The organism is Amycolatopsis sp. lyj-90, from assembly GCF_046549035.1.
Lineage (GTDB): Bacteria > Actinomycetota > Actinomycetes > Mycobacteriales > Pseudonocardiaceae > Amycolatopsis.
Genome location: NZ_JAJPWP010000002.1, coordinates 1126910 through 1178611 on the forward strand (window position 1 = coordinate 1126910; position 51702 = coordinate 1178611).

Here is a 51702-nt window from a genome sequence, read left to right on the forward strand (position 1 = left end):
CCCGGTGAAGCTCTAGTCACGACTCGCCATGCCGGCCTTCACCGTTCACCCGGTGGAGGCCAGCATGGGGTCATGGACTTCGTCCTCGTTCACGGCACGACGCAGAGCCCCGCGGGCTGGGACCGCGTGGCCAAGCTGCTCACCGCCGCCGGGCACCGCGCGATCGCGGTGGACCTGCTGACCTCGCGAGAGCTGCCGGTCGACGGCTACGCGCAGCACGCGCGGGACCAGTACGACGGCGAGCGGCCGGTCGTGGTGGCCCATTCCGGGGCAGGCGTGCTGCTCCCCTCGATCGCCGAGGCGCTCGACGCGCGGGCGATGGTGTGGGTCGCCGCCTACATCCCCGACTTCGCGGGCGGGAAGAGCCTGCGGGACGAGGTTCACGCCTTGTTCGCCCCGGAGTGGATCGGCGTGGACCCGACGGCCGACTCCGCGAAGGCATCGGAATTCCTCTTCCACGACTGCGACCCCGAGACCGAACACCTGGCCTTGGACACCCTGCGGCTGTTCAATCCCGCCGTCCTCGCGGCACATCCCGCCGGTCCCGCGCCGGAGATCCCGTCGACCGTGATCGTCCCCGCCCGCGACCGCACGCTGAAGCCGGAGTGGATGCGCGCTGCCGCCAGGGAGCGGCTCGGCGTTACCGCGATCGAGATCGACGCGGGACACTGTCCTCACGTGTCCCGGCCTGCCGAACTCGCCGGGATTTTGACCGGTTCACGGCGTTAGCTTTCGCAGGGACTCGGTGAGCCAGGCGTCGTACCAGGGTATGAAGGTCGGTGTGGGGCCGAGGTCGATCGGCTTGCCCGGGCGAGGGATACCTGAACTGGGAGCGCGGGCGGGCATCCAGCCCCACTCGTCCGTGTCCCACAGCGTCCCCGCCAGTTCGCCGGTGGTGACCAGCATCGTGAACCCGGTGCAGCCTTGCTCGCTGATGGCGATACAGCCGGGCAGATCCTTCCTCACCTCGATGCCCTTGAACCAGTCGTAAGCGAAGCCGGGCTGCCAGTCCTGCAACTCCTGATGAACCCGGTGGGCGTCCGCCCTGGTGAACGGGAACTCTCCGGCGAGCTTCATGTCCTCGGCCCAGTCCCGCAGCTCTGCCATGGTCAACAGGCCGTGATAGGGCCCGGCACCGGCACCGACCCGGGTCAGGAAGTCGCGATAGTCGCCCTGGATCTCGACGCCGAGCTCGGCCTCGACGGCCGCGATCTCGGCTTCGTCCTGTGGCCGGCTGCGGTACAGGTGGGTGTAGGCGCCGAAGATCACGAACTCGTCGTACTTGCGCAGATGCAGAAGAGACTCGGGGAGGTCTTCCTCGATCGCGTGCAGGCGGGCGAGTTTCTCCGCGAGGTCGTCGGTGTTCACCCGGCACAGTGTGCTGGAGACCGCACGGACCAAGCGAACCTTTAAAGTTGAAGGGGCCCTTCCCCGCGTCCCACGCGGTCAAGGGCCCCTTCGTCGCATCACATGAGGGGAAAGTCCCCTTCAGCTCACGCCGGCAGGATCGCCGCGATCTCCTCGGCGGACTCCGGGCCGAAGGCCTCCTTGAGGCGGCCCAGGACGTCGGCGCGGTCGAAGGCCCACTCCTGCGTGCCCACGGTCTCCAGCACCAGTACGGCGATCAGCGAGCCCAGCTGCGCCGCGCGCTCCAGGCTCAGGCCGCCGTCGATACCGGCGATGAATCCGGCGCGGAAGCCGTCGCCGACGCCGGTCGGGTCGACCTTGCCGCGCTCCGGGACGGCGCCGATCTGCAGCGCGAGGCCGTCCTTGCCGATGATCTCGACGCCCTTTTCCCCGAGCGTGGTGATCCGCATGCCGACGCGGTCGAGGACGTCGGCCTCGGTCCAGCCGGTCTTCTGGAGCAGCAGTTCCCATTCGTAGTCGTTGCTGAACAGGTACTTCGCGCCCTCGACGAAGGCACGCACCTGCGCGCCGTCCATCCGCGCGAGCTGCTGCGAGGGGTCGACGGCGAAGGTGTAGCCGCGCTGGCGGCACTCCTCGGCGTGCCGGACCATGCCTTCGGGGTCGTCCGGGCTGATCAGCACGAGCGACAGTTCACCGGCGTGCGCGGCGACCGGCTCCAGCTCGATGTTGCGGGATTCGGCCATCGCGCCCGCGTAGAAGGTGGCGATCTGGCAGAGGTCCTCGTCGGTGGTGCAGACGAAGCGGGCGGTGTGCGCGACCTCGGACACCAGCACGCCGGCGGTGTCGACGCCGTGCCGCTCGAGCCACGAGCGGTAGTCGGCGAAGTCGGAGCCCACCGCGCCGACCAGGATCGGGCGCTTGCCCAGCACACCGAGGCCGAAGGCGATGTTCGCGCCGATACCGCCACGCCGGACGACGAGGTCGTCCGCCAGGAAGCTCAGGGACACACGGTGCAGTTGCTCGGCGACGAGCTGCTCGGCGAACCTGCCCGGGAAGTGCATGAGGTGGTCGGTTGCGATACTGCCGGATACTGCGATCCTGGCGCTGTCTGCCACCGGTTCTCCTTGATCGGTCGGCCCCGCCGAAACGAGGACGGCTAAGTTACCCGCAGGTCATGCCCCATACGGGTTGCTTCAGGCACGGCCATGAACACTACCGGTTGGTAGTGGTGTCCTACTGCAACGTCAGTCATTAACTTGTCGTTCGTGACCACTTCCGCGTATCACCTCGAGCCGGAATCGATCGGCGAACTCATCGCCGACTGTGCCGGTATCCCGTCGTCCCTCCAGGCCGAGAACCTGCCACTGCCCCGGCAGATCGCTCCGCCCTGGACCGTGGACGAGCGGTGCCTGGCCCAGGTCGCCGATCTGGACGCCTACGTCTGATCGGCGTTCCGGGCATGAAGAAGGGCCGCGACCTGGGTGAGGTTCGCGGCCCTTCTTCGTGCACGACTTGCGTCAGTGGAAGCTGTCGCCGCAGGCGCAGCTGCCCGTCGCGTTGGGGTTGTCGATCGTGAAGCCCTGCTTCTCGATCGAGTCGACGAAGTCGATCACGGCAGTCGACACGTACGGCGCGCTCATCCGGTCGACGGCGACGCGAAGCCCGTCGAAGTCACGGAACAGGTCGCCGTCGAGCGTGCGCTCGTCGAAGAACAGCTGGTAGCGGAGGCCCGCGCACCCACCGGGCTGGACGGCGATGCGCAGGTGCATGTCGTCACGGCCCTCTTGCTCGAGCAGGGCCTTCGCCTTGACGGCGGCGGCGTCGGTCAACGTGACGCCGTGGGTCTCCTCGGCGGTTTCGGCCTGAGCTGCGGCTGCCTGCTCAGCGGTCGTCATGGTTCTCCCTCTGGTCGAACTCGCTGCGGGTACTCGTCTTGCACATGGTCCAACACGTCGGAGTCCCGATCTGTTCCCCTCCATGGTGACATATCGCTCGGCCTGGTGCGTGACACCGTGACGCCTGCAACTACCCTGGTGAGGTGAGGTTCCTGCGCCGTAGCACCACAGACTCCGCCACGACCGACACCGAGACCCTCGACAACGAGGCCGTCGATGTCCAGGCCAAGGCGTACACGCCCGGAAAGGGCAAGGCCACGCCCAAGCGGCGTGAGGCCGAGGCCAAGCGCCGCGGCCCGGTGGCGCCCCCGCCGACCACCATGCGGGAGGCGATGAAGCGCAACAAGGAACTCCGCAAGTCCGCGAAGTCCGATCCGGAGTACAAGGCGAAGCAGCGCAACGCCGCCAAGGAACGCCGCGAGAAGATGATGGCGGGCGACGACAAGTACCTGCTCCCCCGCGACCGCGGCCCGGTCAAGGCCTACGTGCGCGACCTGGTCGACTCGCGGCGCAACCTGCTCGGTCTCTTCATGCCACTCGCGATCCTGGTGTTCGTCGCCCTGCTGGTGCCGTACCCGGACGTCCAGCGCTACGCGACGCTCCTGTGCACCGTGATGCTGCTCGGCATGATCGTCGAGGGCGTCCTCAGCGGCCGCCGGATCTCCAAGATGGTCCGGCTGAAGTTCCCGAACGAGACGATCAAGGGCACGTCGATCGGCTGGTACTCCTTCATCCGCGCGAGCCAGATCCGCAAGCTGCGCGTCCCCAAGCCGCGGGTCAAGCCCGGCGACACGGTCTGAGCAGGCGAAACCCGGGTCGTTAGCCTGGCTAACGGCCTGGGGTAGAGTCGCGCCCATGGAGTTTCGACGACTGGGCCGCAGCGGCCTCAATGTCAGTGAGATCGCGTACGGCAACTGGCTCACCCACGGGTCCCAGGTCGAAGAGGACCAGGCGCACGCCTGCATCAAGGCGGCGCTCGACGTCGGCATCACCACGTTCGACACCGCCGACGCCTACGCGAACACGGCCGCCGAATCGGTGCTCGGCCGCGGCCTGAAGGGCCTGCGGCGCGAAAGCCTGGAGATCTTCACCAAGGTCTACTGGCCGACCGGCCCGAAGGGTCCCAACGACCAGGGACTCGGCCGCAAGCACGTCATCGAGTCGGCGAACGCGTCGCTGAAGCGGCTCGGCACCGACTACGTCGACCTGTACCAGGCACACCGCTTCGACCGGACCGTCCCGCTCGAGGAGACCTTCCTCGCCTTCGCCGACCTCGTCCGCCAGGGCAAGGTGCTCTACGTCGGCGTCTCGGAGTGGACCGCCGAGCAGATCACCCAGGGCGCCGCGATCGCGCGGGAACTGAAGGTGCCGCTCATCTCGAACCAGCCGCAGTACAACGCGCTGTGGCGGGTCATCGAGGCACAGGTCGTCCCGGCGTCCGAGCGCGAGGGCCTCAGCCAGATCGTCTGGTCGCCGATCGCGCAGGGCGTGCTCACCGGCAAGTACAAGCCCGGTCAGCCGCTGCCCGCGGGCTCCCGCGCGACGGACGAGAAGGGCGGCGCCAACATGGTCGCCCGCTTCCTCAACGACGACGTCCTCGAGCGCGTCCAGCGGCTGCAGCCGATCGCGGACAAGGCGGGCCTGTCGCTGGCGCAGCTGGCCGTGGCGTGGGTGCTTCAGAACCCGAACGTCGCTTCGGCGATCATCGGCGCTTCGCGGCCGGAGCAGGTGCACGAGAACGGGAAGGCGGCCGGCGTGAAGCTGGACGCGGATCTGCTGACCGCGATCGACGAGGCGCTCGACGGCGTCGTCGAGACCGACCCCACCCTCACCCGCAGCCCCTGACGCACCGCAAGCAGTCGACTAATTGCGGACGATCTTCCCGCAATTAGTCGACTGCTTGCTTCAGTCGCCGTGTACCCGTGACTGGTACGCGATCTGACCATCGAGATCGAGGGCGTCGCCGGGGGCGCGCAGGGGGTCTATTCCCAAGCCCCGCAACAACCTGCTCGCACCGGCGACCCGATCACCCGTCCGGCCGTCGAGACGTTCCGGCCGGTGACCCCGCTGGATCAGCAGGCCCTCGACGTCGTCGATCAACCGGTACGGGTCGTAGACCTGCTGTTCAGGCATGGCCACCGCCGGGAACCCAGGTCTTCCCGGTGATCCTCTCGTAGACCTCGGTGTAGCGCTTGCGGGTCGCCTCGACGATCTCGTCCGGGATGGCGGGGCCGGGCGGCGTCTTGTCCCAGCCGGTGCTCGCGGACCAGTCGCGGACGAACTGCTTGTCGAACGCGTGCTGCGTCCGGCCCGGCTCGTAGTCGTCGGCGGGCCAGAACCGCGACGAGTCGGACGTGAGGACCTCGTCCCCGAGCGTCAGCACACCGTCGGCGTCGAAACCGAATTCGATCTTGGTGTCGGCGATGATGATGCCGTTCTTCGCGGCGTGCTCCGCGCCCTTGGTATAGACCTCGAGCGTCAGGTCGCGGATGCGGTCCGCGGTCTCCTTGCCGATGTCGTTCACGACGTCGGCGAAGGTCATGAACTCGTCGTGGCCGGTGTCGGAGATCTTCGTGGTGGGCGTGAAGATCGGCTCGGGCAGTTTGTCGGCCTCGATGAGACCGGCGGGCAGTTCGACGCCCGAAACCTTGCCGTCACGCTGATATTCGCGCATGCCGAGACCGGTGAGATAACCGCGCGCGATGCATTCGACCTGGATCATCTTCAGCGGTTTGCACCGGGTGGCACGGCCCGCGAATTCGGCGGGGACGTCCGTCGTGGAGACGACGTGGTTCGGCACGACGCCGGCCATCTTTTCGAACCACCAGGCGGAAAGCTGGTTCAGCAGCGCGCCCTTGTCCGGAATCGGGGTCGGCAGCGAGACGTCGTAGACCGAAACGCGATCCGACGCGACGAGCAGAATGTCGCCGTCGATTTCGTAAAGGTCCCGCACCTTACCCGCGTGAATGTGCTTCATGCCCCGTCCTCGATGTTGTATTCGTAGAAAACCCAGTGGTCCGGCAGCGCCGCTGATTCGCCGTACTCCAGCACGTCGCCCTCCGCGGAGAGAAACCTGTTACGGCTCAACAAGATCGCCGAACCTTCGGCCACGCCGAGTTCCGCCGCGTCCTCGGCACCCGCCAGCCCCGCGGCGTGCTGAGTCTGCGTCGACGCGAGAACCCGGCCTGTCCGGTCCGCGACGTATTTCACCGTGCCTTCGACGATCCGCACCGGCTCGAACAGCAGCGGCGCTTTGGCCGCGACAGCGCCTTCGAACCACGAGACCGACGTCGACACCGGCTGTTCCTGTCCCGTGTACGTGGTCCGGCGCCGCCGGATCACGGGAGAACCCTCTTCGATGCCGAGCGCGCCCGCCACCCGGTCCGGCGCCGGGACGAGCCCGGCCTCACGGATTTTCGCGTAGTGGCCCGGTGGATAGACCTTGCCGGTTCGCGCGATCGAGATCGTCCGATCGTGCGCGGAGCGGTGGAGCGATCTGGTCTGCACCACTGTCCCGATCCCGCGTACCGCGCGCACCAGACCTTCGGCCCGGAGCGTCGAGAGCACCTTCATCGCGGTCGCCATCGCGACGTTCCAGTTTCTGGCGATCTCACGCGCGGACGGGACCGCGTCACCTTCCTTGAGCCTGCCCGAAACGATGTCGTCGCGGATGTTTCCCGCGATCTGGAGGTATGGCGGTTCGGGTCGGTCGACGGCGGGCAAGGTGACTCCTCACAAGGTCGCGCGGTGCGCACAAGCGTTCTAGCACACCAATGGGCGAGCACCAAGGATCCTGCTCACACCCCATTATTACGTACTAGTACACATTCTGGACGGTGCTCTAGTACACCTGTTACTCTCCGCAGAGTTCCCGAAACCCGTTGGGGGGCTCGATGAACCATCTGAGCATCGACGAACTGCTCGAAGAGCTTCGAAGACGCCGGTGGGTCGTCTACATCTTCGGTCCCCGGGAGGAACCGGAGGTCTGTGCCGCGGTGTTCCAGTGGGACACCTGCGCCGACGTCCTCGTCCTGCGCGGCGAGGAACGAGCCTCCGCTTTCCGGGTCACCACCCTTCCCGACACGGACGTCTTCCGTCCGGCGCTCGTCTCGTGGCAGTACCACTCGACGGCCGACTGGACCCTGCGCGCGGTGCTCACCATCCCCCCGCCCGGCGACGCCGCCGCGCCGATCCAACTGCTGCAACCACATCCGGACTGCGTGATCCCGATGGAAGCGCGCCAGCCGGTCACCATCCTGCCCGCCAACGGGACCCCCAAGCCCGACCAGGGAGATCCCTAACCGCGGCCGATCACCTGCTCGGCGACAACGAGGTCGTGCGGGTAGGTGATCTTGAGGTTCTCCGCGCTGCCCGGAACCCACCGCACCGGCAGCGCGGAGAACCTTTCCATGCACGAAGACGTGTCCGTGCCGACGAAACCCTCACGCTCGGCCGTTTCGTACGCCTCGAGCAACGGGGCGGCGCGGAAACCCTGCGGCGTCTGCACCCGGATCGCGCCGGGCAGCGCGCCGGAAACGGTGTCACCGTCCACGCGCACGATGTCGTCGGCCGCGATCCCCGGCACCGCTCCCCCGTACCGCCGCGTGTCGGCGAGGACGTCCGCGATCAGTTCCGGCGTGACGAGCGGACGGGCCGCGTCGTGCAGCAGTACCGCGTCGATCTCGCCGCTCTCGATGCGGGAAGTCAAGTGGCGCAAGGCGTTCAGCTCCGAACCCTGGCGCGTCGCGCCGCCGTGCACGAGTTCGACTTCACCCGGATGCGAGGCGAGTACCTCTTGCGCGAGTTCGGTGTCCTGTGGCCGGATGACCAGCACGAGCACGTCGATCCCGGGCACGCGGGCGAACGCGCCGAGCGACCACGCGACCACGCGCCTGCCCGCCACCGGCAGGTAGACCTTGTTGAGCTTGGCGCCGACCCGGGTGCCCGCTCCGCTCGCGAGCACCACCCCGGCGGCCTTCGTCTGAGCCACAGGCAACTCTGGCACAGGCGGGTCGGTAGGTTGGGTCCGGCCACCGAAGTGATCCGAAGGGGCAGGGCGTTGGAAGACGAAATCCTCGAGTTCGCCGAAGTCGAGCAGCCAGATGAACACGCGCGCTCGGCGGCGATCGCCCTGCACTCCAAACTGATCAAGCCCGCCGGGTCGCTCGGCAGGCTCGAAGAACTGGGCGTGTGGGTCGCGGCCTGCCAGGGCCAGTCGCCGCCTCGGCCGTTCACGCGGCCCAGGGTCGTGGTGTTCGCCGGAGACCACGGCGTCGCGGCCAAGGGCGTCTCGGCGTACCCGGGCGAGGTCACCGCGCAACTCGTCGGCAGCATGCTGACCGGCGGCGCGGCCATCAACGTGCTGGCGGCTTCGGCGGGCGCGAGCGTCCGGGTCGTCGACATGGCCGTCGACACCGACGCCCCCGCCACCCGGTCGATCGGCGAGTACAAGGTGCGGCGCGGGTCCGGCTCGATCGACGTCGAGGACGCGCTGACCGACGAAGAGGCTCGTGCCGCCGTCCGCGCGGGACGGGCGATCGCCGACGCCGAGGTCGACGGCGGGGCCGACCTGCTCATCGCGGGCGACCTCGGGATCGGGAACAGCACCCCGGCCTCGGTGCTGATCGCGGCGCTGACCGGCAGCGAACCGGTGGCCGTCGTCGGCCGCGGTTCGGGGATCGACGACAACGCCTGGATGCGCAAGGCCGCGGCGGTCCGTGACGCGCTGCGGCGGGCGAGGACCGTGCTGGCCGACCCGGTCGCGCTGCTGCGCACCGCCGCCGGCGCCGACATCGCCGCGATGGCGGGCTTCCTCGCGCAGGCCTCGCTGCGGAAGACGCCGGTGATCCTGGACGGCCTGGTCGCCGCCGCGGCCGCGCTGGTCGCCGAGGAGCTCGTCCCCGGCGCGCGGCAGTGGTGGACCGCGGGCCAGCGCGGCGGCGAACCCGCGCACGCGCTGGCGCTGGAGCACCTCGACCTGGAGCCGATCCTGGATCTGGACGTGCGCCTCGGCGAGGGGACGGGCGCCGTCGCGGCGCTGCCGCTGGTGTTCATGGCGACGCGGGTGCTCGCGGAGATGGCGACGCACGAGCAGGCCGGGGTGAGCGGTCCGCTGATCGAGGCACCCGCTTCCTGACCCTCCTCCGCCGCGTTTAGTCCTCTAGTTGCGGTTCGGGCCGCCCCGCGCGTGACAGGAAAGGCCCGTTACTTGCAAATTTTGCAAGTAACGGGCCTTTCATAGCGTCGGTGAGGGGGCTCCGGACGGGAGCGGACGTCAGCCCAGCGGGTACATCCAGCCTTCCGGCGCGGGGCGGGTGCCCTCCTGGATGCCGGTCAGCGCGCCGCGCAGCTTCATCGTCAGCTCACCGGGCTGCCCGCCGGCCACGGAGAACTCGCCGCCCGCGTGCTTCACGTGCCCGACCGGCGTGATGACCGCCGCGGTCCCGCAGGCGAACACCTCGGTCAGCTCGCCGGAAGCCGCCGCCTTCTCCCACTCGTCGGTGGAGATGCGCCGCTCCTCGACCTGGTGCCCGAACGACTTCGCCAGCTCCAGCAGCGACTTGCGGGTCACGCCCGGCAGCAGCGAACCGGTCAGTTCCGGGGTCACGACGCGGGCCTCGTCACCGGAGCCGAAGACGAAGAACAGGTTCATCCCGCCCATCTCCTCGACCCAGCGCCGCTCGACCGCGTCGAGCCACACGACCTGGTCGCAGCCCTTGGCCACGGCCTGCGCCTGCGCCACGAACGACGCCGCGTAGTTCCCGGCGCATTTGGCCTCGCCGGTGCCGCCGGGGACCGCGCGCACGTACTCGGTCGAGAGCCAGACGCTCACCGGCTTGACGCCGCCGGAGAAGTACGAGCCCGCGGGCGAGCCGATCAGCGCGTAGAGGTACTCGTTCGCGGGGCGGTTGACGCCCAGCCCGGCTTCGGTGGAGATCATGAAGGGCCGCAGGTACAGCGACTCGCCCGGCTTCGTCGGGACCCAGCGGCTGTCGACGGCGAGGAGTTCGCGGATCGAGTCGAGGAAGACCTCCACCGGCAGCTGCGGCATGGCCAGTCGCTCGGCGGAGTTACGGAACCGGATCGCGTTCGCGTCGGGCCGGAACGCGGCGATGGTGCCGTCCGGCTGGCGGTACGCTTTGAGGCCCTCGAAGATCGCCTGGCCGTAGTGCAGCACGGAGGTCGCCGGGTCGAGGGTGAGGGGCGCGTACGGCCCGACGGTCGCGTCGTGCCAGCCCTGCTCGGCGCTCCATTTCACGGTCACCATGTGGTCGGTGAAATGCAGCCCGAAACCGGGTGCCGCCAGTACGTCCGCGACGCGTTCCGGGCTCGCGGGGCTCGAGTGCGGGAGGTGGGCGAACTGCGTCGTGGTCGTCATGCCTAGACGATAACGCTTGGTCGGACCCACGTTAGTCGGACGTCCGCATATCTTTACCTCACGCGATCTGTCCGTCGGGACGAACACGCGGGGCCGCTCGCCCCTAGGATGGGTGGCGTGACGGTAAACCCGATGCAGCCCGCCCACCCGGCCAAGTCCGCCACCCCTGGCCGGGCGACCGACGTCAAGACGTTCGCGACGGCGGTACTGCTGACCTTCGGCGTCGGCGTACTGATGATGGACGGCTGGGCCCTGCTGGAAAGTGGCTTCGGCGCGTTCCTCGGCCTGGTCGCCGGCGGCTTCGGCGTCTTCTGGTGGCGCCAGATCCACGGCAAGGTGTTCCCGCGCGAGCTGTCCACCAAGTCGGTGGTCATCCTCACGGTGATCAACGTCGCGCTCGTGCTGCTCCTGCTCCTGCAGGTGAGCTAGAGCAACCCGTCGGGGAGGCCGGGCGCGGGCCAGTCCGGGTCCGGCCGGAAGTCGGTCCACGTCCCGTCGAAGGGGAAGCGCCCGGCGTCCGCGAGTGCCCCGATCCGCTCGCCCTCGGCGCGCAGCCGGCTCAGCTGTCCTGCCGTGATGCGGCCCGCGAGGACGGCTTCTTCGGCCTCGTCCTCGTCCTTCCATTGCCAGCGTCCGCCGGGCTCGACGGCGACGTCGAGGATGCCGTCGATCCGGTCCGGCCCGGACGGCGTGCGCCCCAGCGGGACCTCGAGGTTGACGTACCAGTTCAGGAAGTGGCCTTCGGCGTCGAAGAACCACCAGACCGACGACCATTCGTCGTCGGCGATCCGGCGCAGCGTCGAGGTGTCGCGCCAGAAGTCGGGCACGCGCACCCTCTCCACCCGGAACCGCTCCTCGAGCGGCGCCTCGCGGAAGAGCCGCCCGTCGGCGAGCCTGCTGCCGATGATCGGGGTGTCCGCGGGAAGCCAGCCGAGCAGCACGGTGCCGTCGTCGGCGATGACGCGCAGCGGGTGATGCTGGCCGATCGAACCGTCCGGTCGCAGGAACCGTTCGACGACCGTGTCACCCGGGGTCCATTGGGGATCACGCACGCCTTGAACGGTACCCACGGGCGCGGACCCGCAGAACCAGTTCGGCGAGCGTTCCCACTCCCGCGAGCCCGAGGGCCACGACCGGCCCAGCGAAGGCCGCCGCGACGGCCACGATCAGTCCACAAGCGAGTGTCGCCTTCGGACGTTCCGGGGAAAGGCGCTCCCGGCCGTCGGTGAAGGCGTCCACCGCGACCGGCACGGTCGCCACCGCGACCGCCACGGTCAGCACCGGCAGCAGCGAGACCGCGTCCGCCGCGGCGAGGAGTTCGCGGAACGACGTCGCCGAAAGCCCCAGCCGGACCGGTCCCAGCTGGTAGAGGGCGACGGCGATGATCGCCACGGCCACGGCGCCCACCGCGGCCGCGCGGCCGGCGCCGGGACGGCGGGGCAGCAGGAACGGCAGCAGCACCAGCACCGCGAAGCCGAGACCGGGCACGGACGGCGGATCCGGCGCGATGAACTGCGCCAGCGGCGGGATGCCGACGCAGATCGCGACCAGGGAGGCGGCCGCGGCCAGCAGCAGACCGGTGACCCAACGGGCGGCGTAGTCACCGAGGCGGACGCCGGCCAGATCGGCCACGGCCACCACGACGGCGAACACCGCGGCGGCGGCTCCCGGCGCGGACGGGAAGAGGTACTGCCCGAACGTCGTCGCGAAGACCAGGACCAGGCCCAGCCGTGAAACGGAGCCCACGATCCGCTCGGGCCGGGTGTCCCCCACCGGCGGCAGCAGTGCCTCGGCCGCGACGGCGAGCACGGCCGCGACCACGGCGGCGAGAAGAACCCAGTAGTCCGCTCCGGAGGTACCCACCGCGAGTGCGATGAGCAGACCGCCCGCCAGCCGCACGCCGTCTCCCTTGCCGTAGATCGAGTGACCCGGTCGGCCCCGCTGTTACCCCAGGTCCGACTGTCATTAGCATGGCTCACGATCCAACCGGGCGGACGCCCGGTACCACCGCGAACGCGCGAGGAGCCAGAAGTGACCGTGCCGAAGCTTGCCCTGACCGAGAACGCCGAAGCGGCGCTTGCCAAGACGCGCGCCGACGTCGTCGTCATCGGAACCCTGCAGGGCGAGGACGGCCTGGCGCTCGCCGCCGGCTCCTCCGTTGCCGATGCCGCCTTCGACGGCAAGCTCGCCGACGTCCTCGGCACGCTCGGCGCGTCCGGCAAGGCCGACGAGGTCGTCAAGGTACCGACGCTGGGCAAGCTGTCCGCCGGTGTCGTGCTGGCCGTCGGCCTCGGCAAGGCGGGCGCGGACGGCGTCACCGCCGAGCAGGTCCGCCGGGGTGCCGGTGCCGCCGCGCGGGCGCTGAACGGGACCGAGCGCGCGTTCGTCACGCTGTCGGCGATCGACCTGCAGGCCGCCGTCGAGGGCACCGCGCTCGGCGCGTACTCCTTCACCGAGTACCGCTCCGAAAAGGGCGACGGCCCGGTCGCGAAGGTCGACTTCGTGAGCCCCGAAGAGGGCACCGCCAAGGACCACAAGGCGACGCTGAAGGCCGCCACCCTGATCGCGGAGTCGGTGATCATCGCCCGCGACCTGATCAACACCCCGCCGAACGACCTGTTCCCGGCCTCCTTCGCCGACCGCGCGAAGACCCTGGCCGAGGCGAACAACCTCGAGTTCGAGGTCCTCGACGAGAAGGCCCTCAAGCGCAAGGGCTTCGGCGGCATCCTCGGCGTCGGCGGCGGTTCCTCGCGGCAGCCGCGCCTGCTGCGCCTCGCCTACAAGCCGGCGAAGGCGTCGAAGAAGGTCGCGCTGGTCGGCAAGGGCATCACCTTCGACTCGGGCGGCATCTCGATCAAGCCCGCCGCGAACATGGACCACATGACCTCGGACATGTCGGGCGCGGCCGCCGTGCTCGCCTCCGTGGTGCTGGCCGCGAAGCTGAAGTACCCGCTCGAGGTCGTCGCGCACATCCCGCTGGCGGAGAACCTGCCCTCGGCCACCTCGTACCGGCCGGGCGACGTGCTCAGCATGTACGGCGGCAAGACCGTCGAGGTGCTCAACACCGACGCCGAAGGCCGCCTCGTGCTGGCCGACGCGATCGTGCGCGCGGGCGAGGAGAACCCCGACTACCTGATCGAGACCTCGACGCTGACCGGCGCGCAGGTCGTCGCGCTGGGCAACCGCACCGCGGGCGTCATGGGCTCGGACGAGTTCCGCGACCGCGTCGCTTCGATCGCGCAGGCGACCGGTGAAGGCGGCTGGGCCATGCCGCTGCCGGAAGAGCTGCGCGCCGACCTCGACTCGCGCCTGGCCGACCTGGCCAACGTCACCGGGCACCGCTGGGGCGGCATGCTCGCCGCGGGTGTCTTCCTGCGCGAGTTCGTCGCCGACGGCCTGCCCTGGGCGCACATCGACATCGCGGGCCCGTCGTTCAACACCGCCGGGGTGTGGGGCTACACCGGCAAGGGCGGCACCGGCGTCCCGGTCCGCACCATCGCCGCGGTCCTCGCGGACATCGCCGCCAACGGCTGATCGCTTTCCCGCGTGAAGGCCCCCTTCCCTCTGTTCAGCCGAGGGAAGGGGGCCTTCACGCGCTTCAGGGGGCCGGGGGCAGCGGCGTGTCCACGAGCTGGTCGAAGGCCAGCCCGCTGGAGCCCTCTCCCCTGCCGACGCCGCGCCGCGCGCTGAGCCAGACGACGACGCGGCCGTCACGCCAGCGTGTCCGGTTGTAGGCGACCGAAAGCCGCGTGCCCGCCTGGGTCACCTCTTCCTCGTTGACGAAGTACTGCGGTTTCTGACCGGGTTGCGGCTGGTCGAGCCCCGGCCGCAGCAACGTCGTCCTCGGCTCCACCGGCTTCTGGTCCACGACGCCGGGCATCGCCGCGCGCTGCAACCGGATCTCGCGGTGGTCGCCGGGTTCGTGCACCGGGATGAACGGGATCCAGTGCTCCGGCACGGTGTTCATCAGGACGTACGAGATCGGTGCGCGCGGCGGATCGGCGTCGGCCGCCTCGGTGGCCTCGGCCAGCCGTCGCCGGAACGTGACGACCTCGGCGGCCGCCTCGCTTCCGCGGCGGGGCTCCCCGATCGGCGTGGTGACGGTCTGCTCGATCCCCCAGACCATGTTCGCGGCCTCGTCGCGGATCAGCAGGACCTCCTCCAGCGCGGGACCCTCGGTCACCTTCGGCACACTCGGCGGGAGCAGCAGATCGGTGTCCGCCTGGACGTCGTCGTCGCCGATGGTGTCCAAGGTGAACATCGACCACCGGCGCCAGTCCTGGTCGGGCCCCGCGCCCGCCGGGGTGATCGCCTGCTTCTGCCCGAACACGTCCGTGACGACCATGCCCGTGACCTTCGCGAGCGTGCCGGCGGGCAGATCGCACGGCACCTGGTACCAGTCGTTGGAGAAGACCAGCGCGAACTCCAGGAAGACCAGCCGCGCGAGATCGGTGCTGTCCGTCCGGACGGCGGCGAAGTTCGTCTTCCCGTCCTCCTGCGCCCACCAGCGCGGCAGCGGCATCCCGGAATAGCGCACCGGGGCGGGGAACACGGTCCTGGTCAGCGTCGGCTCCGGCGGTTTCGTGCCACCGAGCGGGTTCTTCGGGTCGACGGAGAAGGCGTGCCAGTCCAGGGTCCCGCCTTCGTACTCCTTGGCGGACAGCTTCTTCTCGCCACCGCCCGGTGCCCCCGCGGCCACCGAGAACCGGTGCTCGAACCGGCTGGGATCCCAGGTCGCGTCGGCGGGCGCGGGCCGTTCGATCAGGCTCTCGTACCAGCGGACCAGCCGCCGCCCCAGCTTCCGCAGCAGGTCACGCTGCAGCGCGCCGAGGAGGCCGGTGCCGTCCTCGGCGTTCCCGCCGCCCTTGAGGTGCAGGTAGAACAGGTGGCCGTCCATCGCGCGTCCGGCGATCGTCTGCATCATCGCCCAGACCTCGGGATGCGCCAGCTTCGCGACGTCGCCGGGGTTGCCGGGAGCGGGCAGGGCGATGGGATACCGCTTGACGTAGTCCTCCCTGATCCTGAAGAGGTTGGCAAGCAGAGGCTGGGCCGCCATCAGCTTGAACCACTGCCTGCCGATCGCCAGCCGGAGATCGAAGGCGACCTTCTCGTCACCACTGGCGCCGTAGGCCAGTGTCGGCAGCCGTCGTTCCGCGGCGGTCTCGAGTGGATGGTCGACGGCCAGCTCCCGCGGCGTGCCCTCGTGCGGCTGGAACCGGGTGGGACGCGACGGTGTCACCGCGTAGGTCACCGTGACCGGGCTGCCCGCGTCCGCGCCGCGCAGTTCCCCCAGCTGCCACTGCCGGGTGAGCATCCACAAAGGATCCCGGACCTCCGCCCGCAGCGCCCGGTCGAAGCCGACCGTGCGGGGACGGCCCTCCAGCCGGTTCCAGACCCCGACGGCCGGGGTTTCCCTGGCGGCCAGCTCGTCGGCGAAGTTCCGCGCTTCGGTCATGGCGTGGCCTTCCGGCGCAGGTCGGCGACGGCGAGGTCGGTGCCGACGGTGACGTCGCCCCGGACGGCCGAAAGCACGGCGGCCGGGAGCAGCTGGGAAAGCGGGGTGCCGTCGAGATGGTCCGGTTCGACGGCGCGGGTCTTGGCGAGCTGGAACGTCTCCGTGATCGCTTCCACGAGCAGTTCCGGCGTCCAGCTCTTCTCCGGATCGAGCACCGGCGGGACCACGAGCAGCATCGCCTGCGGCGGCTCGGAATCCGGGCGGTCGTAGTGCAGCGCGATCCCCGTCGTCTCCCGTTCGGCGGGGATCACCTCGGTCCATTCGTCCAGCAACAGTCCACAGTGGTCTCTGCCGTTCAAGGAGGCCGCGTAGTGCGCGGTGAACAGCAGCCGGTCCTGGCCGAGCTGGTCGCCCACCTTCTCCGGATCGAAGAACTCCATGGCCAGCCAGTGATCGTTCTCGACGTAGGGCAGCTGGACCGGGGTCAGCGCCGGTTCCTCCCAGGTGAGAGGGCCGGTGTCGAGCAGCGCGTTGGCGAGCAGCACGGTCTTCTCCCACAACCGCGGCTTCTCCCGCACCCTCGCCATGCCGTGCAGCCAGTCGTCCACCGGGAAGTCGCGGCGTTCGAGGACGTCGGGATCACGCGACGTCAGGTGCGCGACCAGCTCCACGCTGTCGGCCCTGGCGTCCCGCCACTGTTCGAGGACCGCTTCCGGCGGGGTGAATTCGGGAACGACGAGGACGTCCTCGCCCAGCAGCACTTCGAGGACGTCGATCGCGGCGGCGACCCGGTCCGGCCGGGTGACGGCCTTGTCGTGGACGTTCACCAGCAGGTCTTCCGCCGTCTTCTTCCGGCCCTTCTCGCCGATGAGGTCCGCTTCGAGCTTTTTCGCCCTGGTCAGCAGTTCCCGGCCATACGCGACGACCTGGTCCTCGAACGGCTTCAGATCGAGGCCCGCCGGGTCGATGTCGGTCAACGGCAGCTGGCGGGCGACGTCGTCGAGCAACCCGCTCAGCGTCGGCTCGCTCGTGCCGGCGAAGTCGGTCAGCCTGCCGAGACGCCGTTCGAACACGATGCGGTTCGACCGCACCCTGCCGCGTTGCAAGGACGGCGTCCGCTCACGGGCTCCGAGCTTCGTGACGATCAGCCGCTCGATCTGTTCCAGCAACCGGAACCGCTCCGCGTCCGATGTGGACGAAGGCAGTCTTTCGTACTCCCCGAACAGGACGTTCGCCGTGTCCAGCGCCTTCTTCATCCGCTCGGCCACCGCGGCGACGGCGGCGAGAACGGCGGCGAAGACACCGCCCCGCCAGACCGACAGCTCGCCCCAGCCGCTGATCACCAGCCCGAAGTCGCCCGCGGTCCGCGCCAGTTTCGCGTACCGGGCGAGGAAGTCGTCGATGTTCTCGAGGATCTCCGCGCGGTTCGGCTGCGCCGGGTAGAGCTCCCCGAGGTCGGTGCGGAAAGTGGTGACCTCGGTGCCCAGCCTGGTGAGGGAGTCCAGCACCGCGACCGGGCGTTCCCTGGCGACGGTCACCTCGTCGTCGGCGCGGCGGTCCACCGGCGCCGAACCGGCACCGGGCACCAGATCGGTCGGCCGCAACGGCCGGGCCGTGGTCAGCAACGAGCGCAGAGTGCCGATCAGCGGGGAAAGTTCGAAGAAGCTGACCTTCCCCTCGACCCGTTCGGTGTACTCGATCGTGAGCGCCGCGTCCGGCCGGGGCCGGGACTTCTCGACGACGACGCCGAGGATCCGGTCGTCGAGGTCGGTCGTCTCCGCCTTGCGCGCCGGGGGCACCGCCCACAGCAGGTCGATCGCCTCCAGTCCCGCCTCGACCTGGCTCACCACCCGGCTCTGCGGCCTTCCGCGTTCGTCGAGCCAGGTGACCAGCGCGGCCACAGAGCCCGCGTCCGGCAGGACCGTCCTCAGCCAGGCGTTGACCGCCGGTTCAGCCCTGGCGCGCGGATTGTTCCTGCCCAGCAACGGGGCTCCGTGATCGGGCCGGAGGCCGGGGGTGAACTGCAGGCCGAACCGGTGGGTGAGCGTGGTCCCGCTGCGCGGCGTTTCGACCACCGAGGGCTCGGGCAGGACGCCGCCTTTCGCATAGGAGTCCAGCGTCGCCGACGCGCGTTCGGCGTTGCCCTGCAAGGCTTGATGCGCGCCTTCGGCGACGACGAGGTCGGCCAGCGCGTCGTGGGCGTTGCGCAGGGCTTCGAGCTGAACGCCGATCGCCGTCTTCTCGTCCCCGTTCGCCTCGGGGAGATCGGTGAAGTCGAACGGGTAGACCTTCTGGTCCTTCGGCAACGGTTCCACTTCACGGTCCACGTGCCGGAGCAGGGCCAGCCCGTCGATCACGTTGCGGGCCTCGACCTGTTCGATACTCCCCGGTGTCGTCTTCGTGTCGGTGATCTTGTTGGCCCGCAAGGGAAACTTCCGCCGCAGCCCGGCGATGAACTTGTCGAGCCCGGCGCGGGCGTCGTGGAGACCGCGTTCGAACCGGTACCCCAGCAGGGCGCCGGGAGACTGCCCCTGCCGCATTCCGTCCAAAAGAGACAGTGCGATCCGAACCCGTTCGGAGCTCAGGTTCACCGCGAACGTACTGTCCTTGCGTCCCTTGCCGTTCGCGAGGAAGCCCGCGCGCAGTATCGCGGCCGTCCGGGCGTGGGCTGGTGACGGCGCGTGCACGAACCCGCCGTTGTCCTCGTCGTGGGGCAGGTCTTCGGTACCGAAGATCGCGGGCAGCCCGGCGGGAAGGGGTGCCGTCTCCGCCCCGGATTCGGGGTGGACGTTCTCCAGCCAGCCGTACGCCCCCAGATGCGTTCCCCGTTTCGGCGCGCCCCCGGCCGGATCCTTCCGCAGCTCGGCCAGCCGCTCGTTGACCAGGCCGAGCCGCCAGGCGTCGAGCCGGTAGGAGGTGCAGTCGAGATGCTCGGCGAACACCCGCTCCAGCCGCGCGGTGGGCAGTTCCGCCAGCGCCTTCACCGCTTTCAGCTGTTCGCTCAGCTCCGCCGTCGCCGGGCTCGCGTCCATGATCGTGCGCAGGTACTCGTGCACCGGCCGCTCAGGATCGATCGCCGGATCCGTCGAATAGAGCTTGTGGTACCGGCTTTCGCTGGGCCCGCCGGAGGGGTCGACGTGGATGAACGGCGCGTCCCGCCCGTCGGGTGCCTCGGCGCCGGGGGTCAGCAGGGCGAGCCGCCTCGCCGCCTCGGCCGCGCCGAGCAGCACCGCGTGCCTCGCCAGCGAGTACAGCAGCGCGGACGGCGGGAGGTTGTCGATGAATCCGAGTTCCTTGCGCACGGTCTCCAGCTCGTTCGCCCCGTGGTGGGCAAGCCAGTGCAGGTAGTTCCCCTCGGCCGCGTACTTCCGGATCTTGTCCACTTCGGACAGTGGCCGGTCGTCGACGACCGGTGCCGTCAGCAGCCGGACCTCCTCGGCGAACACCCGCCGGGCCAGATCGGGTTCACCGGCCGAGTACCCGAACCTGGCCAGCACCTCGCGGACGGGTTCACCGACCGCGGCCACGGCCGCGCGGAGCCCGCTCGCGCCCAGTTCCTCGCGTCTGGACAGGTCTTCGACGCTTTGGGCGTACCGCTGGTGGTACTCGGCCGACGTCGGATGGAGCGCGAGGATGTCCAGCAGCTTCTGGTGCGGGTCGCCCCCGGCCGAGTCGAGGTACTGGACGTGTACGAGCGCGGCGTCCCAGTCCTTCGCTGCCTCTTTGAGGATGGTGTTCAAGGCGGTGCGATGAGGCAGGGTCTCGGGAAAGGCGAGTTCGGAGAACACCGTCGTCGGCAGGATTCCGTAGGGCTGGCGCCCGATCTTCACCACCGGCAGCGGTCCCCGCCCCGACACGTGTTCGAGGAAGAACTGCCGCGTCTTCGCGATCTGTTCCTCGGTCAGGACGCCATTGAGGAGCGCGGGAAGGTAATAGCCCCAGGTGGCGGGCCACAGCGCGGTGTGAGCCGCGCGGGCGTCCCGCCGGTCGGTGCCCTCGGCGTTCGGCACCCCGGCGAGCACCGCCGGATCGAGCCCGAGCAGTTCGGCGAACCACTCGCCGTCGGTCTTGGTGGTCCAGTCGGCCGCGGCGGCGGTGAACCCCGCCGCGGTCGCGAACCCGGATTCGGCCTCGGCTTGGGGATCCTGGCCCGCGGAGACCTCTTCGGAGTTGTTCGTCGGCGTGCCCTGCGGCAGGAAGCCGAAGCCGGACGGCGTGCGCAACTGGTTCCCGATCAGCTCGCCCCATGCCGCCGCGGACTCCTGTGGAGTGGCCTGCTCGCGGAGACCGAGCACGACGAGCCGGTCGATGTTCCCGGGCGGGAGGACTTCGGCGGGGATCCGCACGGCCATACCCGCCGTCTTGGCCGCTTCGAAGTCCACCAGCCACTTCAGCGCCGTGGGGACGATGAGTTCGCCGGTCTCCTCGACGACTCTCAGCCGGTCTTCCCCGGTCTCGCCGGGATCCGGGCTGACGGCGAGATCAGGCTGGACGGGACGCCCCGGCACCGCGAAGACGCGCTGGTCTCCCACGTAGCCGTAGACGGTGAACAGGTCCGGCAACAGTTTGGCCTTCGCCGCCACCGTCCATGACTCTTCGGCGATCTCCGGCGGCGGGGTGAGCACGAGGAACGCCACCGTGACGGTTTCGACCGGGTTCGACGGCACACTGTCCACACCGGACGGACGCCGGGCGCGGATCGCGTTCGCCCTGGCGGTTCCGACCGCGGCGAGCAGGGCGATGTCGGCGTCCCGCAGTTTCCGGCGATCGCCGCGCGCCTTCCGGACCGCCGTCCAGTACGTCACCGTCGGCCCGCGGTCCTGCGCCGCGACGGCCTGCGGCGTGACGACCACCAGCACGGGCCCGTCGGGAATCCCGGTCGGGCGGTTCTCGGGGTTGGCCGGTTTGTGTTTCCCCAGCAACCATCCCGCGCGGCCGGCGGGAACGCGTCCGACGAGCTGCTGCCACGCGGACCGCCGCCCCACCGGGGAGTCGCCGACCGCCCAGAGCGTGGTCCAGTACGCGTCCAGCGCGGCGAGTTCGGCACGGGTCAGGTTGTCTTCGAACTTGTCCACCGACCATTCGTCGGGGAAGATCCGCACCAGCAGATCGTCGCCGACGAACCGGGTCTCGACCCGCACCGGTCCGAGCAGGACCGGGAAATCGAGCGTCAGCTCAGCCATTCGGCAGCATCTCCCCCGCGTGCACGGCCACCAGGACCGGGGCCTGGAAAAGGATGTAGGCGACGTCGGCGGAGCTGATCCTGGGTGCCCAGCCGCCGATGTTCAGATCGTCTTCGCGCTGGGCCACCTTTTCGCCGTCGTCGGGATCCAGGCGCGCGTCGCCGAGGCGGACCGTCACGTTCCGGTCGAACCGCACGAACCCGGTCTCGCCCGGCTTGGGATCCACGTGACCCCAGGTGATGTCGTTCCAGACCTCGACCTCGGGCAGCTCGCCCTTGGGCGGCTCGTCCACCCCGAACCTCGGCTCGCCGGGGCGCTCCTTGAGGACGAAGAACCAGCCGAGTTTGTCTTCCCCGCCTTCTCGCGCCTCGTCGTCTTCGAGCGGGAAGCCGAGCAGGTAGAGATCCGGGGCGATCTTCGCCTCGTAGGTCGGCAGCAACACGAGGTTCGGATCCAGCGGGGCGTTCGGCGAAAGCGGGGCGATGGTCCGCTCCCCGCTCTTGTCCACGACGCCGTCCTTGACCGGCCAGACCGCCTTGTGCGCGTAGATCGACGCGTTCGGGTACTTCTTGAGAAGCTCGCCGCGGATCACCAGGACGAGGTCCTTCCGCTGTCTCGTCTCCGGGGGCGACGGCGGCGCCTGCCGGGGGTTGTTCTCGCCCAGTCGCGCGGCCGGTTCCCAGAGGTGCAACGGCGGGATGTCGTACAGCCGTTCACGCCAGGCCTCTCGGCTCTCGCCCGCCCGCAGCGGCACCGTGCGCGGGTCCCAGAACTGACGGAACGGCGTTCCCCGCTGGTCGGTCGGGAACTCGCGCCACAGCAGCTCCCGCGCCATCTCGTGGTTGAGCCCGACGAGATAGGCCTCGATGAACTGCCGGTTGTTCTCCAGCAAGGTGATCGAATTGTCCGGGAGCAGCCCGATGTTCGGTACGAAGGTCTCCACCGACATCTTCAGGAGTTCTTCGTACATCGGCATGTCGAACACCGGATAGGCCAGGATCTCGACGAGGTCGCCCACCGCGATCCGCAGCCGCTCCGGCAGGTTCATCGCCCCCGCCATGCTTTCCAGCAGGGTCTTCTCGGCGCGGAGGCCGGCGAGCATGTCGTCGATGGCGGTCAGCACGTCGAGCTGGTCTTCGCCGGGGTCACCGGCGGCGGTCTCGGTAAGGCCGTCGTGCATCGCGCGCAAGGCGCTCTTGTAGCGCTTCGTCTCCTCGCTGTCGTCGCTGTCGTCCTGCTCTGCCGCGAACTCCGGCATGCTCATCCTGAACGTGATCGGCGGCGCCCCTTTGGGCTTCGCGGCGAAGACCTCGTTCCGGTCGATCCGGTCCACCAGCAGGTCGTACTGGCTTCCCTCGCGCAGCAGCCGTTTCCTCAGTCGTGACCCCGGCCGGGTGATCCGGCGCATCGGCGCGGACATCGGTGCCGCCGCGACCCGACTCTCGCTCACCTTGTAGCCCACGGCGAACAGTTCGGGCTCGGCGGCCAAGGCCGTCTGCCTCGGGCGTCCGACGACTCGTCCGTGCGCGGGCGCGGTCAGGGTCAGCGCGCGGCCGGACACCGGCCCGGCCGCCGCGGCCGCTGTTTTCGGCGGCGCCTGCGGAGTGATGTGCTTGCCCTGCAACGTCTTTCCGAGCTGGCGGGCCAGTTGCGCGGCCCGGATGAGCTCGTTCGCCTTCTGGATGTCGCCGAGCTGGTTCCACGCGGCCGCCATGAACTCCTCTTGCCGCGCCTGGACGACCTTGGTGCCGAACTGCGCGGCGACCCGGAATCGCGGATCGAGGTTGAGCCGGTGCACCCAGTTGTGGACCTGGTCCGGCGGGCGCGGTTTGCCGGTCTCGTCCTCCACCAGCGTCCGGGTCAGCGACGGCCAGCAGCCGTACAGGGGCGGGGTGATCACCGGATCGGTCCCCGCGGCCACCGCGGCCGTTCCGGCGTTCGCGGCCTGTGGCGTTTTCCGCTGATAGGCGTCCGCGAGGTTGATCAGGTCGGCCAGGGACCGCTGCCACTGGTTCGGATAGGGCGTCGCCGAGGTGTCGGTGCCGTAGAAGTTGTCCCAGTTCTCGTACTTGTCGGGCTTGTCGTCGCTGTTGGGCAACTGCAAAGCGCCACCGAGCTTCAGGACTCCCTGGGGATCCGTCGGTGTGGTGACGCCTTCGAGGGCGTAGCCCGGCGAGCGATGCGCGTCCATGTCGCGCCTGCCGACCGGCGCCTGCGCCTCGATCGGCTTCAGCAACCGGACGAGGTACTCGAAGTCGCCGACCGTGCTCGTGGTGAACGACCAGCGGTGGTAGAACGGCAGGTCCAACTGGCCCGTCGAGGCGGTCCAGCTCGGGTTCTTCGCCGGGATGTCCTTCGGATCGCCACCGAGCCCGGCGACGCGCCCCGCCTCGAACGCCGGAACCAGGAAGGCGTGGTAAGTGGTGCTGGGCTTCAGATGCCGGGGACAGAGCACGCGTGAACACGCGCTGTCGGGCGACCGGCGCAGGACGTCGCTCAGCACTCCCAGCGAGGGCTTCATGTCATCGGGGGTGTCGACCGCGATCCTGCCGTCGAGCGTCCCGTTGACGTGGACGTGCGCCCACGCCCCGAGTTCACCCGACGGTTGCAGCGCCTTCGGCTCCGTGACGGTGATGAAGGGCAGCGGCTGTTCCGTCGCCGCGCCCTCCTTGAACTCCGCCGGACCCGAATCGCCTCCCGCGGACAGCACGATCAGCGCCAGCCAGGGATCCAGCCGTTTCGCCACCTCGTCCGGCGCCGCGGGACTGTAGCGCCACGGGGTGTCTTCGTCGTAGAACTCGATGTGGGCCAGGTAGTTGGGCTCGAAGTTGACGGCGAACGGATGTGGCTCGGTCCGCGAGACGGCGCGCGGGTCCAGCCCCACGACGTCGCCGGGGCCGTAGAGCTGGACGGGCTTGGTGATCTCACGATGCAGCGCCTCGGCGTTCTCGGCGAGCGCGTCCCCGGTCAGCCTGAGCCCGACCGGGATCGTCGCACGCGCCCCGGCGACCTCGCCCTTGATCCGTGTGCTCAGCCCGGTCCGGAGCCAGGGCAGGAAGGAATAGGCGTTCGCGCTCACGAACCGCTCCCGAACTTCTCCGCGGACTTCGTCAATTCGGCCTTCCCCGACTGCCCGGCCGCCATCGCGAGCCCGGTACCGGCGGTGCCTCCGGCGACGAGCACCTTGGCGCCCGAAGCGACCGCGGCGAAACCCCAGCGGCCGCGGTCCAATCCGGGCATCGCGGTCCATTCGCCGCCCTCGTAGCGCACCGCGCTGCGATACCCCGCCTCGTTCGCGACGTCGTCCGCCCCGCCGAGCAGCACGACCTTCCCTTCGCCCGCGGGGACGGCGCGGTGGAACGCCCTGCCGCCCGGCATGGCCTTGGCCTGACTCCAGACCCCGCCGGAGGAGTTCAGCTGGAAGACCTCGGCGGTGGCGCGGGCGAAGGGATCGAAGGCACCGTCGGGGGTCACTCCCGGTGCCGTTCCCCCGGCGACGAGCACGGAAGTCGCGGTCAGCGCGGTCGCGGTGTGCCCGCTGCGCGGGAACTTCATCGTGGCCGCCACCGACCACTTCTCGGTGTCGGTGTCGTAGAGCTCGCAGAAGGCCAGCGCCGGGTCGTCGGCGCCGCCGACCGGCGCGGTGCCGCCACAGACCAGCACCTTCTTGCCGTCCTGCAACACCACCGCGGTGTGCCCCGTGCGGGCGTCGGTCATCTCCTCGGCCACGGCCCAGCTCCCGCCTTCGGCCGGATCGAACAACTCGGCCCAGCGGACCGCCATCGCCTTCCCGTCCGGCCGGAGCGTGCTGCCGCCCGCGATCAGAACCAGCCCGTTCGAGAGCGCGACGGCACTGTGCCCCCATCGGGCCTTGAGCATCGGCTTCGCCACCGGCGTCCACTTGTTCGCCACCGGGTCGTAGATCTCGGCCGTGCCGATCGCGGCCCCGCCCGGCGCCGGAATCCCGCCGGTGATCAGCGCTTTCCCACCGGGCAACGGGGTCAGCGCGTGCAGTTGTCTCGCCGTGCCCAGCAACGCGGGCTGCCCCCACATCCCGGCGTCGAAGTCGTAGACCGCGCTTTGCCCGACGCTCACCGAGGCCGCGTCGGCTCCCCCGGCGACGAGCGCCTTCTTGCCGTCCGTGAGCAGGACGGCGGCGTCATGCTGACCGGCCCAGGTCGCCGCCACCGCGTAATCGGTGGCGTCCGACCACTTGTCGGCCGCGAGCGTCGCGCTGGTCATGAGGCGTTCCCTTCGGTCATGGCAGGTAGATCTCGGTGGTGGTGGCGAGTTCGACGGGATCGGGTCCCGGTGCGGCGGCGCCGGTCCTGGCGAGGCCGCCCACGGCGAACACCCGGCCGTCGGCGAGGTCGATCGCCGCGAAGTCGTGGCGGCCCACCGTCAGCGCCCCGGTTTCCGACCATGTTCCGGAGCCGGGCTCGAACACCGCGGCGGCACGGAATCCGGCCGTGGCCCCCGGACGGCCGGTGCCCCCGACGACGACGGCGCCGAGCGGGGTCGCCACACACCGATGTCCGCTGCGGCCGCCGCCCGGCATGGCGTCCACGGGAAGCCAGGTCCGCTTCGCCGGGTCGTAGATTTCCGCGGTGGCAAGGCTTTCCCGCCGGTAGGGCCGTGACGCGACGGCGTCTCCGCCGGTGACCAGCACACGCCCGTCCGGCAGCAGTGTCGCCTGATGCCCCTTGCGGGGCACGGAAAGGCTCCCGGCCGGAGTCCATTCCTTCGCCTCGGGGTCGTAGATCTCGCAGGTCGCGACGGCTCGCTCGCCCTGCCCGGTCGGTACGGCGCCCCCGACGACCAGCACCGTCACCTTCCCGGTCTTCTCGTCGGTGAGCAGGACCATCCGGTGCCCGGTGCGGGCGGCGGACATCGGCGCGGTCGCGGTCCAGGTCAGCGTTCCCGGGTCGAGCAGTTCGGCCGAGGCGAGCGCGGCGCCTCTCGGCGACGTCCCACCCGCGACAAGCAGCCGGGACCCGATCGCCACGGCGTCGTGTCCTGCTCGCGCGGTGGCGAGATCCGCCGTGTCCTTCCAGGCGTTCACGGCAGGGTCGAACACCTCGGCCGACGCCAGCGGGGCACCGTTCGCGTCGAGCCCGCCCGCCACGACGGCCCTGCCGTCCGCCAGCCGTGTCGTGCTGTGCCGCGCCCGCGCGGTCTTCAACGACGGCACCCCGGCCGCCCAGGTCACCCCGACCGGATCGAAGATCGCCGTGGTGGACACCGGTTTCCCGGTCGCGCCGGCGCCGCCCGCGACGAGTACCTTCCCGCCGACGAGGACGACCGCGTCCGCCCCCGAAACCGGCGACGGCGCGTTGCCCGCGTTCGACCAGACGCCGGGTTCCGCGACCGGACCGCCGCCCGCTTCGGTCCGGCGCAGGACGTGCACCTGCCCGGACAGGGACGCGTCGGCGCGGATCCAGTCCGCCATCGCGTCGGTCGCGCTCGCCTCGCTCCGGAAGGTCGCGGCGGTCGAGCCCGTCCGCACCGGCGGGAACGCCTGGAGGTTGTTGCGGCGGTACGCGACGATGAAGCTGTCACCGGTGACGCGCACCGTCTCGGCGGGCGCGAACGGTTGCCGCAGCCGGGATTCGTGCTGGGACAGGGAGGAGCGCGCGGTGCTGCTGCCGGCGAGCAGGGTGTCGAAGACCGCGGGAGCCGGGCTGTACAGCTTCGGCGCGGCGGGTGCCTTCACCGCCATCCGGACCCGGCGACGGCGCATCCCGAGGGTGGTGACCGTTTCCGGTGGTTCATTGTCCACTATGTACAGTTCGTAGCGGGCGCTGCGCCGCACGACGCGCGGCGAGAAGATCGCGCCGTCCGCGGCGACCAGTTCCAGCCCGGCGTTCTGGTCCTCGAAGGCGGCGCGCGAAAGCTTCTCGGCGTCGCCGGAGTCCTGGAACTGCCCCATCGCGAACTTGTCACCGGTGATCGACGCGCGCTTGAAACCGCTGGAGGGCATCGGCTCCAGGGTGAACCGCTTGCCGTCACTGGGCTTCTGCGCGCCGATCCGGTCGATCCGGACGTCGAGCGGGACAGCCCGCTGCCGGACGAACAACGAGCCGAGGGGATGCAGGACGAGGTCGTCGGTCCCCGGCAGCTGCCGCAACGTGACCAGCGGATTGACCCCGCCCGCCGGCAGCCGCGTCTGCCAGCCCTCGACCTTGCGGACCTCGTTCTCCAGCAGTCCGAGCACCTCGACCGGCGGCAGCGCGGTGTCGCGCTCCTCGCCCCAGCTGATGTCGAAGTCCGCCGAGATCTCGAAGAACAGCAAGGAGATCGACCCGCGGCCGTGCGCACGCCACGGTGTCGGCCCTTCCAGCTGGAAGTCGAGATCGATGCCGAACACACCGACCCCGAACGCCTTCAGCGAGACACCGGCGGAGATCTGGATGATGAACGAGAACGGCGAGAACCGGAACAGCGCGTCGAAGGCGAGATGCCCCTCGATGCCGAACCCGCCGAAGCCCAGCCGGAGTTCGGCCTTGGCGCCGAACTGGGCGGTGTTGCTGGTGACCGCGAAATAGCCGGACACGCGGATCAGGCGTCCCGGTGAGTTCAGGATGTCGATGGACAGCCGCGGCGGTACCGGGAACGGCAACGGCGGCGGCTTGAACGACGGGTGGAAACCGCCGACGCTGAGCACGAAGTCGGGGTTGTCGCTCCAGTCGACCAGCAGGCCCATCCCGCCTTCGATGGTCATCGTCAGGATGCGCGAATCGAAGAGCTGCGCGAAGAACCACAACCTCGACTTGTCGACTTCGAGCGCGCCGATGAAGTTGACCTGCAGTTTCAGCAGCGCGACGTCCTCACTGGGCAGCACGCATTTCAGCACCCCGAGGATCGCGACGTTGCCGGGCGGGATCTCCACGATCACCCCGAGCGAGACGGTGACCAGCGCCGGCGTCCCCCAGCCGATCTTCGCCATCGGGCCGATGAGGAACCGGCCGTCCTCCGGCGGGAAGAACCGCCGGAGGTCGCTGATGATCCGCGGCGCGTTCGCGATGACGTCCTTGGGGAACATCACCGATTCGATCCCGCCGCTGACCACGCCGTCGATCAGCGCGGCGAAGTCCATCCGCCGGTTGAGCCCGAGCACCCCGCCGACGCCGAGCAGTGTGAACCCGAACCCGAGCTGGATCCCGCCGCCCCCGAACTCGGTGGCGATCACGATCAGCAACGAGAACCCGTCGGACCCGTCCGGCATCCGCGTGGTGATCAGCCCGATGGCCTTGAGTTCCACCAGCCCCGCGAACTCCAGCTCCAGCGCGCCCGCGTACTCGCCGCGATCCGGGTCGAAGTAGAGATACCCGCCACCGGACACGATGCCCGCGTCGACCGACAGCCCGACCCCCTTGGGCGGCTTGAAACCGAGTGAAAGATCGACCGGCCCCAGGTTGCCGTCGTTGTCCTTCTTGAACGCGAGGCCGGCGGTGAGCCCGATCTGCTCCACCACCGCCGTGATCGGCCCGAGCCGCGCCTTGATCGTCGTCCCGAGCCCGATCGGGATACCGTCCCCCGACGGCGACGCGGAGATCGTCAGCCCCTGGATCTCCAGCGGCCCCAGCTCGAAATGGGCCGCGATACGCGCTTCGAGGTTGGCCGAACCGCGGAAGTAGAACCCGTGCGCGTGCGAGATCCCGGCGACGAGGTCGCCGCCGACGGTGAATCCGTCGCCCGGCAGGAGCTTCGCGATGAAGCCGTCGGCCCCGCCCGGCTTGAAGACGAACTCGAGCCCTTGGAGTTCGAACTCCGCGAAGACGTCCACGCCGTCGCTGATCCGCACGCCCCCGGTCGCGGCGAGCTTGCGGAACTGCAGCCTCGTGCCGTCCCTGGAACCGATCAGGAGGGTGGGCTCGCTCCCGGCCTCGCCACGCTCGATGACGACCTCGATGGCGCCGTCGAGCTGTCGCGGGGCCGGGTTCTCCTTCTCGAAGCCGACGACGGTCTCGATGCCTTGGCCGGGAAGGATTCTGAGCGCGACGCCGTCTTCGAGGTCGAGGTCGCTGCGGATGAGGAGGGTGAGGTCCTCGGTCAACGGCAGGTCGGCGCCCAATGAGCCGGTGAAGTACGGCAACAGCGCCAGACCTGCCGGTGCGCCGTTCACCGACGGCACTTCGACGAGCCGGATCTCGGCCGCCAAACGCTTGTTCCGCGGAAGGAACCGTTCGAACACGGTGCCGCGGACGGCTTTCACCAGCGGGGCCGTCAGATCTTCCGGCGTCCCCCGGACGGCCGCCGTGGCTCCGGACGGCAAGGATCGCAGGTCGACGTCGACGCCCATGCTCATCAGCAGGTTGTCGAGCTGGGACGACAGCGACGCGAAGTCGAAGTCCGGTCCGCCCCAGCCGAAGGCCTTCTTGAGCACCTGCCCCGGATCACCGATCAACCGCGGGATGTCCGTGAGGTCGAGAGTGAGATGCAGGTACGACGGCCGGTTCCCGAAGCGCGGAGCGTACTTCCCCTTGACGACACCGAGGCCGCGCAACCCGAAACCCACGGCCGGATGGTGCCGCTGGAGATAGGAGACGATCAGGAAGTCGAGCAGCTGACGGGGGAACTTCTCCCGAAATCCGTCCACCCGCAAAGCCTCCGGGACGGCGGAGTCCGGCGCGGTGGCGATGCCTTTGACACCGTCGACGAGGGCTTGCACCGCGCTGAGCACCCGGGCCACGTCGTCGGCCGAGAACTCGACGTCGACACCGCCGGAGGAACCACCGCCCACGTTCAGCCCGCCGTCTCCGAGCAACCGGCGGAGAGATTCTGTCAGCGTTTCGAGCGCCCCGCCCAAAGCCGACAGGGCGGGCGGGACGGCGTCCACGCGCCAGCCCATCTTCTGCAGGAGGGCGATGCAGGCACCGGGCGAACGCACGGCCTCACGAAGCGGGAGCGCCGCCTGCCCGATCCCGGCGAGGATCTTTTCGAACACACCCGTCCCGGCCATTTCACAGCTCCCCTGGGTAGAAAGCGGCGCTGAGAATCGCGTGGTAACTCGGATCGACCCGGTTGACGATCAACCATTTGCAGACGTAGCAGAAGGCGCCGGCGTCCTGGCCGATCTCGGTCCACACGTTCGCCGTGCCGTAGTGATTCCGCATTTTGCACGAGCCGGCGGGACGATAATGGCCACCGGAAAAGGTGTCTCCACCTTCGAAGACCCCGACCGTTTTGCTCGAGTTGCACGGCGGCGCGAATCCGGTGATGTCCACCGGCTCGTCGTCCTCTTTCCGCACTTCGCCGAAAGCGGTGTCCCGGTTCAGCGGGGTCTTCGTGAGGAAAAGGAATTCTTTGACCTTCTTGTCCACCACCGAAACGAGACCGCCGTCCGGAGCCTTGAGCGGGATGTACAGGAAAGAGCCCGCCCGGTACTCCGCCAACGGCGACACGACTCCGGTCAGGGTGATCTTGCCCGCCGTCGCGTCGATCGTCCCGATCTTGAGCCCGGTGAGCAGTTCGCCCTGGCCCTTGGCCAGCGGCAGTTGGACCCCGTCCTTGGTGATCGAGAAATTACGCAGCCAGATCTCGGTGCCTTCCCGCTGCGCCTGGACCCATTTCCCGCTGTAGCGAGGATCGATCGTCACGGTGATGGCACCACCGGCGGGCCGGGCGGGCGCCGTGATCTTCGCGGAAAGGAGCATCCGGTGCAGATCGAGCCATTTGACCTTCGCCGGGTCGATCAGCCTTCCCGGTGCCGGTGAACCCGGGTCGCGCAGGAAGCCCAGAACCGAAAGGTTGTCGGCCGTCAGGTCCCCGGTCGCCGTGGCCGCGGTGCCGTCCCCTTCGAAATCCTCGTACTCGTCGCCGAGGTTGAAACTGTGCCCGAACTCGTGGGCCACCGTGTTGGCGATCTCGAGTACGGCGGCCGCGGTGGGCGGGACTCCGGTCAGCGGATCACGTCGTCGCATTTCTCGTTTGTCGACCACGTCGGCGTAGGTGAAGGCCACCGTGCGCACGCTGCCCATGGTCTGCGCGGTGGCGGTTCCGTCGAAGTTGGTACCGCCATCGACATCCTCGTAACAGATCATCGCGACCAGTCCCCGGCTCGGCGTGAATTTCGTCGTGTCCGGGACCCAGTTCTTGCCGATCGGGTGGAACGGCGCGAAGGCGTACTGCGATCCGCCGAAGTACCGCGGCAGCGCCGCGCCCGGGTTCTCCCGTCCCGACGAGTACCGCTCCGGCGGGTTCCGGCGAGGATCGGGAGTGAGAAGCCTGGTCGCGTCGGGACTGTAGAACTCGTACAACCGCGCGACGAAAGCGCTCAGATCGACATGCGTCGTGTCTCCCAGCGCCGGCGGCTTCACCGGCGGCTTCGAGATCCCGTACGTACGGTCGCCGGGCCGCTGTCCCAGGTACATCCCGAACACCGTGTCCCTCGCGTGCAGGATCCCGACGGCTTCGTGCGCCCGCCACGCGGCGATCAGCTTCGGGTCCACTCGCGACGGTTCGAATCCCTTGAGGCTCTGCCCCTGCCAGATCGTCACGAGATCGAACCGGCTCTCGTTGTGCATCGGCAGACCGACCACGGCGACGAGTTCCTGCATGGTGTAGCTGGTTTTCTCGCTGCCCAGCCGCCCGTTGAACGGAATGGGCTTCGCCTTGTCGAAGTCGTCGTCGGTGATCCTGAACCCGCAGGTGAGGTAGTGATCACGCGAAGGCAGGTAGGCCTTGAAGATGTTGAACCCGGCTTCCAGCATCGCGTACGGCTGGTGCCTCGGTTTGTCGAAGAGATCCCGCACGGTGCCGGCGACGATGAGGTCGAAGGCCGCCCGGTCCGTGTCGGTGTCCTGGAACCCCTCCGGTATGAACAGGATGTTGACCATGCCGTCGGCTTGTGCCACATCGGGCGTCTGTACCGGCTGGAGGTTCTGGCGCGTCTTCCCGTAGTCGACCACCCTGACCGGCAGGGAATTGGTGACGCCGAGGAAGTTTCCCTTGATCCCGGTGGGCGCGGCCGGATCGGTGGTCTCGGCCAGTCCCTGCACCCTGCCCTGCGGCGCGATCTTGAGCTTCGCCGGATCGTCCGGCGTCAAGGTCACGTACCCGTGTCCGGTGATGTCGCCGATCCGGTCCACGCCCGTGGCGTCGTCGGTGAACCTCGCGTAGAGGGACGGCTGGGCGTGGCCGAATTCGCCGTCGAACGCCGTCGTGATCGAGTCGTTCCCGAACCACCACGCGTCGATTCCTTCGTGCACCTGGAGACGCCCGACCAGATAGACCTCACCCCAGCGGACCTGGAACAGGAAGACGCCCGGGTCTTTCGGGGTCACGATGCCCGTGGCCGGGTTGATCGAAGGCAATCCGTCGAAGCGTTGCCCGACCGGCTTGTGCGGCGCGAAGAAGTCGAACACGCAGTCCTTGGTGACTTCCCTGAGCTGATAGCGATCGGGCTTTGTGTCGTCGAAATCCTGAGCGTGAAAGGAAACCTTGAGCGGCGGTGTCCCGGTACGCGCGACATGCAGATCGCCGTGCGGAAAAAAGACCATGCCGACGTTGGTGACGACCATTCCCCACCCCTTTGTCATCCACGCGCGGACAACCGCCGGACACGGCGGTGCGGGCCGGTGAAGTCTTTCGATGCGGATGTCCTTCAGCGTGGCGGCCGAATGGATCAGCCGTCAACGCATGGCCCGATGAACTGCCCCATGAGGCAGCGCGCCGGGCGGAACCCGGTGTGGCAAGGTCGGTTCCGTGGACAGGGACGCGTATCTCGAAGGCGCGATCAGTGACGTGCTCAGCGGCGACGACGCGACGCTCGACGACCGGATCGGGCACGCCGCGCTGCTGTTCGCCGCCTCCGGCGCGATGGCGGAAGCCGACAGGCTGATCACGCATTGGCACGCGCTCACCGAACGTCCCGTCACCGCGCTCGTCCCCGGCGCCGTGCAGGCCCGGGCGTGGGCGATGCTCTTCGACGCACAAGGGTCGCGGCCGGAGTGGGCGGCCGCGCTGACCCCGCTCGACCTCGACGCGGAAGAACGCGCCCACGACGCGTACCTCGCCCGCCGGGTGTCCGATCTCGACGGTCTCCTCGGCGGCTCCCCGATCGGCGAGGCGGTCTCGCACCTCGGGTCGTCGCGGCCGGACCGGTTACGGGAGGCCGTCACGCGAGGCGACGTCGACGCCTGGGCCGGGATCGCCTCGCGGCAGGCACGGCCGGACGTCGCCGTCCTCGCCGCGTCGAGGCGGCTCGCGCCGCGTCTGGTCGCGGGAGCCGACCCGCTCGGACTCGGCGACTGGCCGGGGCTGTGCGCCGGGGCACTGGTCGCGGCGCTGTACGAGCGCTATCCGCCGGACACCGGTTCGTGGCGCGAGATGATCGCGGGCGTCCTCCGGCTGCGCGGCGGCGGCACCGCGCCCCCGGCGGCCTCGGCCCGGAACATCGACGCGGCCGAAGCGCGCATCGGGCTCAGGCTGCCCGCCGACTACCGGGAGTTCCTGATGACCTGCGACGGCCTGCCCGCCGACGTCGTCTTCCCGCGTCTGCTCGGGACGGCGGAACTGCGCGCGGAGGGCGGGGTCGTCGTGATCGCCGACCCCGCTTCGGTGCTGCTCACCGCCGCCGGTGCCCGGTGGCGGACGGTCGAGATCGACCCGGCGCTGGGCACGACGGTGCATCCGACGTTCCGCGCCCTGCTGGAACGGCACCTGGTGTTGTTGGCGCAGTCTGCGTGACGAGGTCCGGGCACGCGTCGGGCTCGTGAGTGGCAAGGCGGGGCTGGCCGGGTGGGATGGCTGCGTCGCGAAAGTGGCTTTCGCAACGCGTTCCCGCAGGGCCGTGGGAAGCGTCCAAGCCCGCGGAACGTGACCAGGGCGAAGGTGTGGTGCGGTAGTCGAGGGGCCGCTCCGGCCTCGGAGCTCGATGACACCGGAACATCACCGCGGCAGGTTCGAGCGTGGAGGATTCGGGACGTTCAACGTCCCAAATCCTCCACGCTCGCCCCCATCGGCATCCAGTGGGTAGGCAATGCAGGTCCACCAGAACCCGAATCGCCACTCACGAGCCCTCAAACTTCGCCGCGCTTCTTCCGCTCGGTGTACTCACGCATCCGCTTCGGATAGCCGACCCGCGCCACCTCGTACACGGGGATCGACCGTTTGTGACCGAACTGCCGCGCCGCGTCGAGGCTCTCGATCCGGCGCCTCGTCCACTCACCATCGTGTGCGATGAGGACGACCGTGGTCTCCGTGACGTTGGTCTTGGGCTCCACGTAGGCCTCGACACCGGTCCTCGAAGCGGCCCACTCCTCAAGGTGCTTGAAATCGTTTGAAGAGGCTTTCCGCAGCGTACCGGGCTTTTGCCCGCCTTTAGAGCGCCGGCGCAGCGAGTCGAACAGACCCACTCCGACCACCTCACTTCCCATTCGCGTCCGATGCCCATTATCCCGACCCGGGCGTGTGCTCACCGTGGCGACCCTGGTAGGCCGTGTCCCGTGGGTCACACGACACGGCCTAGGTCGCAGGCCCGCCGCGCGTAGTGACAAGATGGCAAGTGTCCGCGCGCGCGTATACCGCGCGAAGCGGCGCCAGAGCACCACCCCTACCGCTTGCCGAGGAGTTATTGAAGTGACCGACACCTCCGCCGACCTTGTGATCCTGGGTGGCGGATCGGGCGGCTACGCCGCCGCGTTCCGCGCGGCCGAGCTGGGCCTTTCCGTCACCCTGATCGAAAAGGACAAGCTTGGCGGGACGTGCCTCCACCGAGGCTGCATCCCGACCAAGGCCCTCCTGCACGCGGCGGAGGTCGCCGACGAGACCCGCGACGCCGAGACCTTCGGCGTCAAGGCCGTGCTGGAAGGCATCGACATCGCCGGGGTCAACAAGTACAAGGACGGGATCGTCTCCCGCCTGTACAAGGGCCTCCAGGGCCTGGCCAAGGCGCACAAGGTGAACCTCGTCGAGGGCACCGGAACGTTCGTCGGCGGCACGACCGTCGAGGTCGACGGCACCCGCTACACCGGCAAGAACGTCATCCTCGCCACCGGCTCGTACTCGAAGACGCTGCCGGGCCTGGAGCTGGGCGGCCGCATCATCGCGAGCGAGCAGGCCCTTTCGCTGGACTACATCCCGAAGAAGGTCATCGTCCTCGGCGGTGGTGTCATCGGTGTCGAATTCGCGTCCGTCTGGGCGTCCTTCGGCGTCGACGTCACCATCGTGGAGGCGCTGCCCCGCCTGGTCCCGAACGAGGACGAGTACGCGTCCAAGCAGCTCGAGCGCGCTTTCCGCCGTCGCAAGATCGCCTTCAAGACCGGCGTCCGCTTCACCGGCGCCAAGCAGGACGACAACGGCGTCAGCGTGTCGCTGGAGTCCGGCGAGACGCTCGAAGCCGACCTGCTGCTGGTCGCCGTGGGCCGCGGCCCGAACTCGGCCGGGCACGGTTACGAAGAGGCCGGGGTCAAGATGGACCGCGGTTTCGTCCTCACCGACGACCGCCTCCGCACCAACCTGCCGAACGTCTACGCCGTCGGCGACATCGTCCCGGGTCTGCAGCTCGCGCACCGCGGCTTCCAGCAGGGCATCTTCGTCGCCGAGGAGATCGCGGGCCAGGAGCCGCGCGTGATCGACGAGAGCGGAATCCCGCGCGTCACCTACTCGCACCCCGAGGTCGCTTCGGTCGGTCTCACCGAGTCTCAGGCGAAGGAGAAGTACGGCTCCGACGTCACCACCTTCACCTACGACCTCGGCGGCAACGGCAAGAGCCAGATCCTCAAGACCTCCGGTGGGGTCAAGCTGATCAAGGCTCCGGAAGGGCCGGTCGTGGGCGTGCACATGGTGGGCGACCGCGTCGGCGAGCTGATCGGCGAAGCGCAGCTGATCTACAGCTGGGAGGCGTTCCCTGAGGACGTGGCTCCGCTCATCCACGCGCACCCCACCCAGACCGAGGCCCTCGGTGAAGCGTTCCTCGCCCTGGCGGGCAAGCCGCTGCACGTCCACAGCTGACGTCTCACCGTCGAAGAACCAGACCAAGCAAGACATATCAAGGGAGTCAGCGAACGATGGCCTACTCCGTCACGTTGCCGGAGCTCGGTGAGAGCGTCACCGAGGGCACCGTCACCCGGTGGTTGAAGCAGGAGGGCGACACCGTCGAGGTCGACGAGCCGTTGCTCGAGATCTCCACGGACAAGGTCGACACCGAGGTCCCCTCCCCGGTCGCCGGCAAGGTTGTGAAGATCAGCGCCCAGGAAGACGAGACCGTCGAGGTCGGCGGCGAACTCGCCGTCATCGACGACGGGACCGGAGGGGTGCCGGAGTCGTCCGGGTCCGCCGAGCCCGCCGCCGAAGAGGCGCAGCCGGAACCCGAGCCCGAGCCGGAGCCCGAGCCGGAGCCCGCGCAGGAGCAGGCGTCCGCGCCGTCCCAGCCGGACACCGCGCCCGCCTCCGGTGGTGAAGGCACCGAGGTGAAGCTGCCCGAGCTGGGCGAGAGCGTCACCGAGGGCACCGTCACCCGGTGGCTCAAGCAGGTCGGCGACAGCGTCGAGGTCGACGAGCCGCTGCTCGAGATCTCCACGGACAAGGTCGACACCGAGGTTCCGTCCCCGGTCGCCGGCACCGTGCTGGAGATCCGCGCGGGCGAGGACGAGACCGTCGAGGTCGGCGGTGTCCTCGCGGTGATCGGCGCGGCCGGATCCGCGCCGAAGGCCGAGGCCAAGCCCGAGCCCAAGCCGGAACCCAAGCCCGAGCCGAAGCCGGAACCCAAGCCGGAACCGAAGCCCGAGCCCAAGGCCGAAGCGGCTCCCGCGCCCGCGCCGAAGCCCGCCGAGGCACCGAAGCCCGCCGCGCAGCCCGCGGCGAGCAGCGACAACGGTTCGGACAGCTCGCCGTACGTGACGCCGCTGGTCCGCAAGCTCGCTTCCGAGCACGGCATCGACCTGTCGTCGCTGAGCGGCAGCGGTGTCGGTGGCCGTATCCGCAAGCAGGACGTGCTCGCGGCCGCCGAGGCCAAGCAGAAGAAGGAAGCCCCGGCTCCCGCCGCACAGCCCGCCGCCGCGGCCCCGGCCGCGTCGTCGGCACCGGCCGCTCCGCGCAAGGCCGCGGTTTCGCCGGAGCTCGCGGCACTGCGCGGCACCGTGCAGAAGGCCAGCCGGATCCGTCAGATCACCGCCATCAAGACCCGCGAGTCGCTGCAGCTTTCCGCTCAGCTCACGCAGGTCCACGAGGTGGACGTCACGAAGATCGCCAAGCTCCGCCAGCGGGCGAAGGCGGCCTTCAAGGAGCGCGAGGGCGTCAACCTGACGTTCCTGCCGTTCTTCGCGAAGGCCACCGTCGAGGCGCTCAAGCAGCACCCGAACGTCAACGCGTCCTACAACGAGGACACGAAGGAGATCACCTACCACGGTGCGGTGCACCTGGGGATCGCGGTGGACACCGAAAAGGGTCTGCTGTCGGTGGTCATCCACGACGCGGGTGAGCTCAGCCTCGCCGGTCTCGCGCATCGCATCGCCGACCTGGCGGGCCGCGCGCGTTCGGGCCAGATCAAGCCGGACGAGCTGTCGGGCGGCACCTTCACGATCACGAACATCGGCTCCAACGGCGCCCTGTTCGACACGCCGATCATCGTGCAGCCGCAGTCCGGCATGCTCGGTACCGGCGCGGTCGTGAAGCGCCCGGTCGTGATCGCGGACGCCGACGGCAACGACACGATCGCCGTCCGGTCGATGGCGTTCCTGCCGCTGACCTACGACCACCGCCTGGTGGACGGGGCCGACGCGGGCCGCTTCGTCACGACGATCAAGCAGCGTCTGGAAGAGGGCAACTTCGAGGACGAGCTCGGTCTCTGATCCTCCGGTAGTCCCGTGAAGGCCCTCGTTCCGCTCCGGCGGGACGAGGGCCTTCCTCTTTACCCGCAATTCGCCCTCTGGTCGCGAGGGTTTGACAGCCACCCAGAACTCTAGTATTCCGGAATTACGGAAAACAAGAGGGAGGGTGCCACCCATGCTGACCAGACGTCATCTGCTGACCGGCGCCGCCGTGGGGTCGGCGGCGCTGCTGCTGCCGGGAACCGCGAGCGCGGCCGAGCCGGACACGGGAACCGAACAGGGCTGGCTCGACTGGCTCGCCGCGCACCGGCGCGATATCTCCGTCGTGATCGACGACGGCGCGGGCCGGCGGGCTTCGCGCAACGCCGACGTCCGGCGGCTGCTGGCCTCGTCGGTCAAGGTCGTGCATCTCAGCGCGTACGCCGTCGCGGTCGCCGAAGGCAGGCTCGATCCGAAGGAGCAGATCAGGGTCGGCGGCTGGGACGCCCACCACCCGTTCGTGGCCGACGGCCGCGCGCACTTCCACGCGCTCACCTGGCTGGGCGTCCCCTGCGACGACTACGGCATCGCCAAGGACCCCGAACAGCGTGTCCCGCTGGCGAGGCTCCCCGAAGCGATGATCTTCTTCAGCGACAACGCCGCCACCGACTACCTGCGCACCCGCCTCGGCGATCCCGCCCTCCAGCTCGCGGCGGCACGAGGCGGGTGGGCGCGGCCGGACACCCGTTCGCTGGGCGGCGAGGTCCTGATGCTGATGATGCCGGAGAACGCGCCGCCGCCCGGCAGTCCCGTCGCGGTCCGGCGGGCGCTGGGCGACGCGGTGGCCCGGCGCTTCGTGGCCGACCCCGCGTTCCGTGCCGAAGCCTTCGCGCGCTTCCCGACCATGCCGGGGACGCCGGACGCGCAGTGGCCCTGGGTCAAGGGCCATGCCAGGGGGACGGCGTCGGAACTGTTCTCCCTCCACCGCAGCCTGGCGTCCGGTCGCTACCGGCCGGGCGGCGCGCTCGCCCGCGAGATCCTCGCCAGGCCGCTTTCCGACCGCGTGCCGCCCGGCGCGAGCGAAGTACTCATCAAGGACGGGGCCCTGCCGCGCACGCTCACCATCGGGCTTTCGGTCAGGTGGCCGGGAGGACGGTCCGGCACGGCGGCCGTCCTGCTCCACGGCGTGACGGACCAGGACACGCAGAACGAGCTGCCGCTCATCGACGCCTTGCTCGCGGCGCTGTCCGACCCGGCCCGGTTCGCCGCCCTGGAACGGGCGCTCGGCTGAGACGAAGGTATAGATAACCGGTATGAACGCTGAGCTCGCCGACCGGATCGCCGCCCTCGAAGCCCGGGTCGCCGCGCTCGAAGGCGGGCAGCGGACCGAACCGGCGGCGGGCCCCGGCGGCCTGATCGGCTACCACGGAGAGCTGACCGACCCCCTCGAACTGAGCTGGGCGATCACCGTCACCCCCGGCCCCGTGCTGGCGCTGGAGGACGGTCCGCGCGCCGAGGTGCTCGCGGCCCTGTCCAGCACCGCGCGGGTGGCACTCGTGCGGACGCTGGCCGAAAAGGGTGCCCAGTCCGCGCCCGCCCTGCAGGAGGCCGCCGAACTCGGCTCCCCCGGCCAGCTCTACCACCATCTCAAGGCGCTGACCGGCGCCGGGATCGTCGAGCAGGACAAGCGGGGCAGCTATCGCCTCCGCCCCGCCGCGACGATCCCGGTGCTGGTGCTGCTCACCGCCGCGTCGGACGTGGCCGGGCAACTGCGAACCTGAGCGTGCGCCCGGATCGCGGATACGACACGATCGGACAATGCGAGTTCTGATCGCGGGTGCGAGCGGACTGATCGGTACCTCCCTGACCAAGCGGCTCCGTGCGTCAGGGCACGAGGTGGTCCGGCTCGTGCGCCGGGAAGAGCGGGCCGCCGACGAACGCCGCTGGGATCCCCCCGCCGGGGAGATCGCCGACGGCGCGCTCGACGGCGTCGACGCCGTGGTGAACCTCGCGGGCGCGCCGCTCCTGCCCGGACGCTGGAGCGCGGCCCGCAAACAGGTCCTGCTCGACAGCCGGGTCGAACCGACGGAAGTGCTCGCCGAAGCCGTCGCCGAACACGGCATCCCGGTACTGGTCAACGCCTCCGCCGTCGGCTACTACGGCGACCCCGGTCCGTCCCTTGTGGACGAAAACAGCCCGGTGGGACGCGGTTTCCTCGCCGAACTCTGCACGGCGTGGGAAGGCGCCACCGAGACCGCGGCCACCGCAGGCGCCCGAGTCGTGCGCGTCCGCACCGGTCTGGTCCTCGCCCGCAAGGGTGGACTTCTCGACGTCCTGCGGCCGCTGTTCCGGTTGGGACTCGGCGGGAAACTCGGCGACGGCAAGCAGTACATGCCGTGGATCTCGCTCGACGACGAGGTCGGGGCGATCGTTTTCGCGCTGGAGAACGACTCGCTGTCCGGCGCGGTGAACCTCAGCGGACCGCAGCCCGCCACGAACGCGGTGTTCACGAAGGCGCTCGGCCGGGCCGTGCACCGGCCGGCGTTCTGGCAGGTCCCCGGTTTCGCGATGAAGATCGCCCTCGGTCAGGCGGCCGAGGAGATGGCGCTGTTCGGGCAGCGCGCCCTGCCCCGCGCGCTGGAGGAGGCGGGCTACCCGTTCCGCCACCCGACCCTCGAGGACGCGCTGGCCGCCGCGACATGACCCTGCAACGCGGTCTGTACTTCCTCGCCGGAGTCCTGCTGCTCATCGGCTTCGTCACCCTCGGGCTGCTCGTCGACGACCGGCCACCGCCGGTGGACGTCGCCCTCGCCGACGCGTTCCGCGGGCAGTACACCCGGCCCGCCGGGCAGGTGGCCGAGCTGATCACGAACGTCCTCGGCCCGGTCCTGCCGTTCGCGCTGGGCGCGGTGCTGGTGGTGATCGCCTGGCGCCGCCGGGACCTGACCGTGTTGTGCGTCAAACTGGCCGTCGTCCTGTTGCTGTGCCGCCTGACCAGCCTGATCGCCAAACCGCTGTTCTACCGGGAACGGCCTCGCGAATTCCCCGATCTGAGTTACCCGAGCGGGCATGTCGTGGCGGTCGCCTGCACCGGGTTCGTCGCGGTGCTGTTGTGCGCGTGGACCCGCCCGCGCCTGACCCGCCTGGCGATCACGATCGCCGTCGCGGCGACGGTGATCGGCGCGCTCTGCCGGGTCGTGCTGGGTGTGCACTGGCTGACCGACACGGCGGGATCCGTACTCGCCGTGGGCGGTGTCGGCCTGATTTCGGCGACCGGACTGGGCCTGCTGCCCCGGCCGGGGGATCCGGCGTAGTGTCGCGGGCGTGAGCTCTTCGACCACGTCATGCCGTGCCGCCAGCGAGCCCGTCGACGTCCGCGAGATCGGGACGATCGACTACACCGAGGCCTGGGAACTCCAGCGCCGGCACGTGACGGCCCGCGCCGACGGCGACGGCCCGGACACCATGTTGCTGCTGGAGCACCCGTCGGTCTACACCGCGGGCAAGCGCACCGAAGCCGAGGACCGGCCGACCGACGGCACCCCGGTGCTCGACGTCGACCGCGGCGGCAAGATCACCTGGCACGGGCCCGGCCAGCTGGTCGGCTACCCGATCATCAAACTCGCCGACCCGATCGACGTCGTGCACTACGTGCGGCGTCTCGAAGAGGCGTTGATCACCGTCTGCGACCAGCTCGGCGTGCACACCGGCCGGGTCGAGGGCCGCAGCGGTGTCTGGATCCCCGCCGACGACCGCGGCGTGGAGCGGAAGATCGCCGCGATCGGCATCCGCGTCCAGCGCGGCGTGACCATGCACGGTTTCGAGCTGAACTGCAATCCCGACCTGGGCGCCTTCGACAAGATCGTCCCGTGCGGCATCCGGGACGCGGGCGTGACGTCGCTGTCCTACGAACTCGACCGCGAGGTCACCGTGGCGTCGGTCCTGCCGATGGCGCGCGAAGCCGTCCTCGCCGCGCTGGAGGGCGACCTCCCGGTGAACGATGAGCGCTGGCTGCCGCGTCCCGAGGCACCCGCCGCCCCTGGTGTCACTTTTGCTTTGCAGAACTAGTTTTTGTGCCACCCTTCCCGGTAGGGCCGCGGAAACACCGCGGTCCCACTGGGAGGAAACATGCGCAAATTCGCGCACGCCGTCGCGGTCGTGGCCGCTGTCGGCGGAATGCTGGCCGCACCCGGCGTCGCGTCGGCGGCACCCCCGAGCTGCTGGACCGAGACCAACGGCTCGACCTGGGCCGCCGGCTTCTGTCCGGAGGGGACCTACAAGGTCGTCGTCCAGTACTGCCGTCCGAACTGTCACCGGGAAGAGGGTTACCCGGCCACCAACGGCAGGCCTTCGGGGATCTCCTTCAGCCCCGGCGGCTCCATCGCCAGCGTGGACGTCGAATACGTCTAGAAATCCGTGAAGGCCTCCTTCCCTACCTTGAGCGTAGGGAAGGAGGCCTTCACGGCATTCCGGTTCAGTCCAGCTGAGGAGCGACCTCGGAGGCGATCAGGTCGACCTGGTCCAGATCCGAGAGGTCCAGCAGCTGCAGGTAGAGCCGGGTGATCCCGGTCTTCTCCCGCCACTGCCCGATCTTCTCGACGACCTCGGACGGCGTCCCCGCGAGCCCGTTCTCACGCAGCTCGGAAACCTCACGCCCGATCACCGAAGCGCGCTTCGCCACCTCGGCCTCGTCGCGGCCCACGGCGACGACGAGCGCGACCGAGCGCAGGATCTCCTTGGGGTCGCGCCCGATCTCGCGGGCGGCGTCGTCGACACGGCCGAACTGCTCGACCGCGAAGTCCGGCCCCACGAACGGCAGGTTGAACTCGTCCGCGTAGCGAGCGGCGAGCGCCGGGGTGCGCTTCTTGCCGCCACCACCGATGATCACCGGCGGCCGGGGCCGCTGAGCGGGCTTCGGCAGGCCGGGCGACTCGACGAGCTTGTAGTGCTCGCCGTCGTAGGAGAACGTCTCGCCTTCCGGCGTCTCCCACAGTCCGGTGACGACCGCGAGCTGCTCGGCGTAGCGGTCGAAGCGCTCCTTGATCGGCGGCAGGTCGAGGCCGTAGGCGGTGTGCTCGTCGTCGTACCAGCCCGAGCCGATGCCGAGCTCGACGCGGCCGCCGGACATCTGGTCCACCTGCGCGACCGAGATCGCGAGCACCGAAGGGTGCCGGAAGGTGGCGGCGGTGACGAGGGTGCCCAGCCTCACCCGGCTGGTCTCCCGGGCGAGACCCGCGAGGGTGATCCACGCGTCGGTCGGCCCCGGCAGACCGGTCGCCGATCCCATCTTCAGGTAGTGGTCACTGCGGAAGAAGGCGTCGTAACCCGCGTCCTCGGTGGCCTTGGCCACCCGGAGCAAGTCTTCGTAGCCGGCCCCCTGCTGGGGCTCGGTAAAGATCCTGAGGTCCACGAAGGCCACCATATAGAGGAGGCCGTCAGCTCGCTTTCCCGTGTTCGGCGGGCGGAACACGGCGGAATCCGACGAGCAGCCGCACCAGGACCTCTTCGACCTGGGCGCTGACCTTCTTCGGCTCCGGCGAACTCGCGATCTCGATCGCGGCGCTCGACAGCGCGCCGAACAGCAGCCGCGCGGTGACGTCCACCGGGACGTCGTCGACCTCGCCGACCTCGATGAGCGACTGGATCCCGGTGCGGACCAGGCCGAAGCTGCACCGTTCTTCGGCCTCGCGCCAGCGTTCCCAGCCCATCACCACCGGGGCCTCGTGGATCGCGATCCGCTGGTACGCCGGGTCGAGACAGCTCTGCAGGAAGCCGCGCAGCCCGGCGAGCGCGCGTTCCCACGGCGAGTCCGGGCCGTTCATGATCTTTTCGAGCCTGTCGAAGACCTGGCTCTCGACGGTGTCGAAGGCAGCCTCGAAAAGCGCCTGCTTGCCACTGAAATGGTGGTAGAGCGCGCCCTTCGTCACCCTGGCCCGCTTGGCGATCTCGTCGAGAGACGTGCCGGCGTATCCGCGTTTGGTGAACAGCTCCACGGCACTCTCGACGAGTGCCGACCGGGTGGACTCGGAATAGTCCAGCCGCCTTGACCTCATTGTCGCCACCTTCACAACTTTACGCCGCCGGCCCCGCACCATACTCATGGTATGTTGGCTGCTGTCAGGTCCGTACCGGGAGTATGCCGCAAACCTGCGGTATGAACCGGGTCACGGAGGGGAGCCCACATCATGAGCTGGAACGACTTCTACCAGCGGCGCGACATCCTCGAAGCCGCACTCCGACAGGCGGGTCACCACCCGTCCGAGGCGATTTCACTTGAAGAAATCCCTGGCGCCACCCAGTACTTCGCGACCGAAGAAGAGCTTCTGGTCGCGCTTCGGTACAAGTGGAACCAGGTGTTCGCCGGCCACCTGCGCGCCGAGATGACCGATCCGGACTACGCCGATCAGGATCTCGCGCTCGACAGGGTCGAGGCCGTCACCCGCGCCTGGAACAGCGCCACGGCCGAACACGAGACCCTCCGCGCCGTTCTCGACGCGGCCCTCGAACGGTGCCCCGCGCTGATCCCGTCCCACGAAGCCGAACTGCGCACTCTCGCGCTGACGGCGGGACTGGCCGACGGCAAGGAACCGGCCGGGGACATCACCCAGGTCGGCAGCGCGTTCGCGACCCTGCTCCGGCACGGCCGTCACGCGAAGCCCGCCCGCCGCCGCAGCCCGATGGGACACCTGCTCCGGTTGCTCGCGCCGAGCGCGTGATCCGGCCTGGCGGGGCCACCTCCGATGTAGTTAGGTGACCGACATGGCTGCTCACGCGCGCTGGACCGAGGCCGACATCCCTGATCAGACCGGGCGGACCGTGTTCGTCACCGGCGCGAACTCGGGACTGGGGCTGCGGACCGCCGAGGTGCTCGCGGGCAAGGGGGCCCGCGTGCTGCTCGGCTGCCGGTCGCCGGAGCGCGGCGCGAAGGCACTGGAGCAGGTCCGCGCGGCCGCGACCGGGGAAGCACCCGAGCTCGTCCGCCTGGACCTCGCCGACCTCGAGTCGGTCCGCGAAGCCGCGAAGAAGGTCCAGGAGCTGTCGGGCGGCAAGCTCGATCTCCTGGTCAACAACGCGGGCGTGATGGCGACCCCGCGTGGCCACACCAAGGACGGCTTCGAGACTCAGTTCGGCACGAACCACCTCGGGCACGCGGTGCTGACCTGGCTGCTGATGCCGTCCCTGCGCGGCGGCTCGGGAGCGCGGGTCGTGACCCTGTCGAGCGTCGCGGCGACAGGCGCGCGCATCGACGTCGCCGACCCCAACTTCGAGCGCCGGATGTACAACCCGGGCTCGGCCTACGGCCAGTCGAAACTCTCCAATCAGGTGTTCGCGCTCGAACTCGACCGCAGGCTGCGCGCCGCGGGCGAGGATGTCATCAGCGTGGCGGCGCACCCCGGCTATACGTGGACCGGCCTCGGTTCGGGGATGGCCCGCTCGTACCGCAACCCGGTGGTGCGCGCGCTCGTCGGCGCGGGCAACCGGATCGGCGAGATCTTCATCGCGCAGAACGCCCGTCAAGGCACGCTCCCGCAGTTGTTCGCGGCGACCTCCCCCGAGGTCCAGGGCGGCGATTACATCGGCCCTCGCGGGCTCGGCGGGCTTCGCGGCGCCCCGGTCAAGGTGCGTCCCTTGCCCGCCGCGAGGAGCGAATCGCTCGGTGCCGCGTTGTGGGACGTGAGCACCAAGTTGACGGGCGTCACCCCCGACCCCGCGTGAGCGGCGACCACTACTGCGGCGAGCGTAGGGTGACGGGGTGAGTGCTGCCCCAGATGGCCGCAAGCTGTTGCGGCTCGAGGTCCGGAATTCCCAGACTCCCATCGAAAAGAAGCCGTCTTGGATCAAGACGCGCGCCCGGATGGGACCGGAGTTCACCGAACTCAAAGGCCTGGTGCGCCGCGAAGGCCTCCACACCGTCTGTGAAGAAGCCGGCTGTCCCAACATCTACGAATGCTGGGAAGACCGTGAGGCCACCTTCCTGATCGGCGGCGACCAGTGCACGCGGCGCTGTGACTTCTGCCAGATCGACACCGGCAAACCCGCCGAGCTGGACCGCACCGAGCCCCGCAAGGTCGCCGAGAGCGTCCAGGCGATGGGCCTGCGCTACTCGACGGTGACCGGCGTCGCCCGTGACGACCTCGAAGACGGCGGCGCGTGGTTGTACGCCGAGACCGTCCGCCAGATCCACGCGCTGAACCCGGGCACCGGCGTCGAGCTGCTGATCCCGGACTTCAACGCCGACCCCGACCAACTCGCCGAAGTCTTCGGCTCGCGTCCCGAGGTGCTCGCGCACAACGTCGAGACCGTGCCGCGGATCTTCAAGCGCATCCGCCCCGGCTTCCGCTACGCGCGGTCGCTGGAAGTCATCACCCGGGCCCGTGAGGCCGGTCTGGTGACGAAGTCGAACCTGATCCTGGGCATGGGCGAGACCCCCGACGAGGTCGCGCCCGCGATGAAGGACCTGGTCGACGCGGGCTGCGAAATCCTCACGATCACCCAGTACCTGCGTCCTTCGCCTCGGCACCATCCCGTCGACCGCTGGGTCAAGCCTGAGGAGTTCGTCGAGCACTCCAACGCCGCCGAGGCCATGGGCTTCGCCGGTGTGATGGCGGGGCCACTGGTCCGGTCCTCGTACCGCGCCGGGCGTCTCTTCGCGCAGACGAAGGCTCGCCGCGGCGAAGCGCTGTCGGAGAACCTGGCCCACCTCGCCGCCGAAGGGACCGCCGCCCAGGAAGCCAGCTCGCTGCTGGCTCGGTGACTCCGGTCACCCTCGCCGCGACCTCGTCACCCGAAAGGTCACGGATCAGTAATGTGACCTGGTGGCGTTGGTAACGGATCTTCTCAATTGGCTGCAGGGACTCCCCGAACCGGGACTGGTCGCGGCGACCGGCGGACTGGTGTTCGCCGAATGCACCATCGGGCTCGGCTTCATCGCGCCCGGCGAATCGGGGCTGCTGGTCGCGGCCACGACGGCGACGTCGGTCTCCCGCTTCCTGACCCTGTGGGCGGTCGTGACGGTCTGCGCCGCGCTGGGCGACTCGCTCGGCTACGCGATCGGCAAACGCTTCGGCCCGCGCCTGCGTGAGACGAAGCTGATCCGCAATTACGGCCTCGACGCCTGGGACAAGGCGACGGGCGTGCTCGAACGGCGAGGCGCGTGGGCGGTGTTCTTCGCGCGGTTCCTCCCGGTGATCCGCACGCTGACCCCGGCGGCGTCCGGCACCTCGGGCCTGCCGTTCCGCAAGTTCCTGCCGGCCGCCGCGGCCGGTGCGGCCTGCTGGTCGGCGATCCACATCGGCATCGGCGCCGCCCTCGGTGAGGCCGCGAAGAAGGTCGAAGGCGTGCTGAACACCAGTGGTCTGGCCATCGTCGGCGTGCTCGTCGGCGTCGCCGTGTTCTTCCTGCTGCGCTACAAGAAGAAGAAAGCGCTCGGTGTCACAGCCGAAGAAGCCACCCCGGCGAAGGTCGGCGCGGAGGACTAGATTCCGGGCATGGCCGCCCTGAACCTGCCCCAGCCGATCGGTTTCGTCCTCGGCGGTGGAGGCAGCCTCGGCGCCATGCAGGTCGGGATGCTGCAGGCGCTCTCGGAAGCGGGCGTCGCCCCGGACCTCGTCGTCGGCACTTCGGTGGGTTCCCTGAACGCCGCCGTCCTCGCGCTCGGGGACGAATCGGGTGACCGGCTGAACCGGATCTGGTCGCGGATGACGCGGCACGAGGCGTTCCCCGGCGGCGTGCTCAGCCAGGTGCGGACCCTGCGGCACAGCAAGACCAACCTGTTCCCCAACACCGGTCTCGCCGCGATCGTCGACGAGCACATCGGCGAGGGCGTCCGGTTCGAGGACCTCGCGCTGCCGCTGGGCGTCGTCGCGACGGACGTCGACACCGCCGAGCCGCTGCTCATCCGCTCAGGGCCCGTTCTGGCGCCGCTGCTGGCCAGCTGCGCGATCCCGGGGATCTATCCGCCGGTGCCGTTCGGGGACCGCATGCTCTACGACGGCGGCCTGGTCGCCAACGTGCCGATGCGCCAGGCGCTCGCGATGGGCGCGAAGTCGCTCGTCGTCCTCGACTGCGCCTTCCCCGGCAAAATGCCCGGCACTCCGCAGACCTTCGCCGAGGTGATGATGTTCACCGCGATGATCAGCATGCGGAACCAGGCCGTGCTGGAGGCACCGATCGCCGCGGCCGAAGTGCCCGTGGTCTACGTGCCGGGACCGAAGCCGGTGCGGGTCAGCCCGCTGGACTTCAGTCACACCACGACTTTGACCGCCGAGGCCTACGGCGCCGCGAAGACCTATTTGGGTGAATTGAGCGTGGACGGCCCCGGTCTTTATGGTGCGCCAGGTCTCGTCGTGGGCTGACGAGCAACCATCCGGCATCGATCGCGTCTTCGTCTTCGCGTACTTTTGAAAAAGGACCTTTCCGCTGATCGAGCGACGTACTGGTTATATTTCAAAGAGAGAACTATATGTTTCCCAAGAAGACATTACTTTCGACGGCCGGAATACTCGCCGCGATACTGCTGATCTCGGCTTGTTCGTCCTCGGGCGGGAACGGTCCCGCGAATTCGACCGGTACCAGTGCCGAATCGGGCGAAAGCCCGGTCTCGGTGACCATCGATCCGGCGGGCGGGACCGACGTCAATCCGGCGACCCCGGTGGTGGTCAAGGCCGAGCACGGCAAACTGACCGACGTCACGGTCAGCAACGCCGACAAGGGCAACCAGGTCAAGGGCGAACTGGCGGGCGACGGGCTCAGCTGGAAGACCGTCGAGCCGCTCGGCTACGGCAGCACCTACAAGATCGTGGCGCATGCCCAGGGCACCGACGGAAAGCCCGTGGAACAGCAGAGCAGGGTGTCCACCCTGAGCCCTAAGCAGCAGGCGAACCCGAACCTGATCCCGGCGCCCTCGGCGGTCGCGTCCGGCGGGGTCGGCGTCGGGCAGCCGATCGTGTTCGCGTTCGGCCAGCCGGTGAAGAACAAGGCCGACGTGGAGAAGAAGCTGTCGGTGGAGTCCACGCCGAAGCAGGAGGGCTCCTGGTACTGGATCGACGACAAGAACGTCCATTACCGCCCCAAGGTGTACTGGCAGCCGGGGACGACGCTCAAGGTGTCGGCGATGATCTACGGCGTCGATTTCGGCAATGGCGTCTACGGCGCGACCGACCGCACCGAAACGTACAAGGTGCACGATTCCTGGGTCGCGAAGGCCGACGGCAACACCGAGCAGATGCAGATCTTCCACAACGGCCAGCTGGCGAAATCGATGCCCATTTCCATGGGCAAGGACGCGACGCCGACGCATTTGGGCGCGCACGTCATTTCGGACAAACACGAGAATTACACGATGGACTCGTGCACCTACGGCGTCTGCCAGGGACAGCCGGGGTACTACAAGGCGAACGAGAAATGGTCGCTGCGCATCTCCAACGACGGCGAGTTCGTCCACGAGAACCCGAACAGCGTCGGCGCGCAGGGCAGCTCGAACGTGTCGCACGGCTGCATCAACCTCAACGCCGCCAACGCCCAGTGGTTCTACCAGAACATGGGCCTCGGCGACGTCGTCGAGGTGACCAACTCGGGCGGCCCGCAGCTGCCGGTGTGGGACCTCTACGGCGACTGGTCGAAGTCGTGGGCGGACTGGCAGGCGGGCAGCGCCGTCAAGTAGGGGCATGATGGGCCGGTGACCACCACCGGCCCCGATGCCGCACTGAGCAAGGCCCGCACGCTCGTGGCCGGCGCCGGCCGGATCGTCGCACTGACCGGCGCCGGGATCTCCACGGATTCGGGCATCCCCGACTTCCGTGGCCCGCAAGGCCTGTGGACCCGCGACCCGGCCGCGGAGAAGATGTCGAACCTCCAGGCATACCGAGGCAGTCGCGAAGTCCGGGAACGGACCTGGCAGGCGCGGCTGGTGCACCCCGGCTGGGATGCAGTGCCGAACGCCGCGCACTACGCGCTCGAACGCCTGTCGCCGACGCACATCGTCACCCAGAACATCGACCGCCTGCATCAGAAGGCTGGTTCTCCGCCGGAGCAGGTGCTGGAACTGCACGGGACGATGTTCGAGTCCGCCTGCCTGTCCTGTGACGATCACCGGGACATGCGCGCGACCCTCGAGCGCGTTCGAGAGGGCGAGACCGATCCGCCCTGCCTGGAGTGCGGCGGCATCCTGAAGTCCGCCACGATCTCGTTCGGCCAGCACCTGGATCAGACCCTGCTCCGGGCAGCGCGTGCCGCCGTCTCCGAGAGCGATCTCCTGCTGGTGGCAGGGTCTTCGCTGAGCGTGCAGCCGGCCGCCTCGCTGGTGAGCGTCGCTTCACGGGCTGGGGCCGATGTGGTGATCTTCAATGGCTCCGAAACGCCGTATGACTCGATGGCGACCGCGGTCGTCCGCGGTCCGCTCGGCGAGACGCTCCCGGCCCTCACCGCTTCGGGTCACGTCTCGTGAGTGGGTCAGGATGCGGCTGACGGAAGGTCCATGATGCCAGTGGCCTGCGACCAGACACAACGCCACGTGCCGCCGGCCTTGGTGTAGACGTCGGTGTGCCAGGCCTCGTGCCGCGGGATGTCCGCGCCGTCGACGGTGAGTTCGATGAAGCACCGATAGCGGAGGACGACGACGTCGGTGCCGACGATGGCGTCCACGTCGCCGGTCAGCTCCAGTTCCCGGTAGGCGACCCGCCCCGTGGTGAGGAGATCCAGGTACTCGGCCTTCGTCCACACGGCGCCGGTCGGGTTGCACAACCGGTACTCCGCGGCGTGCAAGCGGTCGTAGGTATCGCGATCCACGTCGAGGAGACATTGGATCCGTTCCTGCTCGGCCTTGATCACCTGGCCGGCCACGTCGTCGGTCATCCCCGCTCCTGTCCACTCGATCGGCTCTGGTCGGCGCCACCTGCACCGGTGCCGAGCGCTTGAGCATGGCCATCGTCTACACGGTATCGGGAGACCAGGAGTACAGGCGAGGGTCTCGTGTCCGCTGTCGGTGGGCTGAAGGGGCCCTTCGGTCTAGTCGGAAGTACGTGAAGGCCCCCTTCCTTGCGTTAGACGCAGTGAAGGGGGCCTTCATGTACTTCCGCGGTCCAGGAACCTTATGGGGTGCGGTCTCGTGAGTGGTAAAGACGGTTAGAACCGTCTTTACCACTCACGAGGTTGTGGGTCTGGGTATGAGAAAAGGTCTGGGACCTGGGAGAACCTCGGGGGTTCTCGACCAGGTCCCAGACCTTCTTTAATGTTAGTCCGGCGGTGTCCTACTCTCCCACAACCCTTCGGTTGCAGTACCATCGGCGCTGTCAGGCTTAGCTTCCGGGTTCGGAATGGGACCGGGCGTTTCCCTGACGCTATAACCACCGAAACACTGTGAAACACACTCCCACTCCCTCGGAAGAGAGAAGGGTTGTGTGGTGTTTCAGAGCTGTAGAGTGGATGCGTAACATCTTTGTGGGCAAGTCCTCGGCCTATTAGTACCAGTCAACTCGACAACACATTACTGTGCTTCCATTTCTGGCCTATCAACCCAATGGTCTGTTGGGGGCCTTAACCCATATAGGGTGGGATACCTCATCTTGGAACAGGCTTCCCGCTTAGATGCCTTCAGCGGTTATCCCTTCCGAACGTGGCCAACCAGCCATGCCACTGGCGTGACAACTGGCATACCAGAGGTTCGTCCGTCCCG

The 51702-nt window shown here is 69.2% G+C and carries 45 protein-coding genes and 2 rRNA genes (1 of these 47 running past the window's edge); 25 read left to right on the forward strand and 22 right to left on the reverse strand.

The features are described from left to right. Both asnB and ACLJPX_RS11150 read left to right on the forward strand, forming a co-directional pair. Window positions 1-16, forward strand: partial view of an asparagine synthase (glutamine-hydrolyzing) gene (gene asnB, locus ACLJPX_RS11145; protein ID WP_410599979.1) — the final stretch only. The gene continues 1919 nt to the left of window position 1, outside the view; only the last 16 of its 1935 coding nucleotides appear in the window; the start codon falls outside the window, past its left edge; the stop codon is at window positions 14-16. Window positions 17-72: 56 nt separating this feature from the next. Next, a complete protein-coding gene (locus ACLJPX_RS11150) occupies window positions 73-729 on the forward strand; it encodes an alpha/beta fold hydrolase (RefSeq protein WP_410599980.1) in 657 nt (218 codons plus the stop codon). Here ACLJPX_RS11150 and ACLJPX_RS11155 read toward each other — a convergent pair. After that, window positions 718-1368, reverse strand: a complete 651-nt coding sequence (locus ACLJPX_RS11155; protein ID WP_410599981.1) for a hypothetical protein — start codon at window positions 1366-1368, stop codon at window positions 718-720. The genes ACLJPX_RS11150 and ACLJPX_RS11155 overlap by 12 nt on opposite strands. Before the next feature lie 125 nt (window positions 1369-1493). Beyond that, entirely contained in the window at window positions 1494-2483 is a 990-nt protein-coding gene (locus ACLJPX_RS11160) for a carbohydrate kinase family protein (protein ID WP_410599982.1), read from the reverse strand. Between the two features lie 141 nt (window positions 2484-2624). Between ACLJPX_RS11160 and ACLJPX_RS11165 the strand changes: the two genes are divergently transcribed. Beyond that, entirely contained in the window at window positions 2625-2813 is a 189-nt protein-coding gene (locus ACLJPX_RS11165) for a hypothetical protein (protein WP_101609500.1), read from the forward strand. Window positions 2814-2885: 72 nt separating this feature from the next. On the opposite strand, the gene ACLJPX_RS11170 is transcribed toward ACLJPX_RS11165, so the two are convergent. Beyond that, a complete protein-coding gene (locus ACLJPX_RS11170) occupies window positions 2886-3263 on the reverse strand; it encodes a HesB/IscA family protein (RefSeq protein WP_101609501.1) in 378 nt (125 codons plus the stop codon). A gap of 143 nt (window positions 3264-3406) precedes the next feature. Here ACLJPX_RS11170 and ACLJPX_RS11175 point away from each other — a divergent pair, with 143 nt between their 5' ends. Next, window positions 3407-4063, forward strand: coding sequence for a DUF3043 domain-containing protein (locus ACLJPX_RS11175; protein WP_410599983.1), 657 nt, complete (start codon window positions 3407-3409; stop codon window positions 4061-4063). Between the two features lie 55 nt (window positions 4064-4118). Continuing rightward, window positions 4119-5108: an aldo/keto reductase family protein gene (locus tag ACLJPX_RS11180; RefSeq protein WP_410599984.1), complete on the forward strand. Its 990-nt coding sequence runs from the start codon at window positions 4119-4121 to the stop codon at window positions 5106-5108. A 60-nt stretch (window positions 5109-5168) separates the two neighbouring features. Here ACLJPX_RS11180 and ACLJPX_RS11185 read toward each other — a convergent pair whose 3' ends face one another. Genes ACLJPX_RS11185 through ACLJPX_RS11195 form a run of 3 tightly spaced genes read right to left on the reverse strand, consistent with a single transcriptional unit; the run spans window position 5169 to window position 6986 of the window. Then, the gene (locus ACLJPX_RS11185; RefSeq protein WP_039795309.1) at window positions 5169-5396 is read right to left on the reverse strand and encodes a hypothetical protein; all 228 of its coding nucleotides are present in this window, start codon (window positions 5394-5396) and stop codon (window positions 5169-5171) included. Beyond that, window positions 5389-6240, reverse strand: a complete 852-nt coding sequence (locus tag ACLJPX_RS11190; RefSeq protein ID WP_410599985.1) for a phosphoribosylaminoimidazolesuccinocarboxamide synthase — start codon at window positions 6238-6240, stop codon at window positions 5389-5391. Before ACLJPX_RS11190 ends, ACLJPX_RS11185 begins: the two co-directional genes overlap by 8 nt. Next, a complete protein-coding gene (locus ACLJPX_RS11195; RefSeq protein ID WP_410599986.1) occupies window positions 6237-6986 on the reverse strand; it encodes a GntR family transcriptional regulator in 750 nt (249 codons plus the stop codon). Before ACLJPX_RS11195 ends, ACLJPX_RS11190 begins: the two co-directional genes overlap by 4 nt. 170 nt (window positions 6987-7156) lie before the next feature. On the opposite strand from ACLJPX_RS11195, the gene ACLJPX_RS11200 reads away from it, so the two are divergent. After that, entirely contained in the window at window positions 7157-7564 is a 408-nt protein-coding gene (locus tag ACLJPX_RS11200; protein WP_410599987.1) for a hypothetical protein, read from the forward strand. Here the strand turns inward: ACLJPX_RS11200 and ACLJPX_RS11205 are convergent. Then, window positions 7561-8229 (reverse strand): 2-C-methyl-D-erythritol 4-phosphate cytidylyltransferase, encoded by a 669-nt coding sequence (locus ACLJPX_RS11205; protein ID WP_410600049.1) that lies wholly within the window; start codon window positions 8227-8229, stop codon window positions 7561-7563. The two genes, ACLJPX_RS11200 and ACLJPX_RS11205, sit on opposite strands and share 4 nt — an antisense overlap. Before the next feature lie 93 nt (window positions 8230-8322). Between ACLJPX_RS11205 and cobT the strand changes: the two genes are divergently transcribed. Beyond that, the gene (cobT, locus tag ACLJPX_RS11210) at window positions 8323-9399 is read left to right on the forward strand and encodes a nicotinate-nucleotide--dimethylbenzimidazole phosphoribosyltransferase (protein ID WP_101609508.1); all 1077 of its coding nucleotides are present in this window, start codon (window positions 8323-8325) and stop codon (window positions 9397-9399) included. Between the two features lie 138 nt (window positions 9400-9537). Here the strand turns inward: cobT and ACLJPX_RS11215 are convergent, their stop codons facing one another. Next, window positions 9538-10641: a branched-chain amino acid aminotransferase gene (locus ACLJPX_RS11215; protein WP_101609509.1), complete on the reverse strand. Its 1104-nt coding sequence runs from the start codon at window positions 10639-10641 to the stop codon at window positions 9538-9540. 117 nt (window positions 10642-10758) lie between these two features. Here ACLJPX_RS11215 and ACLJPX_RS11220 point away from each other — a divergent pair, with 117 nt between their 5' ends. Continuing rightward, entirely contained in the window at window positions 10759-11070 is a 312-nt protein-coding gene (locus tag ACLJPX_RS11220; RefSeq protein ID WP_410599988.1) for a hypothetical protein, read from the forward strand. Here the strand turns inward: ACLJPX_RS11220 and ACLJPX_RS11225 are convergent. Together ACLJPX_RS11225 and ACLJPX_RS11230 are read right to left on the reverse strand one after the other, a co-directional pair. Continuing rightward, complete coding sequence (locus tag ACLJPX_RS11225) at window positions 11067-11693, reverse strand: DUF402 domain-containing protein (RefSeq protein ID WP_101609510.1); 627 nt, start codon at window positions 11691-11693, stop codon at window positions 11067-11069. The genes ACLJPX_RS11220 and ACLJPX_RS11225 overlap by 4 nt on opposite strands. After that, window positions 11686-12540 carry a hypothetical protein gene (locus ACLJPX_RS11230; protein ID WP_101609511.1) on the reverse strand — a complete coding sequence of 285 codons (855 nt, stop codon included), beginning with the start codon at window positions 12538-12540 and terminating at the stop codon, window positions 11686-11688. Before ACLJPX_RS11230 ends, ACLJPX_RS11225 begins: the two co-directional genes overlap by 8 nt. Before the next feature lie 132 nt (window positions 12541-12672). Here ACLJPX_RS11230 and ACLJPX_RS11235 point away from each other — a divergent pair, with 132 nt between their 5' ends. Further along, a complete protein-coding gene (locus tag ACLJPX_RS11235; protein ID WP_410599989.1) occupies window positions 12673-14175 on the forward strand; it encodes a leucyl aminopeptidase in 1503 nt (500 codons plus the stop codon). 64 nt (window positions 14176-14239) lie between these two features. On the opposite strand, the gene ACLJPX_RS11240 is transcribed toward ACLJPX_RS11235, so the two are convergent. The 6 genes from ACLJPX_RS11240 to ACLJPX_RS11265 are packed head-to-tail and all read right to left on the reverse strand — an operon-like array spanning window position 14240 to window position 32801. After that, on the reverse strand, window positions 14240-16096 hold the full coding sequence (locus ACLJPX_RS11240) for a hypothetical protein (RefSeq protein ID WP_410599990.1): 1857 nt from the start codon (window positions 16094-16096) through the stop codon (window positions 14240-14242). Next, window positions 16093-21279, reverse strand: coding sequence for a hypothetical protein (locus tag ACLJPX_RS11245; protein ID WP_410599991.1), 5187 nt, complete (start codon window positions 21277-21279; stop codon window positions 16093-16095). The genes ACLJPX_RS11240 and ACLJPX_RS11245 overlap by 4 nt, the downstream gene beginning before the upstream one ends. Beyond that, window positions 21272-24358 carry a hypothetical protein gene (locus ACLJPX_RS11250; protein ID WP_410599992.1) on the reverse strand — a complete coding sequence of 1029 codons (3087 nt, stop codon included), beginning with the start codon at window positions 24356-24358 and terminating at the stop codon, window positions 21272-21274. Before ACLJPX_RS11250 ends, ACLJPX_RS11245 begins: the two co-directional genes overlap by 8 nt. Beyond that, window positions 24355-25521, reverse strand: a complete 1167-nt coding sequence (locus ACLJPX_RS11255; protein WP_410599993.1) for a Kelch repeat-containing protein — start codon at window positions 25519-25521, stop codon at window positions 24355-24357. The genes ACLJPX_RS11250 and ACLJPX_RS11255 overlap by 4 nt, the downstream gene beginning before the upstream one ends. 16 nt (window positions 25522-25537) lie before the next feature. Then, the gene (locus ACLJPX_RS11260; protein ID WP_410599994.1) at window positions 25538-30241 is read right to left on the reverse strand and encodes a DUF6603 domain-containing protein; all 4704 of its coding nucleotides are present in this window, start codon (window positions 30239-30241) and stop codon (window positions 25538-25540) included. 1 nt (window position 30242) lies between these two features. Continuing rightward, window positions 30243-32801, reverse strand: a complete 2559-nt coding sequence (locus ACLJPX_RS11265; RefSeq protein ID WP_410599995.1) for a hypothetical protein — start codon at window positions 32799-32801, stop codon at window positions 30243-30245. A gap of 184 nt (window positions 32802-32985) precedes the next feature. Between ACLJPX_RS11265 and ACLJPX_RS11270 the strand changes: the two genes are divergently transcribed. After that, on the forward strand, window positions 32986-33969 hold the full coding sequence (locus tag ACLJPX_RS11270; RefSeq protein ID WP_410599996.1) for an SMI1/KNR4 family protein: 984 nt from the start codon (window positions 32986-32988) through the stop codon (window positions 33967-33969). A 332-nt stretch (window positions 33970-34301) separates the two neighbouring features. On the opposite strand, the gene ACLJPX_RS11275 is transcribed toward ACLJPX_RS11270, so the two are convergent. Then, on the reverse strand, window positions 34302-34646 hold the full coding sequence (locus ACLJPX_RS11275) for an oxidoreductase (RefSeq protein ID WP_410600050.1): 345 nt from the start codon (window positions 34644-34646) through the stop codon (window positions 34302-34304). Between the two features lie 214 nt (window positions 34647-34860). Here ACLJPX_RS11275 and lpdA point away from each other — a divergent pair, with 214 nt between their 5' ends. The 8 genes from lpdA (at window position 34861) to ACLJPX_RS11315 (ending at window position 42440) form a co-directional block, all read left to right on the forward strand. Further along, complete coding sequence (gene lpdA, locus ACLJPX_RS11280; RefSeq protein WP_410599997.1) at window positions 34861-36234, forward strand: dihydrolipoyl dehydrogenase; 1374 nt, start codon at window positions 34861-34863, stop codon at window positions 36232-36234. A 56-nt stretch (window positions 36235-36290) separates the two neighbouring features. Continuing rightward, on the forward strand, window positions 36291-38072 hold the full coding sequence (gene sucB / locus ACLJPX_RS11285; RefSeq protein WP_410599998.1) for a 2-oxoglutarate dehydrogenase, E2 component, dihydrolipoamide succinyltransferase: 1782 nt from the start codon (window positions 36291-36293) through the stop codon (window positions 38070-38072). Between the two features lie 154 nt (window positions 38073-38226). Further along, window positions 38227-39321 carry a serine hydrolase gene (locus tag ACLJPX_RS11290; RefSeq protein ID WP_410599999.1) on the forward strand — a complete coding sequence of 365 codons (1095 nt, stop codon included), beginning with the start codon at window positions 38227-38229 and terminating at the stop codon, window positions 39319-39321. Window positions 39322-39343: 22 nt separating this feature from the next. Next, a complete protein-coding gene (locus tag ACLJPX_RS11295; protein ID WP_101609523.1) occupies window positions 39344-39811 on the forward strand; it encodes an ArsR/SmtB family transcription factor in 468 nt (155 codons plus the stop codon). Window positions 39812-39848: 37 nt separating this feature from the next. Beyond that, on the forward strand, window positions 39849-40733 hold the full coding sequence (locus tag ACLJPX_RS11300) for a TIGR01777 family oxidoreductase (protein WP_410600000.1): 885 nt from the start codon (window positions 39849-39851) through the stop codon (window positions 40731-40733). Continuing rightward, window positions 40730-41344: a phosphatase PAP2 family protein gene (locus tag ACLJPX_RS11305; RefSeq protein ID WP_410600001.1), complete on the forward strand. Its 615-nt coding sequence runs from the start codon at window positions 40730-40732 to the stop codon at window positions 41342-41344. The genes ACLJPX_RS11300 and ACLJPX_RS11305 overlap by 4 nt, the downstream gene beginning before the upstream one ends. Before the next feature lie 10 nt (window positions 41345-41354). Further along, window positions 41355-42098 (forward strand): lipoyl(octanoyl) transferase LipB, encoded by a 744-nt coding sequence (gene lipB / locus ACLJPX_RS11310; RefSeq protein ID WP_410600002.1) that lies wholly within the window; start codon window positions 41355-41357, stop codon window positions 42096-42098. Window positions 42099-42158: 60 nt separating this feature from the next. Then, window positions 42159-42440 carry a hypothetical protein gene (locus tag ACLJPX_RS11315; protein WP_101609527.1) on the forward strand — a complete coding sequence of 94 codons (282 nt, stop codon included), beginning with the start codon at window positions 42159-42161 and terminating at the stop codon, window positions 42438-42440. A gap of 64 nt (window positions 42441-42504) precedes the next feature. Here the strand turns inward: ACLJPX_RS11315 and ACLJPX_RS11320 are convergent, their stop codons facing one another. Both ACLJPX_RS11320 and ACLJPX_RS11325 read right to left on the reverse strand, forming a co-directional pair. After that, entirely contained in the window at window positions 42505-43440 is a 936-nt protein-coding gene (locus tag ACLJPX_RS11320) for an LLM class F420-dependent oxidoreductase (protein WP_410600003.1), read from the reverse strand. 25 nt (window positions 43441-43465) lie between these two features. After that, a complete protein-coding gene (locus ACLJPX_RS11325) occupies window positions 43466-44083 on the reverse strand; it encodes a TetR/AcrR family transcriptional regulator (RefSeq protein WP_093938700.1) in 618 nt (205 codons plus the stop codon). A gap of 132 nt (window positions 44084-44215) precedes the next feature. Between ACLJPX_RS11325 and ACLJPX_RS11330 the strand changes: the two genes are divergently transcribed. The 7 genes from ACLJPX_RS11330 (at window position 44216) to ACLJPX_RS11360 (ending at window position 50475) form a co-directional block, all read left to right on the forward strand. Then, window positions 44216-44746: a hypothetical protein gene (locus ACLJPX_RS11330; RefSeq protein ID WP_410600004.1), complete on the forward strand. Its 531-nt coding sequence runs from the start codon at window positions 44216-44218 to the stop codon at window positions 44744-44746. Window positions 44747-44789: 43 nt separating this feature from the next. After that, window positions 44790-45746 (forward strand): oxidoreductase, encoded by a 957-nt coding sequence (locus ACLJPX_RS11335; RefSeq protein ID WP_410600005.1) that lies wholly within the window; start codon window positions 44790-44792, stop codon window positions 45744-45746. A 37-nt stretch (window positions 45747-45783) separates the two neighbouring features. Further along, on the forward strand, window positions 45784-46785 hold the full coding sequence (lipA, locus tag ACLJPX_RS11340; RefSeq protein ID WP_181773779.1) for a lipoyl synthase: 1002 nt from the start codon (window positions 45784-45786) through the stop codon (window positions 46783-46785). A gap of 61 nt (window positions 46786-46846) precedes the next feature. Next, window positions 46847-47509 (forward strand): DedA family protein, encoded by a 663-nt coding sequence (locus ACLJPX_RS11345; protein WP_410600006.1) that lies wholly within the window; start codon window positions 46847-46849, stop codon window positions 47507-47509. A gap of 9 nt (window positions 47510-47518) precedes the next feature. Next, on the forward strand, window positions 47519-48385 hold the full coding sequence (locus ACLJPX_RS11350; RefSeq protein ID WP_410600007.1) for a patatin-like phospholipase family protein: 867 nt from the start codon (window positions 47519-47521) through the stop codon (window positions 48383-48385). Window positions 48386-48492: 107 nt separating this feature from the next. Further along, entirely contained in the window at window positions 48493-49692 is a 1200-nt protein-coding gene (locus ACLJPX_RS11355; RefSeq protein ID WP_410600008.1) for an Ig-like domain-containing protein, read from the forward strand. Between the two features lie 15 nt (window positions 49693-49707). Beyond that, window positions 49708-50475 carry an SIR2 family NAD-dependent protein deacylase gene (locus tag ACLJPX_RS11360; RefSeq protein WP_410600009.1) on the forward strand — a complete coding sequence of 256 codons (768 nt, stop codon included), beginning with the start codon at window positions 49708-49710 and terminating at the stop codon, window positions 50473-50475. A 5-nt stretch (window positions 50476-50480) separates the two neighbouring features. Here the strand turns inward: ACLJPX_RS11360 and ACLJPX_RS11365 are convergent, their stop codons facing one another. From ACLJPX_RS11365 to ACLJPX_RS11375, 3 genes are all read right to left on the reverse strand, one after another. Further along, a complete protein-coding gene (locus ACLJPX_RS11365) occupies window positions 50481-50882 on the reverse strand; it encodes a nuclear transport factor 2 family protein (protein ID WP_410600010.1) in 402 nt (133 codons plus the stop codon). A 382-nt stretch (window positions 50883-51264) separates the two neighbouring features. Beyond that, window positions 51265-51381 (reverse strand): 5S ribosomal RNA (rrf, locus tag ACLJPX_RS11370). A gap of 86 nt (window positions 51382-51467) precedes the next feature. Then, window positions 51468-51702, reverse strand: a 23S ribosomal RNA gene (locus ACLJPX_RS11375); the annotation flags it as partial.

Coding starts and splice junctions, on each gene's coding strand:
- ACLJPX_RS11265 (WP_410599995.1), bottom strand. CDS start 32,801: ATGGTCGTCACCAACGTCGGCATGGTCTTTTTTCCGCACGGCGATCTG.
- ACLJPX_RS11295 (WP_101609523.1), top strand. CDS start 39,344: ATGAACGCTGAGCTCGCCGACCGGATCGCCGCCCTCGAAGCCCGGGTC.
- ACLJPX_RS11355 (WP_410600008.1), top strand. CDS start 48,493: ATGTTTCCCAAGAAGACATTACTTTCGACGGCCGGAATACTCGCCGCG.
- ACLJPX_RS11365 (WP_410600010.1), bottom strand. CDS start 50,882: ATGACCGACGACGTGGCCGGCCAGGTGATCAAGGCCGAGCAGGAACGG.
- ACLJPX_RS11315 (WP_101609527.1), top strand. CDS start 42,159: ATGCGCAAATTCGCGCACGCCGTCGCGGTCGTGGCCGCTGTCGGCGGA.
- ACLJPX_RS11180 (WP_410599984.1), top strand. CDS start 4,119: ATGGAGTTTCGACGACTGGGCCGCAGCGGCCTCAATGTCAGTGAGATC.
- ACLJPX_RS11255 (WP_410599993.1), bottom strand. CDS start 25,521: ATGACCAGCGCGACGCTCGCGGCCGACAAGTGGTCGGACGCCACCGAT.
- ACLJPX_RS11300 (WP_410600000.1), top strand. CDS start 39,849: ATGCGAGTTCTGATCGCGGGTGCGAGCGGACTGATCGGTACCTCCCTG.
- sucB (WP_410599998.1), top strand. CDS start 36,291: ATGGCCTACTCCGTCACGTTGCCGGAGCTCGGTGAGAGCGTCACCGAG.
- ACLJPX_RS11200 (WP_410599987.1), top strand. CDS start 7,157: ATGAACCATCTGAGCATCGACGAACTGCTCGAAGAGCTTCGAAGACGC.
- ACLJPX_RS11330 (WP_410600004.1), top strand. CDS start 44,216: ATGAGCTGGAACGACTTCTACCAGCGGCGCGACATCCTCGAAGCCGCA.
- ACLJPX_RS11245 (WP_410599991.1), bottom strand. CDS start 21,279: ATGGCTGAGCTGACGCTCGATTTCCCGGTCCTGCTCGGACCGGTGCGG.
- ACLJPX_RS11335 (WP_410600005.1), top strand. CDS start 44,790: ATGGCTGCTCACGCGCGCTGGACCGAGGCCGACATCCCTGATCAGACC.
- ACLJPX_RS11150 (WP_410599980.1), top strand. CDS start 73: ATGGACTTCGTCCTCGTTCACGGCACGACGCAGAGCCCCGCGGGCTGG.
- ACLJPX_RS11350 (WP_410600007.1), top strand. CDS start 47,519: ATGGCCGCCCTGAACCTGCCCCAGCCGATCGGTTTCGTCCTCGGCGGT.
- ACLJPX_RS11325 (WP_093938700.1), bottom strand. CDS start 44,083: ATGAGGTCAAGGCGGCTGGACTATTCCGAGTCCACCCGGTCGGCACTC.
- ACLJPX_RS11215 (WP_101609509.1), bottom strand. CDS start 10,641: ATGACGACCACGACGCAGTTCGCCCACCTCCCGCACTCGAGCCCCGCG.
- ACLJPX_RS11240 (WP_410599990.1), bottom strand. CDS start 16,096: ATGACCGAAGCGCGGAACTTCGCCGACGAGCTGGCCGCCAGGGAAACC.
- ACLJPX_RS11290 (WP_410599999.1), top strand. CDS start 38,227: ATGCTGACCAGACGTCATCTGCTGACCGGCGCCGCCGTGGGGTCGGCG.
- ACLJPX_RS11190 (WP_410599985.1), bottom strand. CDS start 6,240: ATGAAGCACATTCACGCGGGTAAGGTGCGGGACCTTTACGAAATCGAC.
- ACLJPX_RS11185 (WP_039795309.1), bottom strand. CDS start 5,396: ATGCCTGAACAGCAGGTCTACGACCCGTACCGGTTGATCGACGACGTC.
- ACLJPX_RS11260 (WP_410599994.1), bottom strand. CDS start 30,241: ATGGCCGGGACGGGTGTGTTCGAAAAGATCCTCGCCGGGATCGGGCAG.
- ACLJPX_RS11305 (WP_410600001.1), top strand. CDS start 40,730: ATGACCCTGCAACGCGGTCTGTACTTCCTCGCCGGAGTCCTGCTGCTC.
- ACLJPX_RS11170 (WP_101609501.1), bottom strand. CDS start 3,263: ATGACGACCGCTGAGCAGGCAGCCGCAGCTCAGGCCGAAACCGCCGAG.